The following is a 46,179-nucleotide window of genomic DNA, read 5'->3' as shown; positions in this document are numbered from 1 at the left end:
ACGTATGTCAATTGCCGAAACTTTGATGAGCCGATTCATTTTGAATCTGGACGTGTCAAAAATGGCTTGATTTTTCGAGAAATCTCCGCTCAGGAACGGAAAAAACTCGTTCTATGAATAATTCAGGATCCATAGAAATTTTGAAAAATTGGAGAACCAAGCGGATCCATCAATACTAATTTCATTTGTCTTTTTCAGAACAAGCGGTAAAATAAAGATTGAAAGCGATTAACTGACTTTTATTCAACTTTGGGACCATTCTGCGGACAGCGATTGAATCAGAGGTGAATGTCATGCCATTGCTGCATCACAGAATTACTTTTTTAAACTTCGACAGAACCTATGAACATCAGAAAAAACTGACCCAGGCATTGCCGCATCAGCAGATTGATTTTACCGGACTGCGGGGAACCAGCCTTTATTGCTCGCCGCAAGCCTTTCAGTCGATCTGTGAAAAATTTTCTGATCTGCCCGATAAAGGGCTTACCTTCATCGGCAGCGGAAATTACCATTATGTGGCACTCGCCTTAATGCGTGAAATCCAAGAACCATTTACTTTAATTCTGTTTGATCATCATACGGATCTGAATGAAGGGCAGATCGGTTCACTTTTATCGTGCGGTTCCTGGGTTCATCACGCGATCACCGGAATTCCCAATTTAAAAAAAGTGATCATGATCGGCCCTCATCCGCTTACGGTTCGGTCGGTCCCCGACCCCATCCGGCGCCGCACCGTCATTTTTCCTGATGAGCAGCTGCCTTCAAACCAAACACTGATGTCGCTCATACCGACGGATCATGTCCAGATCAGCATTGATAAAGATGTTTTTTCACCCAAATACGCCAAAACAAACTGGAGCCAAGGAAAGCTGACATTCGATAAATTCCACGGAATTGCGCAACTCCTTTTAACCGGAAAAGCTATTGAAAGTGTGGATGTTTGCGGCGGTTGGCCCATTCTTCCACACGAACATCTTAATCCAAAAACCCGGCAATGGATTGACCTTAACGAAGAGACCAACCTAAAAATCGCCCGCCTACTGCTTCGGAAAACCAATCATCATTCGAATCTGATGATCGGTGCTTGATAGAAGATCAGACGATTAAAGGAGAAAAGCTATGAAAAACGTGAAAATTATTTTCCTTTTATTAATCATCATGTTCGCCTTCACAGGCTGCCAAAGCAGCGCGGCACAGCCGACGAAACTGGATACCTCGCAGCTGGAAAAGGAAAAGTCGGTCGGTTTGGATGTTCTGACAAAGAGCCAGCGTGACGGTATCCCGCTTAACTACACCGCCCGTTCCGCAGAGACTGCGCTCAGAGCCTTGCCATTTAAAATGACAGTACCTCAAAAATTGCCTTTTTCTTCAAAGGGTTTTACCAATATTTCGATCGAAGATTTTAAACATAACGGCAAAGAAATTGATGTCAAGTTTACGGCTTTCTCAAAAGATCTGAGAGATTCCTTAACGGTTTCTGCGAATAATCATAACGCAGAATATGTAGGACCAAACCAACCTGTTCAACTTAACAACAGAGTCAAGGGATTGTATGGAGCACAAGGGATTGTATTTAGAAAAGCAGGCGTTAATTATAGCATCGCTTTGCAGGACCCAGGTCTCAATCCTTCAAAAATGAAAACGGAACTGACTGATCTGGCCAATCAAATGATTGCTGATTGATTCTCTTTCGGTTCGAAGTCATCTTAACTTTATTTTTTCTTATGCCGATTTTTTATCAGTCTTCAGTACGATTTATCGACATTCGCGCGTTTTTATCGAGATTCATCACAATTTATCAGCATTCGCGCGTTTTTATCGACATTCATCACGATTTATCGGTATTCGCTCATTTTTCTCTGGTAAAAACAGAGCCGCCGTCCAAATGCCGGACGGCGGCTCTGTTCGTTCTATTAAAATCGTAATGCCTTAAGCGAGAACCTTCAAGCTTTCACGATTAAAAGCCGGAATGTCATCAGGTGTACGGCTTGTGACCAGTTTGTCGCTGACAACGACTTCTTCATCCTTATAATTGCCGCCTGCGTTTTTCAAATCAACGGCGATCGACTTGTAACCAGTAATGTCACGATTCTTAACCGATTCAGCAGTGATCAGCAGCTGAGGGCCGTGGCAGATCGCAAAAACGCCCTTGTCTTTATCCATAAATGCTTTGGTGAAGGTAACGAAACGGTCGTCATCTCTCAGGTTATCAGGAGAATAACCGCCCGCGATCAGGAGCGCATCGAAATCCTCCGGTTTGACTTCATCAATGGATGCGTCAGCCGTTACCTTGGCGCCATGTTTGCCGGAAATCGTCGCACCTTTTTCCTTGCCGATTACGACAACGGTGTGTCCGGCTTCCTCATAAGCTTTCGCCGGTCCGGTGAATTCAACATCTTCGAAATCATCGGCCAGTACTGCTGCAATCTTCTTTGCCATTTTTGAAAATCCTCCTCAAAACCTTTTGTAGTTATATTCTCCGTTTGCAGCTTTTCTAATCTTCTATCAGTCGGGCTGTACACGGGCAACACAAAAAGCGATAACATGTTCTTACCGTTCCTCATTATTTTAGAAAATTTTCTCAGGACATTCAATGATCTTGCTCAAACAATGAAAATTTTTTCCAAGGTTTCTGAGCTCCACATTTTTTATAAAAAAACTTGAGATTGACGTAACGTTAAGGTATAAGATTAAAAGTGTCAGGGGGAAATGAGATGAACTACACAGTCAAGCAGCTCAGCGACGTAGCCGGTGTAAGCTCGCGTACCCTGCGCTTCTACGATAAAATGAATTTGCTTCATCCGGAACGAATTAATGATTCAGGCTATCGGATCTACGGTGACAAGCAGGTTGATCTGCTGCAGCAGATCCTCTTTTATCGGGAACTCGGGTTCAGTCTGAAAGACATCCGGCAAATCATCCATTCGGATGATTTCAACATCGTGCAGTCCCTGACCGACCAGTACCATAATTTATTAGAGGAAAAAGAGCGTCTGAACCGACTGATCGCGACAGTCGAGAAAACGCTGGCCTCTAAAAAAGGAGAGATTGCGATGACTGATCATGAAAAATTTGAAGGTTTTAAGAAAGATATGATCGATGTAAACGAAAAAAAATACGGCAAAGAAATACGTGAAAAATATGGGGAAGAAGCAGTCAATGAATTCTATAAAAAATTTGGAAGTCTGAGTAAGGAAGCGTACAAACAGTCAGAAAAGATCCAGGAGGAAATGTTTTCTGAACTGGAAAAGGCCATGCTTCACGGGGCGGATCCTGAAAGCGAACCTGCGCAGAAAGCTGCTGGTCTCCACAAACAGTGGCTCAGCTATTTCTGGACTTCATACACTAAAGAAGCCCACGCGGGTCTCGCCCGAATGTATGTTGAAGATCCGCGCTTCACTGAATATTACGACAGCCGTGCCGGTAAAAGCGCGGCGAAGCTTCTGCGCGACGCTGTGGTCGTCTATACCGGACTGGATCAATAAGTAAGTAAAAACGAGACCTTTGCGTGAAGAGACGCAGCCGATTACCGGCTGCGCCTCTTCTATATATTATTGGGGGGGATCACAATTTAACAAATCACTTAACTCTAATCAGTTCGCAAAATCCTGCGTATAGAATACCCAGCCGGTTGCGCCTTTTTGGCCGTATGCAACACCAACACCCGTGTATTTATAGCTTGCTTTCAGGATATTCGCCCGATGTTCCGGAGAATTCATCCAACCATTCACTGTCGCCGAAGCACTCCAGATTGCTGGCCAGCCATAGTAGCTGACATCACCTGAAGCATAAGCCACATTCTGGCCGCCGACCGTGCTGTAAGTGAAACCCAGCATCCCGTGCGACATCGTGCCATTAGTGTATTGCTGTAAACTCCATTGGCTGGCAAAATTGGCGAGATCGCTTCTCACCTGCAGCGGGCTCAGCCCTCTGCTTGTTCGCTGCTGATTGATCAGACTGACAATCTGCTGCTCAACGGAGCTGTTCAGCTGAACACCTGCGCTAAGCGTTGCCCTTGGAGCGGCATTATAGACCACTTTTTTGGCGACAGGTTTTTTGGTTGCCACCGTCTTATGAGCGACCGACTTTTTCACCGGCGCTTTTTTAACAGGTTTTTTCACTGCTTTCTTATATGTAACCTTTTTGGGAACTGCCCTCTTTTTTGAGGTGGTTTTTTTCTTCGGTGCCGCTTTCTTCACAGCCTTTTTCACGGGCTGCTTCTTAAGCGTTTTGCTCTCAACACCGCTGACGACATTGCTTTTAGCCGCGACTGTTTTCACAGCGGCCGGCGATTTGCCTGAATTATCAGCTTGCGCGCGAGAGCCATTGAGGAGAGAAACAGAGGCAAAGCCAACACTCAGCACAACTAAGACAAAGAACAGGCGTTTAAAAAAACGCATAATAAAAAATCCCCCTCCATTTACGTTTTCAACTCACAATGAGTGCAAAAATACGGCGGCCCAGCCATCATAGCGATAAATCGCCTTAGATCTGTGACTTTGCGTCACTGCCTTTCAGCAGCTTTGCCCTTTAGAAAAACGAGATTTTTCTAAAGATACCTGTTAAATTACAAGACTATGGATCAAACTACGAGATTACTATAATCTTCCATCAGAAAAAAATCAAGCAAATGATGCACTTTACCCTAGTCTCGAGAATCCACCAAAAATTCTTTGAGAAATGAATAAAGACTGTCTACTATTTATATCGGACAAACAATAATAATCTTTAGCCTATTATTTAGAATGCCAGTTGCAACGATGCTATAATGACAGAAAAGAAAATTTTTTCCAACAGTGCGAGGAGGAGTGATTTCAGTGATAAAATTTTTGCGGATCGCCTGGATGGCTCCGCTTGTATTTGCCCTGTCGGCATGCGGCGACCTGTCTGAGGGAGTAAGCTCTCATCCCGCAAGCGCAGATTCCAACCATCAAGGATCCTCGGGCCAATCCAATAGTGATTCCTCATCTGATCAATATTTTGCTTATGTCACAACGCTGAATTTCAAAGACGACGGGACGATTCCAAACAATCCGAAATATCCTGTTCTGCTTTATCACGGAGCTGTCAAGGGCCTGGATGCTGAGCAGATCATTAAAAAGTTTGAACAAAACAATTGGGGAAACAATTGGGTCGATGGAATCTTCGACTTCCACCACTTCCACAGCACATCTCATGAAGTACTGGGTATTGCCGCAGGGCATGGCGAAGTTCAGCTTGGCGGACCAAAAGGAAAAATTGTCAAAGTAACAGCGGGCGATGTCGTTGTCCTTCCGGCCGGAACCGGACACAAACGGATTTCGGCGAGCAGGGATTTCTCCGTTGTCGGCGGCTACCCGGACGGCCGTTCCTATGATACACAGACGAAAGAAACACCTCAGCTAAAGAAAAACATATCAAAAATCGGGAAGCCCAGTGAAGACCCGGTTTATGGCAATAAGGGACCGCTGCTTGATCTATGGAAAAATTGACCGGTAAAACAATTCAGGCTTCTTTACGTCTTCTTCCCAAGCGGCAGTACATTTGGTTCGTTTTTCAGCTGCCCCGTAAAATACGTACTGTCCAATAATTTTTTTTGAAATGACATCCGGAATCAGAGATCATTAAAAATCCAACTTCAGTGTCTGTAAAACAAGCATACTTTCTTTAATTATGACCATGTTTAAGAATAGTGTTTCGTTGCATTTATTCGATTTTTCACTGAATTTTTTGCTTTCTGATCGTAAGAAAAAAGTGACACAAGGTAGGCTTATGTCACTTTTTTTTAGGGATACGGCACACCCGTTATCTACAAACAGATAACAGTTTTCGAAAAAAGGAATTCGGTCGACCCAAAAAGATCAAATCCATTCTCTTTTTGAAGCAGGACGGATTAATATTCTGCTTTAAGATACGTGACTAATTCTTCCGCACTTTGTTGCGTTTCTTTATTTGAGAACTGGTTGACACCCAGTTTCTTAAAAACAGGGAGGAAGCGCATGCCAATCAGGTTTGCAGTCGCCTGGAAAGGCTTGATGAGCTCGCTGATGGTGAATTGGTTTGAACCGCCTGCCTGATAATGAACTCCCGGCCCACCAATTGATATAGCTAGTATAAAGTCTTTTCCTCTTAATTTCGTTCCTTTAGATCCATAAGCCCAGCCATGTGTAAGCACTACATCCAGCCACTCTTTGAGCAATGAAGGGCTGCTGTACCAATACATTGGGAACTGAAAAACGATCCGGTCATGCTCCAATAGAAGCTGCTGTTCTTTTTTCACATCGATGATTCCGTTCGGATACGTGCCGTACAGGTCATGTATAGTGATGTCCGATTCTTGTTGTAACCGATTCATCCATGCTTTGTTGATCACGGACTGTTCCAAGTGGGGATGAACGACGATATCCAGTATTTTCATTCTTCAAGAATCCTCTCTTCTCAACCTTAATTTCACATTCTGATTGCAGGCAAGGTGACTGGTCGATATTGATCATTTAAATCATCGAATGCTACAAAATGAATCCTCCTTATTTAATGTTTGTATATGCAAATGAAGAGCAAAAAAAATTATGGGTTCTGTTCCAGTTTATTGCTCGCTTCATGAAGCATCTTGCTCAAATCCGCGCTGAACTCGCGACCTAAGATCTCAGAATAACGTTCAAAAAGAACTTCAAGAGATTGCCGAAAACGCGTGTAGACTTTTTCTCCTTCATCTGTCAGAGCGATATATGTTTCCTTTCCGCCTGCCGTTCGTGTGACGAGTTTTCGCCCTTCAAGTTTATCGATAAAACGCGTACTCGTTGAAGGCGCAATGGACAATCTGCGGCACAGTTCTTTCTGTGTAATGTTCGGATGGAATCTGACAGTCATGATCAAGTACAGGTAAGTCGGCGCGAGATCATCAGCATCAAACGCTTTTTCTGCTAATTTCGTGATGTTGCGGGCAAATCGGCTGGCAGTGAAATAAAGGCAACGGGTCAAAAGCTGACTCTCTTCGGACATTATTCTCAATCCTCATTTCATTTGCATATACAAAATACCATGCGGCACGATGAAGATCAAATGAAAGGCTCATATATTTGTGCCTCTGTTGTGTAAAAAAATTTTTTACTGAGTAATAGCTGTAGCGAAGTAAAACACGTACTGCGAAACATATAAAGTAACTGTATCCCGTAATACTTCAAGCGTTTCGGTGCAACTCAGAAAATTAGGTGCAACTTTTGCCGAATTGGGTGCGACTTTGCATCATTTCAGTGCGACTCAAAGATTCAGCGCTAACTTTCACGATTATGATAAGTTCCAATCTGTAAGTTACGGCATATTCTCCGTCCACCATGCAGTACTATTCCACGACAAAGCAAACACTGTTTTAAAATTTCAATCTGCTGCTATGCGGTAAATATTTTTAGAAGAGTCACTTTTGCTCATGACGTATCTGTCGGGAACGAAACCGTTGCAGTTTGTTCCTGTTCCCGCATGTCTTCATGTTACACCAACGGCGGCTTTGATTCTTGGTTTCATCCACGAAGAGCCAACTGCAAGAAGGACTCGTACACTCTTTAACATGCGTTAAATCAGCAGAAGTGATCAGATCTGCCGCAGAGCGGGCGATAGGAGCGAGAAGTGAATCGAGCTCGGTTGGTTCCTCCCAACCCCACTCATAACCGGATGATCCCCAAACAATACGCTGGCGGTGAAGTCCGTGTTCGAGCTCCCTATTAATCACCAAAAGATCCGAATCGGAAGGTATCTGCCCAGAAGCAAAAGCAGAAAAAATATGGTAAATAGATTTCCTCAATTCTTTCGTCTTTTCTAGAACTTCATTTGCCTCGTACTGGTGATCTTTCGATTTTAACTCTAGAGAGGCAGCTTGCCTCTCACTTAATAAACCTTTTAGGCGGCCCCAGTTCAAAAGATCTTGATAACTTTCAAGATACTCGATTTCATTAGTCTGACCTCGAGCCCCTCCTATGGTGTTAGCTAAATCCAAGCATTCAGCTCCTGAGATAAATTCAAAACTTTTATTGGCCATGATAATTATTCCTTCTTCAAAATTAGTTCATCAAAAATTGACAGCCCATATATCTCATCATTACAATGAAACTGTTAAAGTACATTTTAGAAGGTTACATCAAATGAGTCAAGGAGGGAAAGTCATGCGATCGATGCCCTTTCACATTCATGCCAGTCAGTCAGTTCTCGATGATCTCAGGATGCGGCTCGTGCAGACGAGATGGCCAGGTTCTCCTAAAGATGCAAAATGGGCGTACGGAACAAACATTGATTATTTACGGCAGCTCATTACCTATTGGGTCAAAGATTTTAACTGGCGCGATCAGGAAAAATACCTGAACGGTTTTCATCAATTTAAAGCGGATATTGGAGGATTAAAGGTGCATTTTATTCATGAACAAGGCCATGGTCCAAAACCTATGCCCTTGATTCTCACTCATGGATGGCCCAGTTCCTTTTATGAAATGACGAAGATTATTCCCTTGCTGACTGATCCTGCATCGCATGGTGGCGATGCGGCGGATACCTTCGATGTTGTCGTGCCATCACTTCCTGGATACGGTTTCTCACAGAATACGGATCATCGGAAAATGACACTGAAAGTCATCTCTGACCTATGGACACAACTCATGGTTGATGTTCTGGGATATCGTCGTTTCGGAGCTCATGGAGGAGACATTGGAGCAGGTGTTGCGACACATCTCGGGCGCTTTCATCCCGAAAATATGATTGGCATTCACATTCTGGCATTTGCCAGTCCGATTCTTAACGAGGAGGCGTCACCGCTTATAGAAGCGGAACAGAAGTATGCATCTGAAGTCAAATTGTGGGAAATAGAAGAAGGAGCGTATGAACATCAGCAATCAACGCGTCCTCAAACGCTCGCTTATGGTCTCAATGATTCTCCTGCAGGCCTTGCAGCTTGGATTATTGAGAAATTCAGATCCTGGAGCGATTGTGACGGTGAGATCGAACAACGTTTTAGTAAAGACGAACTGTTAACGAATCTGACGATCTATTGGATCACTGAGACAATCCATTCATCCATTCAGTTATACTACGATCACCGGCACAGTCAGAAGTCAGCTCAAATGCACCGACGGGTGGATGTTCCGACCGGAGTCACTTTGACAACGGAGCCTGTGAATCGTCCACCGCGTGAATGGGTTGAACGCACGTATAACGTACAACGCTGGGCAGAACTATCAAGAGGAGGTCACTTTGCTGCATTTGAAGAACCGGAACTGCTCGCCAAGGAAATCCGCGCTTTTTTTCGACCGTTTCGTGAATAAACACGAGTTGGCTTGATCTTTCGGATTTATACCCTTTTGCTGAAAAAATGTGTTTTGCTGCGGGTCACTTTAATACTTTCATATTGTACAAAAAGAGCCGGCATCGGCCCTTTTTTTGTTCTATCTGCTACATATGCAGGCGGCTGAATATTTTGTCCCGATAATCACGGAATGAACGGCTTTTTTGTATGGAACGCTTCTCGATCAGCTGGTTGAATCTGAGCCTTTTGATTTTCAGCTCAGATGTCAGACGGCTGAGCTCATGATCATCATCGCAGCATCGGATTAAGTCATTCAGTGTCACCATATCTTTGCGGATTTGAAGTTCCTCAGGCAGATAACCGGCATTTTTCAGCACTTTGTAGCTTACCCGAAGGTCTTCGGGCACACCGGAAAGGTCTTCAAATTGCTGAGGCTTTCCCTTACCCGGAAGGTTTTCAAAAACGCCGTCTCTGAGGCCTGCCTGTATTTTTTCTTCCGCCATGATATCGATAATGCTCAATCGATGACACCTCTCTTATGAAGAAGTATTTTGTTCTCCGGCATCACTTGACTCTTCTGAATAAATTTTCCGGAGCGGTTTCTGAGCGGGGCCATCAATCACTGCTCCGTCCGCGCTGAAACGCGAACCGTGGCAGGGGCAGTCCCATGTCCGTTCACCCTGATTCCAGTTTACTTCGCAGCCCAAATGCGGGCAAGTGGTATCGACCATCACGACTTTTCCTTCTTTATTTTTATAGACGCCTGCCCTCTGGCCGTTCATTGAAACAATGGCGCCCTGATCATCGCCAAGATCCGCAAGGAATTTCCCGCTCTTCTCCAGTTTTCCTTTAATCAGATGCCCGGCAATCTCACCGTTCTCAATAAAAAAGTTCTTGATCATCGGATCAGCTTCAAAGCGGGAAGGATTGTATAACTCGCTGTAAGGATTTTCACGTTCCAGGATCTGGTCGGTAAGCAGCTTCGCCGCAAGCGTACCGGTGGTCATTCCCCATTTCCGATATCCCGCCGCAATGTGAATATGCGGCTGACTGGCTGATATTTTTCCAATGTATGGCACTTTATCCAGCGTGGTATAATCCTGGGCCGACCACTGGCTGATCCTGCGATTTTCCCCAAGTACCGCATTCGCAAAACCGGCTAGTCTCTGAAAATGAGTTTCCGTACTCTCCCCACGTCCCGTTTTATGATTTTCTCCGCCGACCAGTGCCATATTTTTTCCGGACAGAGATAAACTTCTGAACGAGCGCTTCGGATCTCCCGCGCTGAGATACATGCCCCCCGGAACAACGCTCTCTGTCTCACAGGCAAGCAGATAGGAACGCTCCGGAACCATTCGGGTGAAATAAAAGCGATTGTCATAAAAAGGAAAGTGAGAACAGATCAGCACATCGCGGGCGAGTATCCGGTATCCCTGTTTTGTCAGAACGACTGGTGACTGACCGGTTTCAATCGTTGCCGCCAGCGTATTTTCATAAATTGGGACACCCATTCTGACGAGTTCCGAGACCATAAAATGAAGATACATTAAAGGATGAAACTGAGCCTGATCCGGCATCAGAAGTGCATTTTTTATAGCCAAAGGCAGGTCTAGGGAATAAACCAGGCTGCCCGGGATTCCCAGCTTGTCATAGGCAGCCTTTTCTTTTTCAATCAGTTCGGCTTCTTTGTCCGTTGTGGCATAAACAATCGCTGGCTGCATTTCATAGCAGGCGTGCACCTCGTGTTTTTGGATCAGCTGTCCGATCCAATCCAAAGCCTCATGATTCGCTCTGTAGTACAGTCCGGCCTTCTCTTCGCCAAAATGAGCCATCAATTCATCGTAAATCAGCCCATGCTGTGAGGTGATTTTCGCCGTCGTATAACCTGATGTCCCGCTCGCTAGCTGAGCCGCCTCAATCAGGACGACCTTCATCCCCTCGCTTGCCAGAAGGTAGGCCGCTGTAATTCCGGTAATCCCCCCGCCAACAATAACTGCCTCCGTCTCAATGTCGGTTTCCAGTGGCTTAAAAGCTGGCAAATGTACCGTATCCCGCCATAGAGATGAGTTTTCTTCAGAAAAATCATCATTCATTCGATTCTCGTCCATTGAGATCATTCCTTCGCCGTATAATTATTGAGCGCTCACATCTTAAGATCTGTCCGGATCTAGTTTCTCCATTTCTAAAAAAGAGTATGTAAGGCGGTTCATTGAATTGTGTGCAGCATGAACGGTATAATATTAGATATCTGTCTTATTGTTTTCACTGAAAGGAGGAAATGATGGATGACACTTGAGAAAAATGACTCAGCCGGCAGCTATCCGAATGTAGTAACCGACCATTTCCAATCGATAGTGGTTGAAATCATTTCTTCACTATCGCTATCTTCCAAACAAAGGGAAGACCCGAAAACAATACAGCAAGCTGTTAAAGGGGACTGGTCAGCAAAATCTGCAGCTTTTTTTATGGATTGGTACCATGAATCCCCGTTTGATCTATGGAATTTGTTGAACTTTTTACTGCCATGCCCGTATTTCCATGATGTCGAAAAATTTGTTGCCCAAATGAGGGCCCTGCCCAATCCTGATTTCGTTTATCACTTTTTTGGCGAAGAAATAAGCCTTGAAGACGCTCCTTCTTTGATTAAAAATACTTCAAGCTACATAAACAGCCATGAACACTATTTATGGGACACGGAGAATAAACGGGCATTCTTTGAAAAGTTTATCCTGCAGCTGAACAAATACCGAGAATCATTCGCGCAAATCATACTTGAAATTGCCCATTCAAGGTCATTTCACACTCAGCTTGACGCCGCTCAAAAGATACTTTCGCGGGCCATGAACGATGTGCGCTCAATGGCGATGGGACCATTGAACCTGGCCCAATTTGTCATGGGTAAAAATTTTCGGAGAATCAGCGACTACAAACTGTACAATTTTATTCCGTGCTATTTTATTGGTACACGAAGACTGCGGGTTTTTTCGAAGGATGTCTGCATTGTGATTTACGGTTGCGCCTCTCCGCTTACTGATAGACAGAAGCAAAGCCGTGACCTGGAAAAACAGCTAAAAGCACTGGCCGATCACAATCGGTTGACTCTGCTCAGCCACTTGTCTCATCAGGAACTTTACGGAGCCCGACTTGCTGAGTATCTTGGACTGACGACAGCTACAGTTTCTCATCATTTGGAAGTCCTCCGGAAAGCCGGATTTGTTATAGAGAAAAAATCGGGGACGATCAAGTATTTCTGCGTCAATCATGAAGCACTGGACTCGTTTATGAAAAAGCTCAAATTATTTACCGAGGAATCATGAAAATCAAAAATGCCCGCTTCCAATTGGGAAGTGAGCATTTTCTTGCAAAGGCTTTATTAAAACTTGTCTGTTGTTTTTCGCTCCAAGCGCTCGCTTTCCGCGGGCGATCCGTGAGCCTCCTCACTCGGTACCCTCGTTGCGGGGTCTCACCTGGCTCGCTGATCCCGCAGGAGTCTCGCGCCTTCCGCTCTAATCAATAGGGCAACAAAATTAACATTAAATATGAACAGAGTTTTTGCAAAAGACAGGTCACACGCTTTTTTGATTACCGTCCGGCCATTGCCGGGACTTTCGTCTTTCCATCTATTTCTTTAATCTTTTTAGGCCGCTTAAGTAAGAAACTCAGAATCATCCCGATAATGGCGATACCCATGAGTACAAAAAATGTATCGCCGAAAGATGAAGACAGTGCCTGAAGCGGCTTGCTGCCGTTCTGTACATGTTCCTGGAACCGTTCAGAAAGAATGGTCGACAAACCTGCCACTGCAAAGGACATCATGACCTGCTGGGCAGAATTTGTCAGTGAGGTTACCCTGCTGACAATATTTTGCGGTGCTGACTGAATGATGTGTGTATTCAGCGGCATCATCGACAGGCCCATACCTGCTCCGAGCAGTGCCAGTGGAAGAATGAGCTTCTCCGCTCCGTCCTGAGCTGAAATACCGGATAATAAGAACGCTGAACTGGTAACAAACACTAGGCCGGTAGCTACCACGGGTCTCGCGCCGAACCGGTCATATAACCTGCCTCCGATGGGCATAAAAATACCGGCGGCAATCGCCTGAGGCAATGTCGTTAATCCTGAATGAAACGCACTGAACCCCTTTCCCTGCTGAAGAAAAAGCGGAATAAGAAACATCGTCCCGAACAGTGCGATCTGCGTGATCCACTGTACAATAATCCCCCGTGTAAAGTCGCCGGAACGGAAGACACGAAGCTCCAGAAGGGGCTGCTTTTTTTTCCGGAGTTCAGTGATGACGAAAAGAATCAATGCTGCTGCGCCGACAATCAAACCGGCAAGCGTCTTAAATGAAGTCCAGCTCGTTCCGCCTTCGCTGACACCATATGTAATCGAGGCGAAAGCAATCGGTGCAAGCAGCATCCCGAGAAAATCCAGTGCGGGAACGGATTGACGTGCAAGATTCGGCAGCGTACGAATTCCCACCAGAATGGCAATAACCCCAACCGGTAAATTAATCAGAAAAATCCAGTGCCAACTCGCATAATCAACCAACCAACCGGATAAAACAGGCCCCAGCGCCGGAGCGAGAAGCATCGGAATCCCGATCATCCCCATGACGGCGCCTACTTTATTCGGCGGGCTCAGGCGATACGTAAAGGCCATAGCGATCGGAGCGACCATCCCGCCACCCAGTCCCTGAATAATTCTGAAAAGGATAAGCTGATCAATGCCCGACGCCAGTGCGCATAGACCGGACCCGATGGTAAACATCATGACGGAAAAGAGAAAAACCCTTTTCGCACCGAAACGATCGGAAAGCCATCCGGCGAGCGGGATGACCGCCGCCTGAGCCAGTGCGTACCCTGTTACCGCCCATTGAACAACAGAGATTTTGCTATGGAAATCAGTGACCAGGCCGGGCAGGGCAACATTCATCGCCGTTCCATCCAGAATAACCATAAACATACCCACGATAATTGCCAAAAGCGGTGCGATTAATTTTTTTAATGATGTGACCTGATCCTGCTCTTTTTCGGTCGTTTCTAAAGACATTCTAAGCCCTCCATTTGTTCTCCGTCTCTTATCGCTGCCCCCTGAATTGACCTGATTCGTACAAGGCTTTAAAATAAGAGTAATGATTTGCGGACAATTGTCCGTTACTTGAAAATAGTACCGGACAATTGTCCGCCTGTCAACTGATTAACTCTGCTCGAAAGAAGCATTTTTCTTAAACAGGATTTGAAAAGGAGAAGAATCATGCCAGATCATACATTGCGGAGAGATGACGACAAGATTAGCGCATCAATTTTACAAACAACCGAATCGTTGTTTTCTAAATACGGGGTTGAGAATGTCAGCATGCATCAAATTGCGAAGACCGCGAAAGTCGGACAGGGAACCATGTATCGCCGTTATGCCAACAAAGGAGATCTCTGCATGGATCTAATGAAAGAGAACTTTCAAGATCTACAGGATAGTGTGCGCCACTATTTGGAAAATGCAGGATCGATTTCCGTAAAAGAAAAACTTTTCGCTGTGTTTAAAAAGCAGCTTTATTTTCTGGAGAGGCATTCGCGGTTATTTGAAACGATTCATTCCTTCTCGACCTCAACGTGTGAAAGTGCAAAGACAAATTTTTATGAGGCACCACCCTATGTTTTCATGCACACATTGATTCGATCACTTCTTGAAGAAGCGATCCGGGCGGAGGCGGCGCGACCGGTCAACGCAGATTTTACGGCACACACGCTGATGGCCTCAATAAACCCGAAAGTTTACATTTTCCTGAAGAAGGAAAAAGGATATACAACCGACGAAATTATCGACAATTTCAGCAGGACTTTCCTCGAACCCCTCTTCTTCTAAGGCGATTCTCGACCACCCTGTTCCTAGAAATACGTAAAAAAACAGCATTGCAGCTAACGGCTTGCCTCAGGCAGGTCTTTTTTTAAAGATAAGGAAGTATAATCTGTCCAATAAAACAGTGCCTTGAATGAGATTCAAAGCGGAGGTGCGAGACGCCCGCGGAAAGCGAAGAGCCGTAGTGTTGATCCAACACCTCAATGACATAGGATCAATGATTAGGAACCGGGCTTGCCCGGTTTTTCTTATTGTATTCATATAGGTTAATACCGTAGATTCAAGAAAAAAAGTGGTTCTCACATATAAGATATTTATATTATAAGATAATTATCTTATAATATAAATATCTTATTTTCTTGAAATGGGGAGAGGTCCATGGATCAGGAGAAACAATCAGAATATATTATTGAGGTTCAAAATCTGGTAAGAGACTATGTCTCCCACAAAGGTGTGTTCAGAAAGAAAAAGCATACCGTTCGTGCGGTTAATAACCTCTCCTTCTTTGTTAAGAAGGGGGAAATTTTCGGTTTGCTTGGAGCGAACGGCGCAGGAAAAACAACGACCATCAAGATCCTGACGACACTTCTTGCGCCGACTAGTGGATCTGTTTCCATTTTAGGCCTTGATCCAATGACTCAGGCGAAAGCATTGCGGCCCAGAATCAGTTTTGTATTTGGTGGTGAACGAAGCCTCTATTGGCGGATTACCGGAAGAGAAAATCTCAATTACTTTTCCGACTTGTATCATATCAGCAACGAGATAAAGAAAAGACGAATTCCGGAATTGCTGGAACTTGTCGGGCTGAAGGATCATGCGGATGAACGGGTAGAAACGTATTCTAAGGGAATGAAACAGCGTTTGCAAATCGCGCGGTGCCTTGTCAATGATCCTGAAATCATTTTTCTTGACGAACCGACGATCGGCCTTGATCCCATTGGAGCGCGGGATCTGAGAAACATTGTAAAGATGCTTGCGAAGCAGGGGAAAACCGTTCTGATTACAACACACTATATGTACGAGGCTGATGAGATCTGCGGCCGTGTCGCTATTGTTAATAAAGGAAAACTGGTTGCACTGGACACTCCTGCAAATCTGAAAGCTCAAACAGAGCATACATCGGTTATTGAGTTACATTTAAATGAAAAAGACGATGCCCTGCTAAAGGGATTGAACCAAATAAAAGAAATTGATCAGATTCGTGCAAATCACACAGATCAATATGAATCAGTATCCCTGCAATGCAAAGAACCGCGAACAGTCTTTCCCCAGCTCTTCCCGCTGATTGGGACAGGACATCTTCTGTCTGTCCGTACACGGGAAGCGACACTTGAAGACGTATATATCCATTATGTCAGCCAATCACCTCATTGAGATCAGTCACTAGCATTCCTGCTACCCTTACCATTATCTTTCAGAAAAGTTATCGAAAGGGGTGTTTCCCGTGCTACCAATAATTAACGTCATCTTTTCGAGTTTAAATGTCCATGCCAGACAAAACTTCGCCAGAGCGACGTTTCAGTTTGTCATTCTTTTTCAGCCGATTCTACTGTCATTCCTGCTTTACATGATGCTCAGGGGATCCAATCCAGTCCATGCAGGAGAATATATAGTGGTCAGTTCCGGATTAATGAATCTCTGGAGCAGTATTATCTTTTCTTCAGCCGGCGACATCGACCGCGAGCGTTATATGGGGACGCTCGAATGTATTTATGTGTCACCCAGCGACTTCAGGCTTATCTTTCTGGGCCATGTTCTAGGAAATTTATTGCTTGGTCTTTTTTCAATGGTACTCAGCTCTATTTGTGTGGTGTTTCTCTTCGGATTACAAGTTCATATTGAAAATCCGGCTGAATTCCTTTGTGCGTTCACACTTTCAATTTTATCTTTTACAGCTATCTCACTGCTCATCGGCTTAATTTTTACCCTTTCAAGAAGTGCGCGAATACTGATGAATTGTCTGGAATACCCGATTTACATCTTATGCGGACTGGTCTTCCCGATCAGTGTACTTCCGAAGGCTCTGCAATTTATTGCATACGTTCTGTCCCCCACCTGGGCAGCACAATTATTAAGAGAAAGTATGGCCGGCATTCAAAACATCCGGATTTTTTATTTTGATCTGATCGCCCTCTCTATTCTGATTCTTGTCTATTTTCTTCTAACGATTGTCTTATTTAAGAAAATTGATCGCCGTGTCCGGATAGACGGAACATTGGGGGTGCATTAAATTGACGGGAATCATGGGCAGGTTTTTCCGGCAGTCTCTCCTCTCCTATAAGGCTCTCTATGGCTATCTCGATACAAAAGTGTATCTGTTGGTCAAAGTGGTTAACCCCATCATGCAGCTGATCTTTTTTACTCTGCTTTGTAAATATATTTATCATACCGATGACGTCACTCCTTGGCTGATTGGCAACAGTTTTCTGCTCAGTGTCTATAATTCGCTGTTCGGTGTCGGGATCGTCATGAATAATGAACGTCATTTTGGCACATTAAAATTGGTCATCGCTTCCCCCGCAAACAAATTTCTCGTTTTTGTCGGAAGAGCCTTCTTCCATATACTTGACGGACTGTCATCTGTCATTCTTGGACTCTTGATCGGCGTTCTTTTATTCCATTTAAACGTGACCAACATGAACATCCTTTTATTTTTTATCACGGTTCTTATCAGTATGTTCGCCGCGATGGGAATGGGTTTATTCATCGGCAGTCTTGGTCTTGTCGTCTCGGACATGAACTTATTGCTCAATCTATCAATGTACGTCTTGTTTATTTTTTGCGGAGCGAACTTCCCGGTTGAACGGCTCCCCTTCTTTCTTCAGAACATTTCTTATCTGTTGCCTGTCACCCGTGGAATAGAAGCCTGCAGATTGATTGCTGAAGGGCGTATAACTCCCCACATTTATCATTTGATTGGCATGGAGTTTGTGACCGGCGCTGTCTACATGTGCATCGGTTTTTTATTTTTAATCATTCTTGAAAAATTGGCCAAAAAATCCGCAACGCTTGATGTATATTAAGCGACAGAGCTTCCAAGTCTCAATAATTGGTAAAGATAAATACAGGGCAGTTCGTTAAGAGGTACAAATACGAACTGCCCTGTATTTCTATTTCATGTAGATTAGCCTGGATTTTTACACACTAATTGCCCGCGGCGCGAATAAATTCAGCGGTCTCGGGCAGCGGCGATTCCTCTGACCAAAGGACATAATGTGCTCCGGGTACTTTGATAATGCGGATATTGGGTTGATTTAAGAATGACTTAATATTTTTCCGCTCGAATTGTTCCCTTTTCTTCTCAATACCTTCATATGAAGCATAAAAGAGACAGACAGGGATCCGGATGGCGGATAACATCTTTTTGGGCCTTGCCTGATAAAAGCATATGTGGAGCGGCAAACCGGCTTGTTTCAATGGTACAGCCGCTTTGAAAAAAGCTTCTGAAACATATGGATTTGCATCATTTAAATGCATCCATCGGCAGAACTTCAGAAAATTCTCTTGTGTTTCAATTGTATCTGATGAGTCCTCAATGGAAGGAAGGATGTAACGTCCGATAAAAGGATATATTTTTCGTTTAAAAATCCTGGACAGCAGACTGAGCAGAGGCATCAGCACCGCAGATTTCCCCATTTCAGAAGGAAAACGCGGCAGATTGAAATGTCCGCTGTCAAGTAAAGTCAGGCTTCTGACGCGATCCGGATAATGATAAGCCACACATAGACAGACAAATCCGCCAACAGAATGCCCGATCAGATGAACTTTGTCTAATTTCTCTTCATTAAAAAATTGAATAACCCAGTCGGCCAGGTCTTTTGTTTTAATGGATTGATCGAACCCACTGCTCCTTCCATACCCGGGGAGATCGCAGAGAAATAATTGATAATCTTGATGAAAATAATCTGCAAAGATCTCTCCTTCGATTCCAGAGAAGCCGGCGGCCGGAAAAAACACGATGGATTCCTTCCCTGTCCCGACTTTTTTAAAATAACAGTGAACAGCCATAATATTTTTGTCTCCCTCCGCCTCATTCGGAGAAACTTCCGACCGATTTGGGGCGACTTTCATCGGTTTAGGGGCAACTTTTTGCCAATTCGGCTCGACTTATAAATGATACCGCCCTGTATTCGTCTAATGAAAAATGCAAAAGCCACGTTCGCTTTTGCACTCACTTCTGAGTAGATATACCAGTTGATCATTCCAGTACAAAATCCCCGGAACTCGTGCGAACGTCGATCCGGTAGTGTCCGTCACCTTTCTGTCCGATCATCCGGTGCTCACTTTTTTCTTCATATAAAAGGCCCTTGATTCTTACCTTTCCTTCACCGGATGAGCCCTGATAATTGATGGCAAATGATTCCGGTTCCTGGCTGAAGGCCATCGTGATGTCACCGCTGCTGGCGCGTGCGGTGAGATCCCCTGTCAGCTGGTCATTCTTAAGATCGATATCGCCCGAGCTCGCACCCGCGGCAAGTCTGCCGCGAAAATCGGAGACAGTGACATCCCCAGAATGTGTGCCCACTTCTAAAAAGTCAGAAGCGATGCTGCGCAACACAACATCCCCGCTGGAGGCGTGCGCTGAAACTTTTTCCTTAGCCAACACACCGGTAATTCTTATGTCGCCACTTGTCGAATCAGCCGTAAGATCTCTTTTCGCCTCGCAATCCTCCACCGCAATATCACCTGATTTGCTTGAAAGCGACAGCTTCCCGGCGATGATCTGGCGTATACTGATATCGCCAGACTGACCTGCGACCCCGACTTTCTCATAGATCCGGGCCGGCACATGAATGACAGCCTTCAGCCATTTATTCCAGATCGACCCGGTAATACCGAACACAAAAAAACGTCCTTCTGTTCTTACGTGAATCACCGCCGCATCGCCTTCCGCGTGAACGTCCAGTTCAACTCTTCCCGCCAGTTCGTCGCTTCCCTCGCCTGTCAGTTCGGCGGTCAGCATCTGATCCTCTGTTTGCACCATTTCAATATCCAGTGATGAAGTTGTCACGAGGATCTCGCTCAGTCCATCAACATGAAGCGTCCTCTGTTGATAAATTTTCATGTGCACCCGCTCCTTTTCCTGATGCTTTCATTATAAAAGAGCAAGGTGAAGAGATAATCCGTCTACAGTCTGATTTTCAGCCCGTTCCGAAGCGGATTCAGGCACCCATTATGCTCGATCATTCGGGAAAAGGATTCCATTCTGTTTTCTGGATTTTTCCATCACCCGGAGTACCTCACGGCTCAGCATTTTCAACCGCACGTACTCTTCTGTGTCCTGATGCTCGATCACATCGGCAAAGTGCGCGATCTCATAAATTTTATCATTATCGGAGGTATTTTCAGTGACGCATCTCTTTTCCTTTGTGTGGGCGTCCGTCCATTCCAGTCTGCGGATGTTTGAAGAATTATTCATGCTGAATGTGCCCTTCTCGCCATGAATTTCCGAAGGCGCATCAGAATGCGCGATCTTGGAGCACAAAATGGTACAGACAAATCCGTCATACCTCAGTACGAGTGTCCCGCTTCCGTCTATCCCATTCGACAGCTTGACCGGATAGTACACCGCGTCATCAGGCGCCCCGAACAAAGCGACTGCAACGTAGAGCGGGTAAACGCCAAGATCCTCCAGCGCTCCACCGGCGAATTCAGGTGAAAAGATGTTCGTAATATTCCCTTTAAGAAATTCATCATACCGTGATGAATACTGGATCAGCTGCAAAACGGCCGAGCGAATTTTCCCTGCCTTGGGAAGTTCCTCTTTCAAGCGCTGAAATACCGGTGTCCGGATATTACGAATTGCTTCGAAAAGAAAGACATGTTTCTTCTCCGCCAAACTGAAAGCCTGATCAAACTCATTTAATGTCGCAAAAATCGGCTTCTCACAAATCACGTGCTTGCCGCCCTCAAGCAAAGTCATGACCTGCGTAAAATGAAGGCCGTTCGGCGAAGCAACATATACTATATCAACCTCACTGCTTTGCGCCAGTTCTTCAATTGAAGTAAACCAAAATTCTCCGCCATGCTGCCTTGAAAAAGCTTTCGCCTTCTCCTCAGATCTGGAATAAGCGGTTGTATAAGTCATTCTTCCCGTGGCTTTGACCGACCGCAAAAAAGAATCTGTAATGCGGCTTGTCCCAATTGTTGCCAGTTTCATCCGATGTGCCTCCCGATTTCCTTTATTTTGGCTATGTTATTAATGAATGTTGATTTCGTTACATGATTGATTCGAGCGTCTGGAGCAAAAAACAGCAGACACCTTTAACAAAGCCTTTATATTAATTTCATTATAGCCGTTATGCTCATCTTTGGCAGCCCTTTCAAAATAGGGTACAATAGAAAAAAATCCTTTTGTTAAACAAGCCTTTTGTTAAGTTTTCTCATACTTTTTATGAAGCAATTTTTACCTTGAAACAATATAGAAATTTACTCACAACTTATCCTCATGAGTTCTTCCTGTGTTAGAATGAAAAAGCTGAAATCGTCCAGATGTTTTTTTATTCGGAGGGCAGTTAAAAAAATGAGTGTATTCATTGATTTTAAAAAAAGGCCAGTTGAATATGGCTTCGCATTGCTTTTTATTTTGCCACCGCTCGGAATGGCTGTTCTGGCTTGGTACGGATGCATGGAATGGGTTTCGATTGTCCGCAGAAGAAGCAGGATCTCCAAAGATCCCGTCAGTATTCTTTTTATATTGATTGTTCTTGCTTCAGTCGGGGCAACCATCAGGAACGGTCAGGTGAGCGACCTGCTTTCCACAGCGATGCTTATCGCATATTACGGGGTTTATCTTTACTTGCTCAATAATCCGGGAAGACTTCGTCTCGCAAGATATTTATGGATCACCATTCTGGGCGGAGCCTATCTTTACTTCTCTGATCAGTTTTTCAGTTTGGTCTCCCGCTTTGTTCCCATCCCGCAAAGTGTCGCGTTCATGACGGGGCACTTGCTGATGGGATTTTACAGACACGACCGTTTATTCGGATCCGCTTATAATCCTAATTACGCCTGCTATCTGCTTATCCTCGCACTGTCGCTGCTTCTCGTCGAACTTCTGAGATCGATCAAGCTCAGAAGCGTGCAGAAAATTACGGCCGAGCTGCTGCTGCTGCCGATCCTAATTTATGCCATTTATGAGACAGGCTCTCGCGCGGGATTTGTCATTATGGCTCTCTTGCTGATGCTTTTCACCTTTAACTGGAACAAGAAATTATTTACGGCCGCAGCAATTCTGGCGGCGGCCTGCGCACCGTTTATTTTCAACCTGATGCCGCGCACCGATTCCGCCGGCTTTTCGATGCAGCAACGTCTTAATATCTGGGAGAACAGTGTCCTGATTCTTAAAGACCATCCGCTGTTCGGTACAACAACGCTCGGATTCCCGGACGCTTATTATCGGTTGACAGGCCACATGATCGCGCACGCGCATAATTTGTTCCTTTCAATTTTCGTTTCTTCGGGAATCGTCTGTGGGCTTTTCTTTATCGGGTTGCTTATCTCAGGATCCATTTCTTTGATCCGTTCGCTGAAAAAAAAGAAGGGCTATCTACGCACAACATTGTTCTTCTTCTCCCTTCCGACGATCATCGCGTACGGCCTGCTTGATTTTACACTTTCATCGCCGCAGGTCATGCTGGTTGTCATTGCCCTCGTATCTTTCTGGGTAAGGGATCAAAAGAAGCGCGGAACCTTCGGACGTCATCAATTTTTCATCCCTCGATATTTGCGCGAAATGACCGAAAACAGAAAATCGGGCAAAGAGGCGGACATAGCAGGTCCGGTTTCTCTGGCGGCAGCCGGAGGACTATCAAAAACCGCGGCACTGGAGATCAGAAAAGGATTCGATCGCGCTTCCATACGCGGATGGTTCCGTAACCCGTTCTCAAGTTTTCGTCATGGCAGCAAAAAAGAGGATCAGTTCTCAAAGTTTACACTTATGCAGAGAAGCTTAACCATGTATAATAGAAAGGGTCCGGGAGGAAAGGCATAAAGGTTTTCTGGCTGTGACCCTGGTTGTGTTTCTGGCCCTGGATTTTTCGCTCGTTCAATACATGAACTTTTCATGAATGATCAAATTTTCTGGGAGGAATCACAGCATGCTAAAGAAAATAGCATTTATCGGTTCCGGTGAACTGGCCGAATCTTTGCTCAAGGGTTTTCTTGCAAAGAATTTTGTTTCGGCCGATCGGGTCTGGATGAACAATAGATCCAATAAGGGCCGTCTTAATGATCTTGAAAAAAAATATCATGTTCATATAACAAGTGACAAAAAAACTGCCATTGAAGGAGCAGAAGCCGTTATTCTCGCATTCAGGCCGGGAAACACTCGCGAAGCTCTGGAGGGCATCAAAGGCTATCTGACAGTGGATCAGCTTGTCATTTCTCTCATGGTCGGCGTTCCATCCGTTTTTATTAACAAAGCTGTCGGAAAAAAGCTGCAAATTGTCCGGGCAATGCCCAACACCTCGGCATCAATCGGCCTGTCGGCGACGGGAATCGCTCCGGGTGAATTTGTTTCGGGTAAGCTGCTCGACACTGCCGTTGACATGTTTGAAACAGTTGGCACAGCTACTGTTGTAGAAGAAAAAGAAATCGACGTGATCGCCGGATTATCCGGGAGTGGACCAGCCTATCTTTACTATCTTGCTGAAGCGATGCAGCGCGCTGGAATCCGGGAAGGTATTTCCGGTGAGGCGGCCACCCGGCTTGTCCTGCAGACTCTCAAGGGGGCTACACAACTACTTGAGCAATCCGGCGAATCAGCCGAGGATCTGCTGAAAGCTGTCGCTACTCCTAGTGGAACCACGCAGGCTGGTATTGACACTCTGGATCGTCATAATGTTCGGGATGCCGTCGCCGACTGCGTGCATCAGGCAATTGTGAGAGCCGAAGAAATGAGTGCTCCTTTTTCTGAGTAAACTCTATTATTAGAAAATCTTCATTTATAAAATGTTTTGTGTCAGACTTTTAACGCTTCACCCATTATTTTGCGGTTTATTGATCTGCCGATAAAATACTATGTAAGATCATATGACACAAACATTGAACACTCCTGGCATCGTGCTATGATAAATGAGTAAGCTTTAACACACCTTCTGTTGCAGTTAACCTTAAGTTGAGATGTTCAATCTTAATTTAGGAAACCATCATTTACTCGTTTGCGATGGAGTGCTCACCGGCATTCTTATCGCATATTTTTTTGCTTTTTTTTACGAATCACCGGTACATTTTCTATGTTTGAGACGACAGTGGTAGGTAAAAATGCTACTTTGCATCGGGCAACCGTCGAATGATAGCCAGTGCCGAACGGGTCGACTCGAAACATATCTCTGTCACTATATTTCTGGAACTGAGAGGGGCCATGTCAATGCGGACAAAGCTTATATCAAAAATGCTCGCTGGTTTTCTTTGCTTTAGTCTGATCATGCCGTCCCTCCCGGACTCTTTCATTCCTTCTGTGGCTGCTAAGACGGGATCTCCCTCTTTTTTCACTTCCTTTGAAAAAGGTGATCCACTTCCGGCCTGGAACAGCACAGCCGACCTATCAAGTGACGCACGGCCGCTCGCATCCGGCATCGCGGCGGCAGACGGCAGAAAAGCAATAAAGACAATGAAGACAGGGGTCACGACTGGCCCCGCACATCTTTACGCATCGCCGGACAACGCGGGATGGACAGGCCACCGCGTACTGTCCTATTCAGGAACGGTCACGGGCGGAAAGGGCAGCTACGCCTACAACAAATTATTTAACGTGAGCATACCGGTCCGCAAGGATACACAGCTTTCCTATTTTATCGCGCCCGCTTCTGATACCAAAAATCCGGTGCTGGATCCCGCTGGCTATGTGTCGATTGACCTCGCCTTTTCCGACGGCACATATCTTCACGAACTGCGGAACGTGACAGATGAAGACGGGATCCGCATGACACCTGCCGCGCAGGGCGGATCAGGAACATTAATAGCCGACCAGTGGAATCACAAGGTGTCGGATATCGGCAGATTTGCTGCGGGAAAAACCATTACCCGGATTCTTCTTGCTTACTCTGCGCCTAAGTCTGGTGTCTCATTTAAAGGCTCGCTTGATGATATCAGCATCGGGAGTCCGGCTAAACCGTCCGGAAATCTTACCCCGGTTGATGAAGTGAACATTTTGAGGGGTACCGCTTCAGACAGCGCGTTTCCCCGCGGGGAAACGGTTCCTGCGGTAGGCGTGCCCAACGGTTTTGCCTACTGGTCTCCGGCGCTTAACAGCAGTTCAGCCAATCAGTTTTATCCTTACAGGGAAAACAATGATCCGGCAAATCTTCCGGAAATCCAGTCCTTTTCGCTCAGCCATTCTCCTAATCAGCAGCAAGGCGACAGGCAGTCATTTCAAGTCATGCCCTCGGACTTTTTCGGAACACCGACGGCAAACCGACTGAACAGGGGACTCGCGTTCAAGCATGAAAATGAGACAGCGAAGCCTGACGAATACAGTGTGACTTTTACAAACGGGATGAAAGCAGAGATGACCGCACTCAGCCATTCGGCAATCTTCCGATTTACATTCAAGGGAAACACCGGCAATCTGATTTTCGATAATATTGATAACAACGGCGGTCTCACACTGAATCCTTCGAAGGGAACGATCGAGGGCTATTCAGACGTTCAGGATGAGACAACCGGGAACAGCAGCCGGCTCTTTTTCTACGGCTATACCGATCAGGCCGTTACCAGCTCCGGACGGCTTTACGGACAGTCTCGGGACAACGTCACCGCCTTCTATAAATTCGATACATCCATGCAGAAGACTGTCACACTGCGTATCGCCACTTCGCTGATCAGCATCAGCCAGGCACAAAAGAACCTCAATCTGGAAATAAGCAATAAAACATCTTTTGACACGGTTATGAATGAAGCGAAGAAAGCCTGGAACAAACAGCTATCAAAAGTTGAGGTACAGGGAGCAAGCCAGGCACAGAAGACCACGCTTTACTCCAACCTCTACCGTCTTTTCCTGTATCCGAATGCCGGATTTGAGAATACCGGAAGTGCAAAAAAACCGGATTATCGCTATGCCGTTCTCAATGGAGCGCTCCAGGCTGATAATAAAAAGGACCGGACAGGATCTTCGGTTAAAAAGGGAAAAGTTTATGTAAACAGTGATTTTGCTTACAGCGTTCAGACGGTCTGGCCCGCTTACAGCCTGCTTGACCCGCAGCTGACGGGGCAACTGGTCAACGGTTTTCTGACTTATGAGAAGAACGGAGGGGATAACATCTCCCCTTCTCAAATGCCTTATGCAGATACGGCATTTGCCGGCGCCCAGCTTAAGGGTGCCATCGGAATTAACACAGACACTCTTTACAGCACCCTGCTTCGGGACGCGTCCGTTACGGGGGAAGAAATATCTTCGGGGACCACCCTGCAAAGCACCAGTCCTTCCCAAAGCCTGAATGAAACGCTGTCGAACAGCATCAGGGACTTCTCGCTTGGCGCCCTGGCGTCCTCTCTCTCCGGAAAAAGCGGTGCCAAAGGGAAAGGCTATTCAGACGACAGTGCCTATTTCCTACAGCGGTCACAGGATTACCTGAGTTCCTTTGACTCTTCTGCAGACCTTTTTAATGAAAAGAATCCTGACGGAAGCTGGAGACAGAGCCCTTCTACTTCCGGTCCCTCCCGCTTTAACCCGCAGGCAGCCCCGAATCGATGGTTGCTTTCATTTGACGTTCCCCATGATGGACAGGGGCTCGCCAACCTCTATGGCGGCCAAAGCGGGCTTCAGAAGAAAATTGACCAGTTTCTGTCCTCCGATCCTACAGCGTCAACGATGAAGACAAATCCTCAAGCCAAGCAGGCGGCAGCCGGACAGCTGGGCATGTTCACGCTGGACAACCCGTCGGCGCCCGCCATACCTTACATGTATCTGTTTGCTTCGGCGCCATGGAGGACACAGGCTACCGTTCGGAATATACTGAACCGTTTCTATACAGGCAGTGACATCGGACAGGGCTATCTTGGGAGCGACAGGGGGGCGATGCTCTCCGGATTCTGCTTTTTCGGTACAGCAGGGCTTTTCCCGCTTCAGAGCGGGACTTCCAATTACGTTCTCAATGCTCCTTATTTCAAAAAGATGACGCTTCATCTTTCCGGAGGCCACGACCTGGTTATCCAGGCACCCAATGTGAGCAACACAAACAAATATATTCAAAGCGTTACGTTTAATGGACAAAATCTGACTGGAACCGTTCTGTCACAAAACCAGCTCGCGGGTGGCGGAACACTGTCCTTTCAGATGGGATCAACCCCCTCGGGATGGGGTACGGGATCAGAAAACATGCCCGATTCCCTGACCCCTCAATCGACAAACGGTTCATCCTTTTATCCAAAGCCACTGGTCAATCTGGCAGGCTCGTCCCTAAAAGATGCCACGCTTTCAACCAGCGATGGAACGTCACTAGACTCTTTGACAGGCGGCGGTCAGGGAACGACAACCGTTTTCTCAGCCGCACAGCCGTCGATTAATGCGACATTCAATTCCGGGAACGTGCGTGTCAAAATGTACACTTTGACTTCTTCGTCAGGCGGAAGGACCAGCGATCCAAAAAGCTGGACACTCTACGGATCAAACGATGGAAAATCATGGGACACTCTGGATCACCGCTCAGGCGAAGTGTTCCAATGGCGGTCAATGACCCGTCCCTTCGTCATTAAAAACCCAAAAGCGTACCGTTACTATCGCCTGAAAATCACTGAAACAAGCAGTTCGAATTCGCTTGCGCTTAACGGATTTGAGCTGCTCGGATACACAGGTATCAGTTCCGGATTCAATGCTATGAGAAACGAACTGATTGGCCAGTTCGGGCAGAATACACTCTCCGAGGCGGACACGGCTCAGCTCTCCTTCGCTCTGAATCAGGCGCAGGATGCTTACAGTTCGGGAAACATCGCATCTTCCATTTACTACCTTCAGTCCTACGTTCAGCTGATCAATACTTTTCCTTTTGAGGCAGATTCAGAAAGTGTCAGAGAGAAGCTTTCTGCAGATGCGCACGGGTTGATCAATTTGTTGTCGGACTGATCTGTTTCGCATCGCTTCATCTACAGCAATCTACATAAAAAAGGGCTTTGTTTTTCGCTCCAATCAACGAATGGGCAAAAACAACATTGAATTTAAACTTAGCCTAAAAAAAGAAAAAGGTGAGCTTCCGTGTTAGAAAATATAGTCATCCGTGACGCGACCGATGCAGATCTTCCCGCCATTGTCACCATTTATAATTCGACGATTCCCGGAAGGATGGTTACCGCAGACACCTCCAATGTTTCGGTAGCCGACAGAAAGCCCTGGTTTGACGCTCATCTGGCAGATCAGAACCGCCCCCTCTGGGTGGCCGAGCTGGATGGAAAAGTCTGCGGCTGGTTAAGCCTGAGCACCTTTTACGGTAGACCTGCCTACCTCGGCACCGTCGAGATCAGCATCTATATTGACGAGTCTTTTCGTGGAAAAGGGTTAGGTTCTTTTTTTGCCGAATATGCACTTCAGAAGTCGGTACAATTCGGAATCAAAACCATTCTTGCTTTTATATTTGGCCATAATGCACCAAGTCTTCACCTATTTAAGAAATTGGGATTTGAAAGATGGGGAACCCTTCCAGATGTTGCCGAGCTCGACGGCATTGGACGCGATCTCGTTATCCTGGGGAAGCGGGTAGGTAAATAAGGTGCACAGGCAATTGATTCTATTGGGGATCACGCTAATAAGAGCCAAAACAGTTTTTCCCTGTTTCGGCTCTTGTTTGTAAATCACACAACTTTTGTTATAAATTTTTGCCATCTCAAGTTATTCAGCCGTCCTGTCCTCCCCAATGATCCGAACCTCAGTGTGCAGATCGACATTGAATTTCGCTTTCACAGTCTTTTGGACATAGTGAATGAGCTGAATATAGTCCGTGGCTGTTCCATCATCCACATTAACCATAAAACCGGCATGCTTGGTTGACACTTCCACACCGCCGATGCGCGTGCCCTGAAGGCCGCTGTCCTGAATCAGCTTGCCCGCAAAATAACCTGGCGGGCGCTTGAAGACACTGCCGCACGACGGGTATTCAAGAGGCTGCTTCAGTTCGCGCAGGCTGGTCAGGCGATCCATTTCCTTCTTAATCTCTTCCTTATTTCCCGGGGCAAGCGAAAAGGTCCCCTCAAGCGCGACATATCCGTTTTTCGATACTGCACTGCTCCGGTAACCCATTTTCAGCTTCTCCCTGTCAAGCCGCACAAGACTGCCCGATGTGTCAGCGACAACAGCGTGGTCGAGGACATCGGCTGTTTCCCCTCCGTACGCTCCGGCATTCATAAACAAGGCGCCGCCGACAGAACCCGGTATACCGCAGGCAAACTCAAGACCTGTCAGGCTGTGCATCAGAGCAAAACGCGAGACGTCGATGATCGCCGCGCCGCATTGGGCAATGATACAGTTCCCTTCCAGCCGAATTGCTTTCAGTTTCAGCAGATTGATCACTATGCCGCGAATGCCCCCGTCGCGTATAATAACATTGGATCCTTTTCCGAGAATAGTCACTGGAATCGCGTTTATTTCCGCAAAATGCAGGATGTCGCAGATTTCTTCGTAGCTTTCCGGCAGGACAAGGACGTCGGCTTCTCCGCCTGTTTTCGTGAAAGTATAGGCACTCAGTGTCTCATCACATCTTACACGTTCCGCGTCACTCACCATTTTTTTCAGACTGTTGTATATATCAATTTTCTGCATGCTGATCCTCTGTCATTCCATTTAACAATATTTGCTTGAGCAGACCCGATCACGTTGGGCCCGCAATTATTATTTATGCCATTCAGTCACTCATATGTCAACTGTCTGCCCACTTTCATCCACTACCAAAAATAGGTCCCAAGACAAGAAGGGATCAGGCGAATGACTCCGTCTGATCCCTTCTTCGCCTCAATTTCATGCAAGCTTACCCATGCCTTGACTCATGTTTGTCGGCGTACATGCATTCATCCGCTTTTTCAATCAGTTCATCGATCGTTTCTCCGTCATCGGGGTAAAAACTTACCCCGATGCTCAGAGAGAGGCTGATATCATAGCCGTCCTGAACAATATGCCTTTTCTTATTAACATCAATCTGATTCACGATCTTCCGATAATCATTAAATGTGCTGATTTCCGGCATCAGGACGATGAATTCATCGCCGCCATAACGACAGACAATGTCGTTTTTCCTCGTTGATTCGGTTAGAAGGCTTGCGACCCGGGTCATCACCTTGTCACCCGTGTTGTGCCCGTATGTATCATTAATCGTTTTAAACTCATTGACGTCCACAAACATCAGGCCGAGCATCAGGCCGCTCTGTTTCGCCAGATTCAGATATTTATCAGCGAACTTGTCAAAAAGCGCGCGATTGGCCACCCCTGTCAGCTGATCGTAATAGGCCAGCTTCTCAATCACTTTCTCCTTCTGCTGCAACTGGCTATTCAGATGTGAAAGCTGCCGGACAAAATCGCGGAGCTGGCTGATCTGGTAGAACTGATTCGTTACATCGATAAACTCAAGCAGTATGGCCACCCCGTTGTTATAAGCGACGCGATTCATTTTCAGATTCACCTGATGGCTGTCGCTGATCATGCGCCGATGCATCGCCGCAGAGAAAAACACAGGTGTACCGCCTGCAATCACCCGATCCACGGCGTTATGGAAGAAGTTCTGATCCAGATAGGGCAGCGCTTTTTCGATCCGTATGTTCCTGACATCATCCTGTTTCTTATCGGTCAGCTTTTCCATCACGGGATTCCAGTAGGTTACACGCAAATCTTCCGTCAGGATCACGATACCTTCATTTATGCAGTTTAATATGCTGGGCAAAAAAGAATCCATATCGATCATCTTCCATCATACATTTTATCAATGGTATTCAGAATATCGTCCAATGATTTAAGTGTCATGTTGATGACGATTGCTCCGTCGATATGCGTACCCTCAATATTGAACGTAATATACATCATTAACACAAGATGGTAAGCCTCGTCCGAAACAAAAAGATCCGCTTTGGCGCTGTTCAGAACATTCACTTCAGGAAGCGTGTATTCAACCGGAATATTGACCGTATTACTCAGTTCTCCGATAATCGCGTTTAAGATAATATTCCCGATTTCCTTGACTGTATCAAAATCGATATCCGTAAACTCCATTGAGGCTTCTTCACCGCGATCTTCATGGAGGCAAAGATCAATAAACTGGTGCATTTTATCAGCTGGAAAAATCAAACTGACCGTCCCTTCAAGCTGCCGATCAAACGAAATGGAGGAGACCATGACCGCTCCTTCGGCCACCTGACTCAGGAACTTGTCCAGCTCAGCTTTTCCCAGCTCAACATTAAGGATTTTGACATCCGGAACATCCAGAATAATTTTCTTGTCGATTATCTCAGACAAAGTGCCAGCCGCCTGACCAACGCCTATATTAAACAGTTCTTTCAGTATGTCCTCTCTGTTGACCTTCCCTGTCACTGGGCACCCTTCCTTATGATGTCGGCGATCGTCTTTGCTTTCTCGTCATTGAGCGGCTTGTTGATAAAAGACAGAACACCCATTTTCTCAATAACATCACGCACCCGTTTCTGGACATCAGCCGACACAACGATAATTTTCGCATCGAAATCAATCTGTCTGACTGATTCAATTAGATCCTGTCCCCTCAATTTTGGCATCAGGAGATCAATGAGCAGATAGTCCGGACGTATTTCCCGAAACTTTTCCAGGCCTTCCTCTCCATCATCCGCATAGTCAAACGAGACATCGTCCAGATTCTTTCCTACCAGCGACGATGTTATTTTCTGAGAGAACTTTGAATCGTCAACGATCAAGATTTTTGTCATTATCAGCATTTCTCCTTCGTCACACTATAAAAATTATATCAGAAAAATTGAAATCGGAGGCATATTATTTGGCAGGCATCCCTTGAAAATTTCCTTGTTTTCCTCAAGCTGAGGAATTGAGGGAACTGGCAGAAAAGATAAACCACTTGGCATCCATTTATGCCAATTATTAGGTCTTTAGGCTTATAAAAATTCGTGACTAAAGTCTCATTATTTATTTTTATTATACGGATTTCTATCAAAAATACAAGAAATTGATCCCAATATTTTCTTGAATTTCCAAATTGAATCTCAGTAAGTACTTGCTACTGGAACCATCGGACAGGTCCTTCTTTGTCCGGAACGTTCATAATAGAATTAACCGATGATTTCTGAAAGCTTTTGATCCAGCAGTTTGAAGGCCTCTCTTTTTCTTTCTTCCGGCACATCTTCATACAAATCACCGATATTTGTCTCAAAAGAACATCCACCATTTCCCAGAGATTTCAGGTAACCGGTCAGACCGACACCCGTCGCCTGATACACGCCAATTAAAAGAGGTTCGAGTTTTTCCAACGGGACACTGAAATGTACGTGAAACATATTTGAGACCGGAACTTCAGGGAGTGTCGACACGGCGTGGCAGGAATTATAGAATCCCGCAAACTTTTTCGCCTCTTCATAGTACTGTCCCATCTTACCGATCCGCCGGTCAAAATAGTAATTTGAGCTGACAATGTAAGGATAAAGGCTGATTAGGTCGCCGCCGTAACGCCTTTTCCACACTTTCGACTCTTCCGTGAAATCAGTGCTCCCCGCAAGAATCGCGCCCGCGATCGCACCGATTCCTTTGTAAAAAGAAACATAGACACTGTCAAAAAGGCTGCATATTTCGGCAGCCGATTTCTGATAATAGGGAAGGACTTCGAACAGCCGCGCCCCATCGAGATGAAGCCGTATTCCCTTGTTACGGCAATAAGAAGAAATTTTCTCAAGTTCATGAAAATCCGGAAGCTGCCCGCCTATTTCACGCTGGGGCAGCTCGATCAGCAGGCAGGAGATATCCTCTTTAAGATCCTCAAGATCCTTCAGACTGATCAATCGGTCCTTATCCGCCAGCAGAATCGGCCGGATGTGGTGCAATTCTTTCAAGCCATCATTCTCGTGAATTTCCAGATGGCAGGTTGGATGATAGGCGACCGTTTGAAGGCCCTTCCGGTCACACCAGATACGGAGGGCGATCTGCTGCGCCATCACGCCGCTTGGAAAAAACACGGCGGATTCCTTACCCAGAAAATCAGCCATTTTATTCTGGAAGTCGTCAATCAGTTTGCCCTTGCCGTAAAAATCGCTTTCCGTCCCGCCATCAACTTCGCTGAACGCTTCTTCCAGCACCTGCACGGTTCTCGGCCCATTGCCGCCGAGCTTATACTTTGTTTTTCTGAATGCTTCTAAAAGATCTTCACCCATCAAAGTCGCTTCCTTATTTTTCATTTTCTAATGCAGGCGGGCTTAATCTGCGCGTATTAATCCTCAGCCCCCATGATCTCTTTCTGGACTTTTCTGCTCATCGCGTTCAACACAATGCTATGCGCCTGATCCAACATGCCTTTCAGCACACTTTCCGGTACATCGCCTTCGAGATAGAGAGAATTCCAGTGTACTTTATTCATATGGTAGCCCGGAATAATATCCGCGTACTCATCCCTGAGCTGGGCGCCGGTTTCCGGAGCCAGTTTCACGGTAATAATCGGACGTCCGTTCTTATCCCCGCCTACCATGGCGAATATTTTTCCGCGGATCATATAGCGGGTGGCTTCCCACTCCTCTTTATAATCCCGCTCCACACCTTTTTTTGATAGGCAGTATGCGTCGATCCACCGATCATCCACCGAAACTCCTCCTTTACCGTTCAAAATTATTTGGCTTGCCCGTCATAAGATGTAATCACGCCATACAGATCGGGCCGACGATCACGGAAAAGACCCCACTCAAAACGCTGCGCCTGAAGCTGGTCGAGATCAAACTCTGCGGTCAGCACCGTTTCACTTGTTCGGTCCGCCTCAACGAGCTTATTGCCCTGAGGACCCGCAATGAAGGAGGATCCGTAAAAAGTGATGCTGGAATCCTCGTCCGTTTCCGTGCCAATCCGGTTTGAAGCAATTACCGGCATCAGATTAGCCGCTGCGTGGCCGAGCATGCACGCCTGCCAGTGATCCTTCGAGTCAATCGACGCGTCATAAGGTTCAGAACCGATCGCCGTCGGATAGAACAGCAATTCAGCGCCCATCAGTGCCATACAGCGCGCCGATTCAGGGAACCACTGATCCCAGCAGATCCCCACCCCTATTTTTCCGTACCGGGTCTGCCAGACTCTGAATCCCGTATCTCCGGGATTGAAATAAAATTTTTCCTCATAGCCCGGACCGTCGGGAATGTGGCTCTTCCGATAGGTTCCGAGCACCTTGCCATCCGCGTCGATCATAGCAAGCGAATTAAACAGCGCGTTATTTTTCTTTTCGTAAAAGCTGAGCGGAAGAACGACCTGGAGCTCCCTCGCAATCCGACTGAAATGATTCACCGCCCGGCTCTCTTCCCACTCTTCCGCCAGGTCGTAATACTCATTTTTCTCCTTCTGGCAGAAGTAGGGCGTTTCAAACAATTCCTGGAGCAGAATGATCTGCGCGCCCTTTCTGGCTGCTTCACGGACAAGCGATTCCGCTTTCGCTATATTTTCATCAATCGCCCACGAACAGCTCATCTGCGTGGCCGCCACCCTGACTTTTCTCATGCAAGTTCACTCCCATGAATTGCCGGCATCTGCTGCGTCGAGCAATGCACATTGCCGCCTTCTTTGATAATCGCCATGCCGTCAATCGTTCGGATCCTGCGATCTGGAAAAGCCTCGCTGATTACTTTTTCCGCAGCCAGATCCGTTTCTTCGCCAAATATTGGAAGAATCACCCCGCCGTTGCACAGATAAAAGTTGAGATAGCTGAGTGTCAACCGCTCTCCTTCGAATTCCCGCTCCGGCGGCTGAAGAACCGGAATCACTTCAATTTTTCTCCCGTGGGCATCAGTCGCTCGCTCCAGTATTCTGAGATTCTCACGCGTCACCGCGAAGTTGGCGTCATTCGGGTCGTCCGTGACCTGAATCAGCACCTTGCCGGGCATCGCGAAGCACGCAATATTGTCCACATGCCCGTCCGTCTCATCACCGCTCAGCCCATTTTTCAACCAAATCACCTTTTGTATGTTTAAAAATTTCTTGAGTTCCTCTTCAATCTGCCCACGGCCCATCCGTGGGTTTCGGTTCGGATTGAGCAGGCATTGCTCCGTTGTAAGCAGTGTTCCTTCTCCGTCAACATGAATGGATCCGCCCTCAAGCACGATTGGTGCATCAAACCGTCTCATATGAAAATGTTCCAAGATTGCCGGGGCCGCCTGATCATCCAGATCCCATGGGCTGTATTTCTCTCCCCAGGCATTGAACCGCCAATTGATTCCCGCCCTGCCGCCGTTACAGTTGGTCAGAAAAGTCGGGCCGTTATCGCGGATCCAGGAGTCATTGTGCGGAACCGTCAGAATGGAGATATCCGGATTCTCGAACAATCCTCCTACCTTCTGTGACTCTCCCGGATTCACAAGAACAGTGACCGGCTCAAATTCAGCCACAGCCCGCGCGAATTCCGCGTAGCCGGCGCTGACACGCGCATAATCTTCCGGATAACACATTGATTCCCGAACCGGCCACGAAATGAACGTGCGCTCATGCGCTGCCCATTCCGCCGGCATCCGGAACCCTGATTCTGCTGGAAACATCGTTTACCTCACACTTTTTAATCATTTTTGTTTCTATCAAATAATCGCTCAATTCAGCGCTGCTGTTTGGCTTATAGCCCCTTAATAGGCCCAATCTCTAATCTGTATGTTATCACAAAAATATTTTTCTAAAAATACTGAAGCTCAGTAAATTCATCACTTTTCACTTCAATTTCCCTATCCTCAGCCTTTTTCAGTCCCAGCACCGTTTTGTTACTCAAATATTACAAAATGTATTATTTTTTTAACGTTTCAGTAATTTTTATGTAAGCATTTTGACAAGTTCAAAGAGTAGGATAAGAACTGTTGATGAAAAAGGTCGGATACAGAAATAGTTTTGCGGGGGGAACAAAGATGAGGTGGCTGAGGTTTCTTGCTGTTGTCGGCATCGCCGTTGCATTGTTTGCCAGTTCTTTGTCACAGGGACAAGCTCACTGGATTTCCGGAAGCTCTATTGTTAGTCTTGCTCTTACCCATCACGAACGCTACATATATGGAATTACAGACTGCTCGGCGCTGACGAAAAAAGTCTATCAGAGATTCGGTATCAACCTGCCGCGTACCTCAAGACAGCAGGCAACGATTGGAAAGCCTGTCAGCATCAAACATCTGCAAAAAGGTGATCTTGTATTTTTCGCTACAGGCAGAAAAGGGGTCATTTCCCATGTCGGCATATATGCCGGCGGCGGTAAAATGGTTGACGCCGAATACAATGGAATCAGACAAACAGGTATTTTTGTCGGACCCACATCGCATTACTGGAAATCCAAGTACATCAAGGCGCGACGCGTGCTTTGATGCATGATCCACTTGATTACATAATGAAGAAAAGCACTGGAGTACTGGCTCCGGTGCTTTTCTCATTCTTATAGTGCTGGTCGGACTGTCGAGTATTCAGGGCGGTCCATTTAAGTGTCTTTTTCATTAATATTTAGAAAAAGTGGAGACTTTATCCAGATTCTACGGTAGAATAAATTTCGATAAACAAGCATACATTGATGCTTTTGATGTTATGTGACATTGATATCATAATTGGGGGCTTTAATATGATCAATTTGAACTTATCAAACGAAGAACAGCTGCTGGTTAACAGCGAAGTACAGAAACGAGGCAAAAATATTGTTGCCGCTTATTTGCTCTGTATTTTTCTGGGCGACTTGGGTATTCACCGCTTCTATCTCGGACGCAAAGGTTCAGCTATTGCCCAATTAATCCTGACCATCACCATTATTGGCCTCATCGTCTCTGCCGTCTGGAAAATCGTCGACCTGTTCCTGATTCCCGGCATTGTCCGTGAATATAACGATGCGCTTGAGAAAGAAATTGCAGAAGAAGTGATCAGCAAAAGAGTTTGATCCCTCAGAGCCGCAGCAACAGCTTTTTTTTGTTATGTAAAAGAATGACCACTGGTTATCAGCCACCTACAGGCTTTGAGCACAGAACACCAGGCAGATCTTCACAGCAAATAGTTCCGGATAATCGCCCATTCTTTGAGCTTTTCCGCATAAGTTTTGGAATATTTTCCGGGTGTCGGACTGGTTGAGGGCAGACAGACCAAATCCCGTTGCCCGATCGGTTCCTCTTTAAAATACTTCCGGAAAACCGCAAAGGATTTGGTCCCATTGAAAACGATCAGACGGATGCCCGCATTTTTCTCCAAGAATCCGGGAAGATCATTCGGCTCCTCATCATGGATCGCCGAATCCAGGCTACCCTCTCGGGTGCATCGGTGAATCGTGTCCCAGAGCGTGATCCGTTGGTGCATGAGAAAGGCGCATTTATCCTCATAATCCATGAATTCAGACGACCGGCCGAACAGTTCGCGCATGATCGGCCAGAACTGATTCCGCGGGTTCGCGTAATACTCCTGCTTCATTAAAGAAACATGGCCAGGCATTGATCCCAGAATGAGAACGCGCGCATCACGACCGATGACTGGATTCATAGAATAATGCACTTCTGCTTCTCTTCCCATTCGACTGCCTCCATTTCAGATCTCTTCCTATTATCTCTGGGATTTTTTGATGAAACAAGCGATTTGCCGATAAGGCGAATCAAACTTGCTCATACTAAAACCCGGAGGTGCGCCGAAATATGATTCAGATGATAATTGCCGGGTTTTTACTGCTCGCCCAACCTGCCACACTTCAGGACAGCCTGACAATCACAGAACATGGACAGATCATCGCTCAGATTAATCGGGCGGAACTCGCCATGCCGTTTCCTGTGGGTTCAATGATTGATCACAGAAAATACCAGCAGTTGATCCATCACCTTGAGCAAAAAGTGAATCAGGCACCTATTAATGCTGGGCTTGATGATCAGGGACGCATTATTCCTGAAAAAAATGGGCGAAAACTCTCCAAGATGGGTTTCAAGGATCAGTTCAACCGTTATTTTTTCGGCCATGGTCCCGTGCGTATTGAAATTCCGCTGGTCGAGACCTATCCCAAAGTGGACAGCGAACTGCTTGCCCATATCCGGGTGCAGAAAATTGGCCAATATGTAACTTTTTTTAATGCCGGAAATGAAAGCCGCTCACACAATATTCTCCTCGCGGCGCAAGCGATTGACAATCATGTGGTTTTCCCGAATGAGGTCTTTTCATTTAATCAGGTCGTCGGCCAAAGAACCACACAGAAGGGTTACCGGACCGCCCGGATCATTGTCAGAGGGGAATATTCTGAAGGCGTGGGCGGAGGCATCTGTCAGGTGTCCTCCACCCTGTATAACGCCGCGGACCGCGCGGGATTAAGCATCGTTCAGCGCTATTCCCATAGCAAGCGTGTCGCCTATGTCCCTCCCGGGCGCGACGCCACCGTCAGCTGGTACGGACCGGACTTCCGTTTTCAGAACACCTATAACCAGCCGATCCTAATACGGGCAAAAAAATACGGCGGAAGCATCGCCTTTTCGATCTATTCTTCCGACGTGATTAACTTCAATCCCCGGAAGATTCCGGAAGCATCTAAGCATCAGCCGGACGAAACGCGGGCGGATAACAGTGATAGAAGCACTTTTACCAATCATTATTTTCACATCAAAGAAGGCATTCCCTACCAGACTGAATCAGAAATGCCTTTTAAGAAATAGTATTAAGAAAAAGTGGAAATGTTAATCAATTTAGAATGCGGACACATTTAATTCCCATTATTTAATGTTTTAATTCTCTAATAGTGCATCCATTCCGAGTAACACAGTCAAAAAGTAATCGGCGCTACAGAATTTGATTCGCTCGAAGTGTTTTCGTCAGCTGACAAGCTTCGTCTTTTAAGTAGACACCGATATCGACTGATTGTCTGAAAAGTGTTTCGTGAATGGACTGACCTGCATCTCCGTCAAATTCATACTTCATCGCATCCCTAATCGTTATCATCAGCAGCTGAATATCATCAAAAGCAGCCTGTGTCCGGTTCAATTCCTCATAGCCATCCATGACGATACTCTCGACTTCCAGCGTCAGAGCCTGTCGCATGCACCAGTTTTCATATTGTTTTTCAAGCGCTCTCTTCTGTGATTTCCAGAGCGACACCGTTTCATCAGCAACATCATCAGACACATTCTCCAGCTTTCTGCCGATTGACTCTATGTCTTTTAATAAGCTGCTCACAAAGCTCATCGCATAGCCTCCTTAAACGACTGAGCCGCCTGATAATCACGTTGCTGAATCAACTTCGTGGCATATTCAATCTTCCCGGTAAAATCCAGAAGCTTCTTTTTTTCGTTCTTCATGTGTGTCAGCAGCGATTCCAGCGCTTCCGGATCATGAAAACAGGTTTTCCCCTGTTTGCGGTAAGGAGCGATATCCCGAAGTGCATCTTCCACATCCCCGCCGTCAAGGAGCGCATAGCGCCCGCCAGCGTATGTCTCCGAGATAAATTTATGTTTTAAATGTTGGATTCGCTCTTCTTCATGTTCCTGATATTGCTGGACGGTTTTCATTAAATCATCCAGTTTGCCGGCAACCTGCTTCAATCGTTCTGCCTGTTTCAGTATGCTGTCTGGATTCACAAGAAGCTGAGCGGACCCATCTTTGTTGAAAGAGCCCTGAAACGTACCAAGGAAATGACCGCCGATTACCGTGTGATACAGGCCACGCAAATCTCCCAGGGGTCCCGCATAACTTAAGAACGACCAAACGGATTCCGATTTCTCCTTCACAAAGTACTGCCTGCCAATTATCGGTGCCCCAAACTCCGAAAAATTTCCCACAGTATCATTCATATGGGTATAATCAACGATAAGCTCCTTGGTTTTCCCGCTTTTCACAGCTTCCTTACCCTTCTGGCTGAGTAACCGGTAAACATTCGGTGCGGCATAGGTGACCGCCTTAAAGCCCCTTTCCACCGCCACATACTGAGCGATGCCGGCGCCAAGGCTGTGACCTGTTGCTGAAATCTGCGCATCCGGATATTTTTTCTTAATTTCATCCGCAAATTTCAAACCGGATATAAACTGGGAGTCCACCTCTTTATAAACTGGAACCTGAGTTCCATCAGGAAGATACTCCATCTTTTCTATCTTTGTATATTTCTTCTGGGCCTCAACAACTTGCTGCACATCTGTGCTTACATCATTGCCGTTAAAAATCCCTTCGGTACCACGATAGGCAATGATAATCCTGCTGGTGTCTGCCTTACCTTCTGAATCTACGGGTGCAACGGCAAAACCTTGGGCGCCATTGTCGGTATTGTTAAGCCTATTTAATATTTTAAATTGTATATATTTATTATTGAAACTAAATTGTACTTTATTTTTTCGTATTCCATTATCGCTTTCAAAATAAATGGGATCATAAGCCTGTTCTGACAGTTTAAAATATTCCAAGTCGGAAATTTTTATGCTATTCTTATTTTGATTCATTGCTTATCAACCCCATTTCATTCTTGTAAAAGGGAAGCGAATACAATTTGCAGAAAAAAGCCAATATTATTATAATACTCAGTGCTATTTTTGTCACTTTAATAGCTATAGGGGGTTATATCTGGATGAAGCATGAAGAAAAACAAACTTTTATTAAAGATCAGGAAATAAGAATCACAGAATTTTACCAATACAATGTTCCGTCCTTTAAGGCAATAACTTTTACAGGAAATAGAACCCTGCCAACAGGAAGCGTGTCCATTTATGGATACATTAATAGCAATAAAAAATTAAGCTTTTCAGCAACCATCTCTCTGGGGAGTGGAGAAAAAAATTTTGAAGCCGATGGAGGATTCACAGATGAGCTTGATCAACTAATGAGAAAAGATGTAAAGACGGTTTCGCAAATTGAAAAAATTAAAAAAGAACAGAAGTAGCAAGGCTTAAAGTCAAAGTAACTTAAAACATTTTCCAGAACTTTGACTAAAGAAGTGAATCCGAAGTGAAACAAAAAACTTATATTCTAATCATCCTGTCTTCCCTTTTGATCCTCGCTACTGTTGTTAGTGGTTATTTTTGGATGCAGCAAGCTGAAAAACAGGCTTTTATTACCAAACAAGAAAGCCGTATTACAGAGTATTTAAAATACAATGTTCCATCATGTAAAACAATTACTTTTACTGATAATTACAAACTTCCTACTGGCAGTATTTCGATTGATGGATATTTAAATAACAACAAAATATTAGGTTTTACCATGACTGTTTCTCTTGCAGGCGGAGAAACAGACTTTGAGGGTGTCGGCGGTTATACTGATGAACTAGATAAACTTTTTAGAAAAGACGTAAAAACGGTCTCTCAAATTGAAAAAATAGAGAAGGAACAAAAGGAAAATTCCAAATCAGAGTAATTGATTTTAGATTATTGCTCAAAAAGCCTCTATTTTAGGGAGAATAGAGACTATTATTTACAGTAGCAACAATTTTTGAAAGTGAAATTTTTTTATTGTTCCCCGCAATATTTGGAGATCATAATCAAAAAGAGGTGTTATAGGGTGAAGAAAACCTTAGGCATTAATCATCTTGCCGGATCTTTAGATATCATTAATGCTCTATTAGCCCTCATATTTTACCCCGTTATTCTGATTGTTGGCTTTGGTACAGATGATCCATACACAGAATTTCAAAGCGGTCTGGTAGTACTGGGAACACTACTCTTCTATTTAATTTTTTTTGGAGCAGGCCTCGTTATTCATATCATCGGCCTCGTCAAGTCAAAAAAAGCGGGAGTTTCAATTACAGGGCATATTCTTGGGATCCTCGGAACTGGATGCTTTTTGATTGCCGGATTAATACTGGCGATTCCTGATGTTATTCTGCTTATCCTCGCAGCAATCTTTACCTTCATACAGAAAAATGTTAATCATTATCCGGAAACAAGTACGCTCGACCAGTGACCTTAGAAAATCATTCTATGGGATCATTTTACCTTTGGGCAGCATTTCTTCAAAGACAAATCATTTGTTAATTGCCTGACACCGTCCACCACATCACAGCAATCCCTTTACTGATCGTACTTGTTCTTGCCTACCGGAATTATTTTTCTTCCGTTTCTCTCATCTTAGATATTCTCATCAAAACCTGTTGATCGTATCCTTGTCAAGCGATTTCAGAACCTGAGTCACCAAATCCAGAGCGGATACATAATCCTCGAAGGCAACGAAGCAGTGCGGTGTATGCGCGTATCGGACCGGAATGCCGATCACAACCGTCGGTGCACCCTGATACAAATTAATGACGGCACCATCATTCCCGCCACCGGTTCTTACTGCCCTCTGTGCTTTGATCCCGTACTGTTTCGCCGTGTCGAGACAGTACGCCTGAAATGCGGGGTTGACAATAATCGACGTGTCCAGGTCGCGCAGCATCGGGCCCCTGCGCATTCCGGTCTGAATCATGTAAGGCTCAACGATTGTATCATCGGCAGGCGGCCCTTCAAGGACAATAGACAGATCCGGCTTAATTCTTCGGACCGTCACCTGTGCGCCCCGGTCCCCGACTTCTTCCTGAGCGGATAAAGAGGCAACAACATCGACGCCCAGTTCATGCCCGTCCAATTCCTGCAGCGTATCAACGAGACAAGCCGTTCCGATCCGATTGTCAAAAGCCTTGCCCATAAGCAGGTCCTTATTCTTCAGATAGTCAAAAGCAACGTCGGGAACCACTGGCGCACCGACATTTATTTTAAAATCATTAATCACTTCTTCAGCTGAAGTGGCACCGATATCAATGGACATATTAGAAACCCGCGGCAGTTTTTGACGTTCCTCTGCCGTCATAAAATGAGGCGGCGTACTCGTTATAATGGCTGGGATGTACTCACCATCCCGGTTGCGTACGCGGACCTTCTGCGCCGGAATGCTGATTGCGGACCAGCTGCCGATTGTCACAAACCGCAGCGTCCCATTCGGCTTAACAGCCTGAACCATAAAACCGACTTCATCGCTGTGCGCGTCAATCTGCACAACCGGCTTATGTCCGCTGTTTCCGTTGCGTTCAACAATGACGTTGCGCATATGATCTTCGCTGACTGTTCCAAAATCCCGGATGGTATTTGAAAAAATAGCTGTCACTTCATTTTCGAATCCTGAAACACCATTTGCATTCGATAATGACTCAATTAACTTTAAAGACTTCTGCTTGTCCAAAATTCAGCCTCCCCAAAAAATGCCCCTCATTTTTCCACTAACAATCATTGTAACCTTCCGTAAAAATGATTGCACATTTCTTGAGAGGACTGATCATATCATAATTTTTGAAATCGATGACTAAGCTGTTCTAAATAAAAAAAGCTGCCCAGAATTAGGCAGTTGGTCAACCATTTGAAACTTCATGTTTTCTCCTAATGCCTACATAGGGCTGCTCCAATATTTTTATTTTCTCATTATTGGTATGGATAATATACAGTTCACGTGATTGATCTGTATCATGCAATTTCTTATAAATCTTCCACGCATCATTTCCATTATCAAAATCGTCTACGACAGACATTTCTTCAATAATTCTTTCATTATGAACGCTTTTTGCTTTAAGTGACTCAATCAAGACACATCGGTTGGGAAACTGTTGACGAACCTCGCTCCATTTCATCCTAATAACCTCCTATAATGCTTGATTCGTCTTAATTATACTATGTTGCCACTCTTAACAAAACTATGTTGTACCCATAAAAATTAGTCGCTCTCTATTTTTTTATGCAGCGCAGCCCCGCCAGCAGAAAACCAAAGCAAGCCACAGTAAAAACGGCAAAGGCAATAATCATCGGCCATGTATTGGTCGCCATGATCATCATTGTCGCAATCATCAGTGCAATGATATTGATATTGGTCATCATGCCAAAAACAAGCATCATTGGAGCAAGAAAATAACCTAGTGTTCTCTTTTTAAGCAACAAACAGCCCGAAAGAAACATCAAAGGCAGGTAGAATGAAAAGTCCAGTACATGAACCGGATTCGTCAGCAACCCGTCGGCCGCGACACTCTCTGGAACACGATTGGCAAGAGCACCAGGCAAAGACTGGGACAGCCAAAGCAGAACGAACAGAGCGGCAATCACGATAAGGAAAATGCCGACGGCCTTCACAGGCACACGATCAGTAAACCAGTTTTTGAAATCGGTAGTCAAGTGTTTGATAAAAAAATAAATGACCGAGTAAACCGACAGTCCGAGAATGGCACAATAGATGTGGAACAGGAAATTAAAGGGAACCGCAAAGCTGTAGATCACAAACGCATACACATTCGTGATCATCACCCTGGACCAAATGATCTTCCCGATTCTGCTCCCTTTTGAAGCGAAAAAAGAAGTAATAAGCAGGGCAGGAACCGTGACGAGCAGATTGGAAAAATCCTGTCCGATGGTCTGTGCAAACCAGTCCGTGGTTTCTTTGTCGTAGATTCCGGGATAAAAAATACCTGTCAGACTGGTCACTGTCATAAGAATAACAATAGGCAGTGTAAAATAGATCAAACGCTTATCTATTTTCAATGTGCTTGTCATTTGTTTCACCCTCATTCTCCTTGATCCATCGTTTTGATATTAGCCATCACTTTCTGCATTGCGCGTCTTGCCGTACTCAGATCTTCCGGGTTAACCCCCTGAAACAACGTTTGAGTAAAAGAGGCCCCCTCTTCTCTCAGTTTTCCCCAGAAATCCCGACTTCGTTCCGTCAGTTTGAGCCGGATCGCACGTGCATCGTTTTTGTCTTTTTCAAGAACCAGTAGGCCCTTCTGCTCTAGCTTCAAAGCAATCTGCTTCACATTCTGATGCGAGCTGCCCATCTCTTTCGCTGCTTCCTTGATTGTCGGCGGTTCATCAAACAGATTGTCAATCACGATGGACAGAAACCACTGCTTCGTCGTCACATCGAACACCTTGAACTCCCGCTCCAGCAGCGTATCGATACGATTTGCCGCAATAAAAATAAAACCAAAAAGGAATTGTTGATCAGACATTAAGTCGAGTTTGCTCAATTCGGAGCCTCCAAGCGCAAAAAAGTAATGTATTATCTATATAGATAATATATTACCTTTTACGGTGATGTCAACAACTTTTACTGCCATTCGCATCGAAGTGTATAATCGTACATGTACTAGAATACTTGAGGTGATGATATGAGGAAGACACTTTCCGTGGTTGCTGCGATTATTGAAAACGAAAATCATGAAATTCTTTGCGCTCTGCGCTCGCCAAAAATGTCGATCCCGAATCATTGGGAGTTCCCTGGTGGAAAGATTCAAGAGGGCGAGAGTCCGGCTCAAGCCATCGAACGTGAGATCAGTGAAGAATTAAAATGCACAATTCAAGCTGAAAAAACATTTTACCAGAGCCATTACGACTATGATGCTTTTTCAATCGACCTGACTGCCATCTTGTGTACTTTGACCAGTGGTTTTCCAACCGCGCATGAACACTCAAAACTCATTTGGCTGAAAAGAGAAAACTTGGATTCACTAAAATGGGCGCCTGCTGATGTAGCGACGATGGAACTACTTGTGAAAGCAGTTATTTAAATTGTTTTTGATTTTATTTAAATAAAAAATGTGTATAATGAAGTTAGTAAGAACGTAAAATAAAGCCGTCCGATCTGACTGCAATCATATCGGGCGGCTTGGATCAGGTAATATCCGCATCGAGCGGAATCAGTGCAAAAACTGAATCGTTTTTAAGTGATCCGTTTCGCTTATCTGTGAGGAGATATGAAACGGATCATTTTTTGTTTCTTGACAACATCAGCACGAACATTCCAAAAGAAATCATAAGTGTCAGTACTTGAAATGTTGTCATTAGCGCCACCCCCAATCTTCAGGGTGTCACCGATCCGCTCATATACTGTTATTGATGCCTGATTTTAGCCGAAAGTTGACGGGATTGCCTGTCCAATAAGTGCCAGCTATAATGTCCGTAGGACTTTATAGCTGGCATTTATTTTGCGAAAGGAAAAGGGTATCCCTTCACCG

Annotated in this window: 48 protein-coding genes and 1 riboswitch; of the genes, 21 read left to right on the top strand and 27 right to left on the bottom strand. The window is 45.4% G+C overall.

Going from position 1 to position 46,179, the window contains the following annotated elements:
• Positions 1-293: 293 nt before the first annotated feature.
• Both E4665_RS15040 and E4665_RS15035 read left to right on the top strand, forming a co-directional pair.
• Positions 294-1,088 (top strand): arginase family protein, encoded by a 795-nt coding sequence (locus E4665_RS15040; RefSeq protein WP_135349621.1) that lies wholly within the window; start codon positions 294-296, stop codon positions 1,086-1,088.
• Between the two features lie 31 nt (positions 1,089-1,119).
• Positions 1,120-1,683, top strand: a complete 564-nt coding sequence (locus E4665_RS15035) for a hypothetical protein (RefSeq protein ID WP_135349620.1) — start codon at positions 1,120-1,122, stop codon at positions 1,681-1,683.
• 246 nt (positions 1,684-1,929) lie between these two features.
• Here E4665_RS15035 and E4665_RS15030 read toward each other — a convergent pair whose 3' ends face one another.
• A complete protein-coding gene (locus E4665_RS15030; protein WP_135349619.1) occupies positions 1,930-2,439 on the bottom strand; it encodes a type 1 glutamine amidotransferase domain-containing protein in 510 nt (169 codons plus the stop codon).
• A gap of 275 nt (positions 2,440-2,714) precedes the next feature.
• Here E4665_RS15030 and E4665_RS15025 point away from each other — a divergent pair, with 275 nt between their 5' ends.
• Entirely contained in the window at positions 2,715-3,485 is a 771-nt protein-coding gene (locus tag E4665_RS15025) for a MerR family transcriptional regulator (RefSeq protein WP_135349618.1), read from the top strand.
• 108 nt (positions 3,486-3,593) lie between these two features.
• On the opposite strand, the gene E4665_RS15020 is transcribed toward E4665_RS15025, so the two are convergent.
• Positions 3,594-4,400 carry a CAP domain-containing protein gene (locus E4665_RS15020; protein ID WP_135349617.1) on the bottom strand — a complete coding sequence of 269 codons (807 nt, stop codon included), beginning with the start codon at positions 4,398-4,400 and terminating at the stop codon, positions 3,594-3,596.
• A gap of 51 nt (positions 4,401-4,451) precedes the next feature.
• Positions 4,452-4,538, bottom strand: a riboswitch (cyclic di-GMP riboswitch).
• Between the two features lie 279 nt (positions 4,539-4,817).
• Here E4665_RS15020 and E4665_RS15015 point away from each other — a divergent pair.
• The gene (locus E4665_RS15015; RefSeq protein WP_135349616.1) at positions 4,818-5,471 is read left to right on the top strand and encodes a hypothetical protein; all 654 of its coding nucleotides are present in this window, start codon (positions 4,818-4,820) and stop codon (positions 5,469-5,471) included.
• Between the two features lie 401 nt (positions 5,472-5,872).
• Here the strand turns inward: E4665_RS15015 and E4665_RS15010 are convergent, their stop codons facing one another.
• The 3 genes from E4665_RS15010 to E4665_RS15000 all read right to left on the bottom strand — a co-directional run bounded on the left by E4665_RS15010 (position 5,873) and on the right by E4665_RS15000 (position 8,011).
• Positions 5,873-6,397: an NAD(P)H-dependent oxidoreductase gene (locus E4665_RS15010; RefSeq protein WP_135349615.1), complete on the bottom strand. Its 525-nt coding sequence runs from the start codon at positions 6,395-6,397 to the stop codon at positions 5,873-5,875.
• A gap of 149 nt (positions 6,398-6,546) precedes the next feature.
• Positions 6,547-6,981: a MarR family winged helix-turn-helix transcriptional regulator gene (locus E4665_RS15005; protein ID WP_135349614.1), complete on the bottom strand. Its 435-nt coding sequence runs from the start codon at positions 6,979-6,981 to the stop codon at positions 6,547-6,549.
• Positions 6,982-7,393: 412 nt separating this feature from the next.
• Positions 7,394-8,011, bottom strand: coding sequence for a CGNR zinc finger domain-containing protein (locus E4665_RS15000; RefSeq protein WP_135349613.1), 618 nt, complete (start codon positions 8,009-8,011; stop codon positions 7,394-7,396).
• A gap of 124 nt (positions 8,012-8,135) precedes the next feature.
• Here E4665_RS15000 and E4665_RS14995 point away from each other — a divergent pair, with 124 nt between their 5' ends.
• Positions 8,136-9,284 carry an epoxide hydrolase family protein gene (locus E4665_RS14995; RefSeq protein WP_135349612.1) on the top strand — a complete coding sequence of 383 codons (1,149 nt, stop codon included), beginning with the start codon at positions 8,136-8,138 and terminating at the stop codon, positions 9,282-9,284.
• A 127-nt stretch (positions 9,285-9,411) separates the two neighbouring features.
• Here E4665_RS14995 and E4665_RS14990 read toward each other — a convergent pair whose 3' ends face one another.
• Together E4665_RS14990 and E4665_RS14985 are read right to left on the bottom strand one after the other, a co-directional pair.
• Entirely contained in the window at positions 9,412-9,768 is a 357-nt protein-coding gene (locus E4665_RS14990) for a DnaJ family domain-containing protein (protein ID WP_174845497.1), read from the bottom strand.
• Between the two features lie 33 nt (positions 9,769-9,801).
• The gene (locus tag E4665_RS14985; protein WP_135349610.1) at positions 9,802-11,373 is read right to left on the bottom strand and encodes an FAD-dependent oxidoreductase; all 1,572 of its coding nucleotides are present in this window, start codon (positions 11,371-11,373) and stop codon (positions 9,802-9,804) included.
• Between the two features lie 177 nt (positions 11,374-11,550).
• Between E4665_RS14985 and E4665_RS14980 the strand changes: the two genes are divergently transcribed.
• The gene (locus E4665_RS14980) at positions 11,551-12,582 is read left to right on the top strand and encodes an ArsR/SmtB family transcription factor (RefSeq protein ID WP_135349609.1); all 1,032 of its coding nucleotides are present in this window, start codon (positions 11,551-11,553) and stop codon (positions 12,580-12,582) included.
• A gap of 265 nt (positions 12,583-12,847) precedes the next feature.
• On the opposite strand, the gene E4665_RS14975 is transcribed toward E4665_RS14980, so the two are convergent.
• Positions 12,848-14,317 carry an MDR family MFS transporter gene (locus E4665_RS14975; RefSeq protein WP_135349608.1) on the bottom strand — a complete coding sequence of 490 codons (1,470 nt, stop codon included), beginning with the start codon at positions 14,315-14,317 and terminating at the stop codon, positions 12,848-12,850.
• A 204-nt stretch (positions 14,318-14,521) separates the two neighbouring features.
• Here E4665_RS14975 and E4665_RS14970 point away from each other — a divergent pair, with 204 nt between their 5' ends.
• The 4 genes from E4665_RS14970 (at position 14,522) to E4665_RS14955 (ending at position 18,147) form a co-directional block, all read left to right on the top strand.
• The gene (locus E4665_RS14970) at positions 14,522-15,130 is read left to right on the top strand and encodes a TetR/AcrR family transcriptional regulator (RefSeq protein ID WP_135349607.1); all 609 of its coding nucleotides are present in this window, start codon (positions 14,522-14,524) and stop codon (positions 15,128-15,130) included.
• Between the two features lie 372 nt (positions 15,131-15,502).
• Complete coding sequence (locus E4665_RS14965; protein WP_135349606.1) at positions 15,503-16,498, top strand: ABC transporter ATP-binding protein; 996 nt, start codon at positions 15,503-15,505, stop codon at positions 16,496-16,498.
• Positions 16,499-16,568: 70 nt separating this feature from the next.
• Positions 16,569-17,354 carry an ABC transporter permease gene (locus tag E4665_RS14960; protein ID WP_167815222.1) on the top strand — a complete coding sequence of 262 codons (786 nt, stop codon included), beginning with the start codon at positions 16,569-16,571 and terminating at the stop codon, positions 17,352-17,354.
• Position 17,355: 1 nt separating this feature from the next.
• On the top strand, positions 17,356-18,147 hold the full coding sequence (locus E4665_RS14955) for an ABC transporter permease (protein ID WP_135349604.1): 792 nt from the start codon (positions 17,356-17,358) through the stop codon (positions 18,145-18,147).
• Positions 18,148-18,268: 121 nt separating this feature from the next.
• On the opposite strand, the gene E4665_RS14950 is transcribed toward E4665_RS14955, so the two are convergent.
• The 3 genes from E4665_RS14950 to E4665_RS14940 form a co-directional block, all read right to left on the bottom strand.
• Entirely contained in the window at positions 18,269-19,132 is an 864-nt protein-coding gene (locus E4665_RS14950; protein ID WP_167815221.1) for an alpha/beta hydrolase, read from the bottom strand.
• Between the two features lie 190 nt (positions 19,133-19,322).
• Entirely contained in the window at positions 19,323-20,189 is an 867-nt protein-coding gene (locus tag E4665_RS14945) for a DUF4097 family beta strand repeat-containing protein (RefSeq protein WP_135349602.1), read from the bottom strand.
• A gap of 108 nt (positions 20,190-20,297) precedes the next feature.
• Complete coding sequence (locus tag E4665_RS14940) at positions 20,298-21,284, bottom strand: Gfo/Idh/MocA family protein (RefSeq protein WP_135349601.1); 987 nt, start codon at positions 21,282-21,284, stop codon at positions 20,298-20,300.
• Between the two features lie 363 nt (positions 21,285-21,647).
• On the opposite strand from E4665_RS14940, the gene E4665_RS14935 reads away from it, so the two are divergent.
• From E4665_RS14935 to E4665_RS14920, 4 genes are all read left to right on the top strand, one after another.
• Positions 21,648-23,117, top strand: a complete 1,470-nt coding sequence (locus E4665_RS14935; protein WP_135349600.1) for an O-antigen ligase family protein — start codon at positions 21,648-21,650, stop codon at positions 23,115-23,117.
• Positions 23,118-23,223: 106 nt separating this feature from the next.
• Entirely contained in the window at positions 23,224-24,045 is an 822-nt protein-coding gene (gene proC / locus E4665_RS14930) for a pyrroline-5-carboxylate reductase (RefSeq protein WP_167815220.1), read from the top strand.
• Positions 24,046-24,494: 449 nt separating this feature from the next.
• Positions 24,495-28,187: a GH92 family glycosyl hydrolase gene (locus E4665_RS14925; protein ID WP_135349598.1), complete on the top strand. Its 3,693-nt coding sequence runs from the start codon at positions 24,495-24,497 to the stop codon at positions 28,185-28,187.
• 129 nt (positions 28,188-28,316) lie between these two features.
• Positions 28,317-28,826 (top strand): GNAT family N-acetyltransferase, encoded by a 510-nt coding sequence (locus E4665_RS14920; RefSeq protein WP_135349597.1) that lies wholly within the window; start codon positions 28,317-28,319, stop codon positions 28,824-28,826.
• Positions 28,827-28,946: 120 nt separating this feature from the next.
• On the opposite strand, the gene murB is transcribed toward E4665_RS14920, so the two are convergent.
• From murB to E4665_RS14880, 8 genes are all read right to left on the bottom strand, one after another.
• A complete protein-coding gene (gene murB, locus E4665_RS14915) occupies positions 28,947-29,873 on the bottom strand; it encodes a UDP-N-acetylmuramate dehydrogenase (protein WP_135349596.1) in 927 nt (308 codons plus the stop codon).
• A 205-nt stretch (positions 29,874-30,078) separates the two neighbouring features.
• Positions 30,079-30,996 carry a GGDEF domain-containing protein gene (locus tag E4665_RS14910; RefSeq protein ID WP_241654896.1) on the bottom strand — a complete coding sequence of 306 codons (918 nt, stop codon included), beginning with the start codon at positions 30,994-30,996 and terminating at the stop codon, positions 30,079-30,081.
• 5 nt (positions 30,997-31,001) lie between these two features.
• The gene (locus tag E4665_RS14905; protein ID WP_135349594.1) at positions 31,002-31,628 is read right to left on the bottom strand and encodes a chemotaxis protein CheC; all 627 of its coding nucleotides are present in this window, start codon (positions 31,626-31,628) and stop codon (positions 31,002-31,004) included.
• Positions 31,625-31,996, bottom strand: a complete 372-nt coding sequence (locus tag E4665_RS14900; protein WP_135349593.1) for a response regulator transcription factor — start codon at positions 31,994-31,996, stop codon at positions 31,625-31,627. The genes E4665_RS14905 and E4665_RS14900 overlap by 4 nt, the downstream gene beginning before the upstream one ends.
• Positions 31,997-32,353: 357 nt before the next feature.
• Positions 32,354-33,445: a threonine aldolase family protein gene (locus E4665_RS14895; protein ID WP_174845496.1), complete on the bottom strand. Its 1,092-nt coding sequence runs from the start codon at positions 33,443-33,445 to the stop codon at positions 32,354-32,356.
• A gap of 56 nt (positions 33,446-33,501) precedes the next feature.
• Positions 33,502-33,867 carry an MmcQ/YjbR family DNA-binding protein gene (locus tag E4665_RS14890; RefSeq protein WP_135349591.1) on the bottom strand — a complete coding sequence of 122 codons (366 nt, stop codon included), beginning with the start codon at positions 33,865-33,867 and terminating at the stop codon, positions 33,502-33,504.
• Between the two features lie 26 nt (positions 33,868-33,893).
• Complete coding sequence (aguB, locus tag E4665_RS14885) at positions 33,894-34,766, bottom strand: N-carbamoylputrescine amidase (RefSeq protein WP_135349590.1); 873 nt, start codon at positions 34,764-34,766, stop codon at positions 33,894-33,896.
• On the bottom strand, positions 34,763-35,797 hold the full coding sequence (locus E4665_RS14880; protein ID WP_135349589.1) for an agmatine deiminase family protein: 1,035 nt from the start codon (positions 35,795-35,797) through the stop codon (positions 34,763-34,765). Before E4665_RS14880 ends, aguB begins: the two co-directional genes overlap by 4 nt.
• Positions 35,798-36,151: 354 nt before the next feature.
• Between E4665_RS14880 and E4665_RS14875 the strand changes: the two genes are divergently transcribed.
• Positions 36,152-36,595: a C40 family peptidase gene (locus tag E4665_RS14875; RefSeq protein WP_135349588.1), complete on the top strand. Its 444-nt coding sequence runs from the start codon at positions 36,152-36,154 to the stop codon at positions 36,593-36,595.
• Positions 36,596-36,843: 248 nt separating this feature from the next.
• Complete coding sequence (locus tag E4665_RS14870; protein ID WP_135349587.1) at positions 36,844-37,152, top strand: TM2 domain-containing protein; 309 nt, start codon at positions 36,844-36,846, stop codon at positions 37,150-37,152.
• Between the two features lie 101 nt (positions 37,153-37,253).
• On the opposite strand, the gene E4665_RS14865 is transcribed toward E4665_RS14870, so the two are convergent.
• Entirely contained in the window at positions 37,254-37,772 is a 519-nt protein-coding gene (locus E4665_RS14865) for a DNA-deoxyinosine glycosylase (protein ID WP_135349586.1), read from the bottom strand.
• Positions 37,773-37,891: 119 nt separating this feature from the next.
• Here E4665_RS14865 and E4665_RS14860 point away from each other — a divergent pair, with 119 nt between their 5' ends.
• Complete coding sequence (locus tag E4665_RS14860; RefSeq protein WP_135349585.1) at positions 37,892-38,890, top strand: VanW family protein; 999 nt, start codon at positions 37,892-37,894, stop codon at positions 38,888-38,890.
• A gap of 124 nt (positions 38,891-39,014) precedes the next feature.
• Here E4665_RS14860 and E4665_RS14855 read toward each other — a convergent pair whose 3' ends face one another.
• Both E4665_RS14855 and E4665_RS14850 read right to left on the bottom strand, forming a co-directional pair.
• Positions 39,015-39,416: a hypothetical protein gene (locus tag E4665_RS14855; protein WP_135349584.1), complete on the bottom strand. Its 402-nt coding sequence runs from the start codon at positions 39,414-39,416 to the stop codon at positions 39,015-39,017.
• The gene (locus E4665_RS14850) at positions 39,413-40,660 is read right to left on the bottom strand and encodes a lipase family protein (RefSeq protein WP_135349583.1); all 1,248 of its coding nucleotides are present in this window, start codon (positions 40,658-40,660) and stop codon (positions 39,413-39,415) included. The genes E4665_RS14855 and E4665_RS14850 overlap by 4 nt, the downstream gene beginning before the upstream one ends.
• Before the next feature lie 125 nt (positions 40,661-40,785).
• Here E4665_RS14850 and E4665_RS14845 point away from each other — a divergent pair, with 125 nt between their 5' ends.
• The 3 genes from E4665_RS14845 (at position 40,786) to E4665_RS14835 (ending at position 42,116) form a co-directional block, all read left to right on the top strand.
• A complete protein-coding gene (locus tag E4665_RS14845; RefSeq protein ID WP_135349582.1) occupies positions 40,786-41,097 on the top strand; it encodes a DUF1433 domain-containing protein in 312 nt (103 codons plus the stop codon).
• Positions 41,098-41,162: 65 nt separating this feature from the next.
• On the top strand, positions 41,163-41,570 hold the full coding sequence (locus E4665_RS14840) for a DUF1433 domain-containing protein (protein WP_135349581.1): 408 nt from the start codon (positions 41,163-41,165) through the stop codon (positions 41,568-41,570).
• Positions 41,571-41,714: 144 nt separating this feature from the next.
• On the top strand, positions 41,715-42,116 hold the full coding sequence (locus E4665_RS14835) for a hypothetical protein (protein WP_135349580.1): 402 nt from the start codon (positions 41,715-41,717) through the stop codon (positions 42,114-42,116).
• 177 nt (positions 42,117-42,293) lie between these two features.
• On the opposite strand, the gene E4665_RS14830 is transcribed toward E4665_RS14835, so the two are convergent.
• The 4 genes from E4665_RS14830 to E4665_RS14815 all read right to left on the bottom strand — a co-directional run bounded on the left by E4665_RS14830 (position 42,294) and on the right by E4665_RS14815 (position 45,192).
• A complete protein-coding gene (locus E4665_RS14830; protein ID WP_135349579.1) occupies positions 42,294-43,367 on the bottom strand; it encodes a M42 family metallopeptidase in 1,074 nt (357 codons plus the stop codon).
• Between the two features lie 166 nt (positions 43,368-43,533).
• A complete protein-coding gene (locus E4665_RS14825; RefSeq protein ID WP_135349578.1) occupies positions 43,534-43,809 on the bottom strand; it encodes a hypothetical protein in 276 nt (91 codons plus the stop codon).
• 94 nt (positions 43,810-43,903) lie between these two features.
• Positions 43,904-44,728: a hypothetical protein gene (locus tag E4665_RS14820; protein ID WP_206663590.1), complete on the bottom strand. Its 825-nt coding sequence runs from the start codon at positions 44,726-44,728 to the stop codon at positions 43,904-43,906.
• A gap of 2 nt (positions 44,729-44,730) precedes the next feature.
• Positions 44,731-45,192 carry a MarR family winged helix-turn-helix transcriptional regulator gene (locus E4665_RS14815; protein ID WP_135349577.1) on the bottom strand — a complete coding sequence of 154 codons (462 nt, stop codon included), beginning with the start codon at positions 45,190-45,192 and terminating at the stop codon, positions 44,731-44,733.
• Between the two features lie 141 nt (positions 45,193-45,333).
• Here E4665_RS14815 and E4665_RS14810 point away from each other — a divergent pair, with 141 nt between their 5' ends.
• Positions 45,334-45,732, top strand: a complete 399-nt coding sequence (locus E4665_RS14810; protein WP_135349576.1) for a (deoxy)nucleoside triphosphate pyrophosphohydrolase — start codon at positions 45,334-45,336, stop codon at positions 45,730-45,732.
• 196 nt (positions 45,733-45,928) lie between these two features.
• On the opposite strand, the gene E4665_RS18865 is transcribed toward E4665_RS14810, so the two are convergent.
• A complete protein-coding gene (locus E4665_RS18865) occupies positions 45,929-46,006 on the bottom strand; it encodes a putative holin-like toxin (protein ID WP_369369286.1) in 78 nt (25 codons plus the stop codon).
• Between the last annotated feature and the right edge of the window lie 173 nt (positions 46,007-46,179).

Source organism: Sporolactobacillus shoreae (assembly GCF_004684935.1).
Taxonomy (GTDB): Bacteria; Bacillota; Bacilli; order Bacillales; family Sporolactobacillaceae; genus Sporolactobacillus; species Sporolactobacillus shoreae.
The sequence above is the reverse complement of the archived record's forward strand: the minus strand, read 5'-3'. Positions and strand labels throughout refer to the sequence as shown.

Bases quoted from the DNA above. Each gene is read 5' to 3' on its own strand.
- E4665_RS14940 (WP_135349601.1), bottom strand. From the start codon at position 21,284: ATGAAACTGGCAACAATTGGGACAAGCCGCATTACAGATTCTTTTTTG.
- E4665_RS14860 (WP_135349585.1), top strand. From the start codon at position 37,892: ATGATTCAGATGATAATTGCCGGGTTTTTACTGCTCGCCCAACCTGCC.
- E4665_RS14965 (WP_135349606.1), top strand. From the start codon at position 15,503: ATGGATCAGGAGAAACAATCAGAATATATTATTGAGGTTCAAAATCTG.
- E4665_RS15005 (WP_135349614.1), bottom strand. From the start codon at position 6,981: ATGTCCGAAGAGAGTCAGCTTTTGACCCGTTGCCTTTATTTCACTGCC.
- E4665_RS14855 (WP_135349584.1), bottom strand. From the start codon at position 39,416: ATGAGCTTTGTGAGCAGCTTATTAAAAGACATAGAGTCAATCGGCAGA.
- murB (WP_135349596.1), bottom strand. From the start codon at position 29,873: ATGCAGAAAATTGATATATACAACAGTCTGAAAAAAATGGTGAGTGAC.
- E4665_RS14995 (WP_135349612.1), top strand. From the start codon at position 8,136: ATGCGATCGATGCCCTTTCACATTCATGCCAGTCAGTCAGTTCTCGAT.
- E4665_RS14925 (WP_135349598.1), top strand. From the start codon at position 24,495: ATGCGGACAAAGCTTATATCAAAAATGCTCGCTGGTTTTCTTTGCTTT.
- E4665_RS14810 (WP_135349576.1), top strand. From the start codon at position 45,334: ATGAGGAAGACACTTTCCGTGGTTGCTGCGATTATTGAAAACGAAAAT.
- E4665_RS14870 (WP_135349587.1), top strand. From the start codon at position 36,844: ATGATCAATTTGAACTTATCAAACGAAGAACAGCTGCTGGTTAACAGC.
- E4665_RS14945 (WP_135349602.1), bottom strand. From the start codon at position 20,189: ATGAAAATTTATCAACAGAGGACGCTTCATGTTGATGGACTGAGCGAG.
- E4665_RS14950 (WP_167815221.1), bottom strand. From the start codon at position 19,132: ATGGCTGTTCACTGTTATTTTAAAAAAGTCGGGACAGGGAAGGAATCC.
- E4665_RS15000 (WP_135349613.1), bottom strand. From the start codon at position 8,011: ATGGCCAATAAAAGTTTTGAATTTATCTCAGGAGCTGAATGCTTGGAT.
- E4665_RS14900 (WP_135349593.1), bottom strand. From the start codon at position 31,996: ATGACAAAAATCTTGATCGTTGACGATTCAAAGTTCTCTCAGAAAATA.
- E4665_RS14845 (WP_135349582.1), top strand. From the start codon at position 40,786: ATGAAGCATGAAGAAAAACAAACTTTTATTAAAGATCAGGAAATAAGA.
- E4665_RS14970 (WP_135349607.1), top strand. From the start codon at position 14,522: ATGCCAGATCATACATTGCGGAGAGATGACGACAAGATTAGCGCATCA.
- aguB (WP_135349590.1), bottom strand. From the start codon at position 34,766: ATGAGAAAAGTCAGGGTGGCGGCCACGCAGATGAGCTGTTCGTGGGCG.
- E4665_RS14985 (WP_135349610.1), bottom strand. From the start codon at position 11,373: ATGGACGAGAATCGAATGAATGATGATTTTTCTGAAGAAAACTCATCT.
- E4665_RS14990 (WP_174845497.1), bottom strand. From the start codon at position 9,768: ATGGCGGAAGAAAAAATACAGGCAGGCCTCAGAGACGGCGTTTTTGAA.
- E4665_RS15040 (WP_135349621.1), top strand. From the start codon at position 294: ATGCCATTGCTGCATCACAGAATTACTTTTTTAAACTTCGACAGAACC.
- E4665_RS14880 (WP_135349589.1), bottom strand. From the start codon at position 35,797: ATGTTTCCAGCAGAATCAGGGTTCCGGATGCCGGCGGAATGGGCAGCG.
- E4665_RS15020 (WP_135349617.1), bottom strand. From the start codon at position 4,400: ATGCGTTTTTTTAAACGCCTGTTCTTTGTCTTAGTTGTGCTGAGTGTT.
- E4665_RS14935 (WP_135349600.1), top strand. From the start codon at position 21,648: ATGAGTGTATTCATTGATTTTAAAAAAAGGCCAGTTGAATATGGCTTC.
- E4665_RS15025 (WP_135349618.1), top strand. From the start codon at position 2,715: ATGAACTACACAGTCAAGCAGCTCAGCGACGTAGCCGGTGTAAGCTCG.
- proC (WP_167815220.1), top strand. From the start codon at position 23,224: ATGCTAAAGAAAATAGCATTTATCGGTTCCGGTGAACTGGCCGAATCT.
- E4665_RS14910 (WP_241654896.1), bottom strand. From the start codon at position 30,996: ATGGATTCTTTTTTGCCCAGCATATTAAACTGCATAAATGAAGGTATC.
- E4665_RS14980 (WP_135349609.1), top strand. From the start codon at position 11,551: ATGACACTTGAGAAAAATGACTCAGCCGGCAGCTATCCGAATGTAGTA.
- E4665_RS14875 (WP_135349588.1), top strand. From the start codon at position 36,152: ATGAGGTGGCTGAGGTTTCTTGCTGTTGTCGGCATCGCCGTTGCATTG.
- E4665_RS14850 (WP_135349583.1), bottom strand. From the start codon at position 40,660: ATGAATCAAAATAAGAATAGCATAAAAATTTCCGACTTGGAATATTTT.
- E4665_RS14975 (WP_135349608.1), bottom strand. From the start codon at position 14,317: ATGTCTTTAGAAACGACCGAAAAAGAGCAGGATCAGGTCACATCATTA.
- E4665_RS14895 (WP_174845496.1), bottom strand. From the start codon at position 33,445: ATGGGTGAAGATCTTTTAGAAGCATTCAGAAAAACAAAGTATAAGCTC.
- E4665_RS15035 (WP_135349620.1), top strand. From the start codon at position 1,120: ATGAAAAACGTGAAAATTATTTTCCTTTTATTAATCATCATGTTCGCC.
- E4665_RS15010 (WP_135349615.1), bottom strand. From the start codon at position 6,397: ATGAAAATACTGGATATCGTCGTTCATCCCCACTTGGAACAGTCCGTG.
- E4665_RS14825 (WP_135349578.1), bottom strand. From the start codon at position 43,809: ATGAAATGGAGCGAGGTTCGTCAACAGTTTCCCAACCGATGTGTCTTG.
- E4665_RS15030 (WP_135349619.1), bottom strand. From the start codon at position 2,439: ATGGCAAAGAAGATTGCAGCAGTACTGGCCGATGATTTCGAAGATGTT.
- E4665_RS18865 (WP_369369286.1), bottom strand. From the start codon at position 46,006: ATGACAACATTTCAAGTACTGACACTTATGATTTCTTTTGGAATGTTC.
- E4665_RS14865 (WP_135349586.1), bottom strand. From the start codon at position 37,772: ATGGGAAGAGAAGCAGAAGTGCATTATTCTATGAATCCAGTCATCGGT.